Source organism: Lutispora saccharofermentans (assembly GCF_024363565.1).
GTDB classification, from domain to species: domain Bacteria; phylum Bacillota; class Clostridia; order Lutisporales; family Lutisporaceae; genus Lutispora; species Lutispora saccharofermentans.
Map to the genome: position 1 here is coordinate 1 of NZ_JAJEKE010000008.1, position 57,671 is coordinate 57,671.

A 57,671-nucleotide genomic window follows, 5' to 3' on the forward strand; every position below is an offset into this window, starting at 1 on the left:
ACAAGGCCAGAAAAAGGTTGCGTTTACAATGTCAATTGACTAGATTTATAAATAATTAAAAAATTTATAAATATGTATTGACAAAATACTAATGAGATAGTAACATGTAGAGAATTAATCTTTCTCTAGAGAATGTAATTGAATATATATACACATAAAAGCTAGGATAGGGAAAAGTAGACATGAAAAGCATTTATTAGAGAGTGGGATAAGGTGAAAGCCCATAAAGGCCTAATGTTGAAACTCACCCTGGAGCTGCAGGCTGAACTGGAGTAAGCTGGGCCGGCATTAGCCGTTATTGCAATGAGTAAAAATTGGGTGGAACCGCGACAGATTTCTCGCCCCAGGCAGAGGTCTGTTTTTTTATACCCAAATTTAAAACGTATTGACTGTTAAGTAAAAATTATTACTGGCTGCAATCATCCAACCATGCCAATACCGAATTATATCTCAAAAGTGAAAGGCATGATTATGATGGAGGATAAGCTGAACAATAGATGGTGCAGCAAGTTAAATATTAACGGTAAAGGAGAGTAGGGAAATAATATGGGAATGACGATGACACAAAAGATTTTAGCGGATCACGCAGGCCTTGAATCTGTAAAGGCAGGCGATTTGATAAAGGTAAAGCTTGATTTGGTTTTAGGAAATGACATTACTGCTCCGGTGGCTATAAAAGAGTTTAAGAACATAGGAGTCTCCAAAGTATTTGATAAGAAAAAAATTGCTATAGTGCCCGACCATTTTACCCCTAACAAGGATATAAAATCTGCAGAGCAGGTCAAATTTATTAGAGAGTTTTCAAGGGAAATGGGAATAGAGAATTTCTTTGAAATCGGGCAGATGGGCATAGAGCATGCCCTTATCCCTGAAAAAGGCTTGGTTGTAGCAGGAGATGTAGTTATAGGGGCGGATTCCCACACCTGTACCTATGGTGCACTTGGAGCTTTTTCAACAGGCATAGGGAGTACGGATATGGCAGCGGGGATGGCAACGGGAGAGGCATGGTTTAAGGTGCCGGATGCAATAAAATTTGTGTTTATAGGCAAACCGTCCAAGTGGGTGAGCGGAAAGGACATTATACTTCACATCATAGGCATGATAGGAGTGGATGGTGCCTTGTATCAATCCATGGAGTTCACGGGAGATGGTGTGAAGCATTTATCCATAGATGATAGATTTACCATTGCCAATATGGCCATAGAGGCAGGGGGTAAAAATGGGATATTTGAGGCCGATGAGAAGACCATAGATTATATGAAAGAGCATTCAAGTAAAGAATACCGTATATTTAAAGCTGATGAGGATGCGGAATATAGAAGGGTTATCCAAATAGATCTCTCAACATTAAAACCTGTTGTGGCTTTTCCTCATTTGCCGGATAACATAAGAACCATAGATGAAGTAGGCGATGTAGCGATTGATCAGGTAGTTATCGGCTCTTGCACCAATGGCAGGATAGAAGATATGAGAATAGCGGCGGAGGTGCTTAAAGAAAAGAAGGTACATGAAAGGGTAAGGCTTATTGTTTTCCCTGCTACTCAAAAGATATACCTTCAGGCATTAAGGGAAGGATTACTGGAGATATTCGTAGAAGCAGGAGGCGCAGTTAGCACGCCAACCTGCGGACCATGCCTGGGAGGCCATATGGGTATACTGGCAAAGGGAGAAAGAGCATTGTCCACAACAAACAGAAACTTTGTAGGCAGGATGGGGCACCCGGAGAGTGAGGTCTATCTTTCAAGCCCTGCAGTAGCAGCAGCATCTGCAATAACAGGCAGAATATCATCACCGGAGGAGGTAGTATGATGATGACAGGAAGAGCATTCAAGTATGGAGATAATATTGACACAGATGTTATCATACCTGCAAGATATTTGAACAGCAGTGATGTCAAAGAGCTTGCAGAGCATTGCATGGAAGATCTGGACAAGAATTTTGTAAATAAGGTGAAGCAGGGAGATTTCATTGTAGCCGGTAAAAACTTCGGCTGCGGCTCATCAAGGGAGCATGCTCCAATAGCAATCAAAGCCTCAGGCGTGAGCCTGGTCATTGCAGAAACCTTTGCAAGGATATTTTTTAGGAATGCTATAAATATAGGGCTGCCAATAATGGAGTGCCCTGATGCAGCAAAAGAGATAGAAGCAGGAGATGAGATCTCTGTGAACATAAAAACCGGAGCCATAAAAAACATCACTAAGAATAAAGAGTATGAAGCAGCTCCTTTTCCCAGCTTTATGCAGTATATTATCGATGCTGGAGGGCTGATAGACTATATTAAGAAGGAGCAAAAAGGCAATGAATAAGAAAATTGCATTGATGCCCGGTGATGGCGTAGGCCCTGAGATAGTGAAGCAAGGCATAAAAATTCTGGACGCTGTTTCTGCTAAATATAATTGTGTATTTGAATATAAAGAATTGCTTATGGGCGGCATTGCAATAGAAAAAACAGGACATCCTCTTCCACAGGAAACTATCAATGCATGCAAGGAAAGCGATGCTGTATTGCTAGGAGCTGTAGGAGGATGGAAATGGGACAATCTCCCTGGACATCTGAGACCTGAGGCAGGCCTCCTGGGAATCAGAAAAGCATTGGGAGTATTCGCAAATCTAAGGCCCGCGATTCTCTTTCCCCAGCTAAAATCTGCCTCATTTCTGAGAGAAGGCGTCTTAGAAGACGGAATCGATGTAATGATAATAAGAGAGCTTATTGGAGGCATATATTTCGGTGAAAAAAAGAGAGTGGACATTGAAGGCGGCCAAAAAGCCTGGGATGTGATGGCCTATTCTACTCACGAGATAGAGAGGATAACCAGAAGAGCTTACGAAACAGCCAGAAAGAGAAGCAAAAAGCTTACAATGGTGGATAAAGCCAATGTTCTTGAGAGCTCCAGGCTATGGAGAGAGGTTGTAATGGGGATTTCAGGCGAATACCCGGATGTGGAGACAAACTATATGTATGTCGATAATGCGGCTATGCAGCTTATCCGAAACCCCAAGCAATTTGATGTCATTGTTACGGAGAATATGTTTGGAGATATACTGAGCGACGAAGCTTCAATGCTGACAGGCTCTCTCGGAATGCTTCCGTCAGCAAGCATGGGAGAAGGGAAAATAGGCCTGTACGAGCCTATTCATGGCTCTGCTCCCGACATAGCAGGGCAGGATAAAGCTAATCCCATAGCAACTATAATGAGCATCGCAATGATGCTTCGCTACAGCCTTGATATGGAAGCTGCAGCTTCAGATATCGAAAGGGCCGTATCAAAGGTCTTGGATAAAGGATACAGGACAGCAGATATAATGCAGGAAGGAATGGATCTGGTCGGAACGGAAAGAATGGGAGACTTAATAGCTGAGAATATATGTTAATTACCCTTAGGTTCGTAACTCTGATTTCTGTGTGATATATATTGCTTAAACCATGTAACTTTAACAAATAGAATCAACTAGGACAATAAACTTAATATTTAATACTATGAAGAGAAATAGTAGACCTCTTAATATTTCAAAGAGAGTGAGGGTATGGTGAAACCTCATAAATATAAGATGTCGAACTCGTCTTGGAGTTGCAGGCTGAACTTCAGTAAGCTGTGCCGGTTATAAACCGTTAATGAACTGAGAATAAATTTGGGTGGTACCGCGGCAGACCTTTCGCCCCATTGGGTGAGGTCTGCTTTTTTATATACTGAATCAACTTTAAGGAGGCAAACATAATGTCAAAAAGAATTTATATATTTGACACTACTTTGAGAGATGGGGAGCAAACTCCCGGGGTAAGTTTAAATATACAGGAGAAGCTGGAAATTGCAAGACAGTTGGAAAGGCTGGGAGTGGATTGTATAGAGGCTGGATTCCCAATAGCCAGCAATGGAGATTTCGAAGCTGTAAAAGCTATAGCTCAAAGCATACGCAAGCCTGTCATTACGGCTCTAGCCAGAGCATCAAAGCAAGATATCGATAGAGCATGGGAAGCAATCAAATTTGCAGAAAAGCCAAGAATACACACCTTTTTGGCCACTTCTGATATTCATATGGAATTTAAATTGAAAATGGCTCCCCAGGAGGTCAAGAAAAGAGCCATCGAGGCAGTAGCCTATGCGAAATCTTTGAGTCCCAAGGTGGAGATTGAGTTTTCACCTGAAGATGGAACCAGGACAAGGCCAGAATTTTTATATGAGGTTTTGGAAGGAGTAATAGCCGCAGGCGCGGATGTGGTAAATATACCTGATACAGTTGGCTACTCAACTCCCGGTGAGTATGGAGCCTTTATCGCAGGGATAAAAAGAAATGTTCCTAATATTGATAAGGCAGTTATAAGCCTTCATTGTCATAATGATCTGGGCCTTGCTGTTGCAAATTCTCTAGCAGGCATTGAAAATGGCGCGCTTCAGATCGAATGTGCCATAAATGGTCTTGGAGAAAGAGCAGGAAATGCATCCTTGGAGGAGCTTGTCATGGCATTGAAGACAAGAAAAAACTATTATGATTTTGAAACAAACATCATCACTGAGCAGATATCCCGAACAAGCGGCCTTGTGAGCAGGACTACAGGTATCCATATTCAGCCTAATAAGGCTGTAGTAGGTGCTAATGCCTTTGCTCATGAATCAGGAATACATCAGCATGGAGTCCTAAACAACAGATTGACCTATGAAATAATGACGCCTGAGTCAGTGGGACTTAAGAAAAATCTTATGGTGCTGGGCAAGCACTCAGGAAGGCATGCCTTTGAGGAAAGATTGAATGAGCTTGGATACAGCGACTTATCCCACGAAGAAATAAATAAAGCCTTCATTAAATTTAAAGATCTTGCAGACAAGAAAAAAACCGTATCCGACGGAGATATTGAAGCCATTATCACGGAGGACATCCATCAAATACCTGAAGCTTACAGCCTGGAATATATGCATATATCCTGCGGCAACAAGGTGGTCAGTACAGCTACGGTAAGGGTGAAAAAGCCCGACGATAATGTTGCGGAAGAAGCTGCATGCGGAACAGGGCCAGTTGATGCTGTATTTAAAGCGATAGAAAAAGCAGCAGATATAGATGTGAATCTTAGGGATTACTTTCTGAAAGCAATAGGAAGCGGCGAAGATGCTCTGGGAGAAGTAAGGGTAAAGATAGAAAAGGGCAGCAAGATTTATGTCGGCAGCGGCATAAGCACTGACATAATAGAGTCAAGTGCAAAAGCTTTCATCAACGCAATAAATAAGATAAGTTATGAGGAAAGATAGTTGGGGAGGTAGGGCTATGATAGCTGCTGAAGCGATTATAAAGTGTTTGCGCAGAGAAGGAGTGGAAGTGGTCTTCGGCTATCCGGGAGGTGCTGTGCTTCCTATATATGAGTACTTGCGGCAATCAAACATCAGGCATGTTCTGACAAGGCATGAACAAGCAGCAGGCCATTCCGCAAGCGGCTACGCCAGAGCTGCCGGAAAAACAGGAGCTTGTATAGTAACCTCAGATCCGGGAGCTACCAATCTGATAACGGCAGTCGCCAATGCTTATATGGATTCAACACCTATAGTGGCCATCACAGGCCAGGTAAGATCCGGGCTTATAGGAAAGGATGTTTTTCAGGAAGCAGATATTATAGGCTCCACGGCGTCCTTTACCAAGCATAGCTATCTGATAAAGGATGCTGAAGAAATTCCAAGGATTATTAAAGAAGCCTTTCATATAGCAAGTACAGGCAGGCCTGGGCCGGTCTTGATAGATATTCCTGTAGACATACAAAACCGGGAAATAGATTTTGAGTGCCCCAAGGAGGTAAATATCAGAGGCTATAAACCCAACATTAACGGGCATAAGCTGCAAATAAGGAAAGCAGTTGAAGCAATAAAAAGAAGCAAAAGGCCGCTGATTTGTCTGGGTGGAGGCGTAATTTCAGCTAAAGCCCAAAAGGAAGTAGAAGAATTTATAGAAAAAGGAAAAATACCTGCAGTTCATACCTTGATGGGCAAGGGCAGCATAAAGGACAAAAACCTGTATTATCTGGGCTTGATAGGCTCTCATGGAAGCTGCCACTGCAATAAAGCATTAGCTAACGCTGATGTGCTCGTTTTAGTTGGAGCAAGAGCTGCAGACAGGGCTATAAGGGATAAAAGCTTGTTTTCTCATGGAGCAACAATAATTCACATAGATATTGATCCTGCTGAAATAGGCAAAACTCTGAATTCTATGATACCTGTAGTTGGAGATGCGAAGAACATATTGAAACAAATGACACAGCATATGGAGCCTCTGGATACCCAAGAGTGGATTCAGGAGATTAATAGCTGGAAGAAAGAAGGAGACAATGGTTCCAAGCATAGCATAGGAGTGGACCCAAGAGATGTGATGAGCATATTATCAGGCAAAGTGGATATGAATGCAATACTCACTGCTGATGTAGGGCAAAATCAGATATGGGCTGCCCACAACTTTATTATTGATGGTGATAGGAAATTCATTACCTCAGGCGGATTAGGCACCATGGGCTATGCCATACCTGCGGCAATAGGAGCTAAAATCGGAGAGCCTAATAGGCAGGCTATAGCCGTAATGGGGGATGGGAGCTTTCAAATGAGCTTTAACGAGTTAGGCACTCTTATCCAGGAAAATCTCAAAATATTGTTTTTGATGTTCAATAATAGCAGATTAGGGATGGTTAGGGAGCTTCAGACAAATGCTCGTTGGGATACCTTCGGGATTGAGCTTCCAAATAATCCGGATTTTATGAAGATTTTTGAAGCCTATGGCCTGCAAGGTGCAAGGGTAAAGACCAATGATGAATTTAAAAGTGCATTAGACAAGGCTCTTATTTCAGATAAATCCTTTCTTATTGAATGTATAGTTGATCCGAATCTGAGCACTTTGTAAGGAGGAATTTTTATATCCAGTCGTATTTTATCTGTATTAGTTGAAAATCATTCGGGTGTACTAAGTAAAATATCTGGCCTGTTTACAAGAAGAGGCTTTAATATTGACAGTCTCACAGTAAGTGAAACTGAAGACCCCACAATTTCCAGGATGACTATAGTGGTGAAGGACGATGACAGCATGGTGGAACAGATAAACAAGCAGCTTAATAAGCTCATAGATGTGATAAAGGTAATTGAACTGGACGAACAGAAGTCTGTTTTCAGAGAACTGGCTCTTATAAAGGTTTCTCTTAATCAGAACAACAGATCCGTTATAACTGAAACAGTTAATATTTTTCGGGGCAATGTTGTTGATGTGGATAACAAGAGCATTATAGTTGAGGTCACAGGGAGTCATGACAAGATTATTGCATTTATTGAGCTTATGAAGCCATATGGTATAAAGGAAATGGTGAGAACCGGGCTTACTGCACTAGAAAGAGGAGGAAATAAAAACAGTCCGTAATGTTGCAATTGCTATCCCAATTGCTTACGATGTTTTGCCGTTGACAAAATTTCGTAATAGTCATATAATATATGAAAATAATATTAAAATCCGTTGAAGGGAAGCAAGTAAGCTTGAAAACAGATTCAAAGAGAGCTGCCGATGGTGGGAGTGCAGCAATTATGCTTGAGCCGAATGGGTCCTTGAGGATTTTGGTGAAATCAAAGTAGCCAATAACGTGAGCTTCCCGTTAAAGAAGCAGGATATGAAGTATTTTCATGCTGGAGTATCTGTTATGAGGAGAGGTTCTGAGCCTCTTGAATTAGGTGGCACCGCGCATTATACGCCCTATAGGTTTTCTATGGGGCTTTTGAATTTTTTTGAGCACAATAATTATGGAGGTGTAGAAATGGATGAGAAAAAGAAGGTCATATTCAGCGGAATTCAGCCTTCCGGTGATTTGACCATAGGTAACTATTTGGGGGCTTTAAAAAATTGGGCGGCCCTGCAGGATGAATATGAGTCATACTATTGTGTCGTTGATTTGCATGCTCTGACCGTAAGGCAGGACTCGGCAGAATTGAGAGCCAGGACTTTAAAAAACATTGCAATCTACGTGGCTTCAGGTCTCGATCCCAAGAAGAATACATTGTTTATACAATCACATGTGCCTGCGCATAGCGAGGCCTCATGGCTGTTGAGCTGCTTCTGCTATATGGGGGAGCTGAGCAGGATGACCCAATTCAAGGATAAGTCTCAGAAAGTCGGCGAAAGCGTCAGTTCGGCGTTATTCACCTATCCTGTGCTGATGGCGGCAGATATACTCTTATATAATACCGATTTGGTGCCGGTAGGCAGCGACCAGAAGCAGCATATTGAATTGGCAAGGGATCTGGCTATTAGATTTAATAATTTGTATAGCCCTACCTTTACAATACCGGAGCCATATATTGGGGATACAGGCGCCAGGATAATGGATCTTCAGGAGCCGGATAAAAAGATGTCCAAATCCGCCGATAACCCCAATGCCTATGTACTGATAATGGACCCGCCGGATGTCATCAGAAGGAAAATAAGCAGGGCAGTCACAGATGATTTGGGTGTGGTTAAATATAACGAATCTCAGCCGGGTATATCAAACCTTATCAGTATTTTAAGCACTATTGCAGGCAAGAAGCCTGAAGATATCGAGAAAGAGTATGACGGCATAGGATACGCCAAATTTAAATCCGATGTGGCGGAGGCACTGGTAGAAGAGCTTCAGCCCCTTCAAAACACAGTAAAGCAGCTTTTGGATGATAAGCCATATATGGAGAGCATTTATAAAAGCGGAGCAGAAAAGGCAAGCTATGTTGCAAATAAGACCTTGAGAAAGATGCAAAAAAAGCTTGGGCTGATACCCAGATAAGCTTTGTATGAAAAAATGTTTGACTTGGGAGCTTGTCATATAATATAATGACATCGTCATAAGTATTCTAAAGGAGTTTGTTTTATGATAGAGGTTGTTCTTAACTAAGCAATTTAATAAGGGACGAAGAGTAGCATTTCACCTACACAAATAGGTGGTTTTCTTGTTGCCTTCGGACACTATTAGTTAAGAACATCGGCTTCAGTAAAAAATTAAGTATAGTGCATGAATTTCTGCCGTGCTCTTATTGCACGGCATTTTAATATTCAAATTTTATTGGTTTTGCAGATTCACCGATTCGGGGGAAGCATTTGCATTAATCAGATAGATCTATACGAGCTGCAGGTAAACAGATGTTTGCTTGCAGCTTTTTTGATTTGGAAGCAGTAGGCGCAGTGTCCGGAGAGCAAAATATTTAGAAATAAAAGAAAGATGGAGGAATAAAAATTGAAAGAGACTGCGATAAAACTGCTGGAATATGACAAGATTAAAGAAAAACTGGCTGAATATGCTGTTTCAGATCAGGCAAAAGGAGTCATAAAAGAATTAAAGCCGTCAACAGATATAAATATAATAGAAGGATGGCTGCATGAAACAACAGAGGGCTGTATGATCATGGACAGATGCTCCAGCGTACCTCTATATAGCCTTAAGGGTATTGATAAGGTGATTAATAAGCTTGGCAAAGGCGGTATCCTATATCCGGAAGAACTATCAGCCATATTAGAACTGCTGGAGAGCGTCAGGCGCATCAGAAAGTTTATGATCCCAATGCAGGATATTGCTCCAGACGTGTCATCCTACGCTCTTTCTATGCATGAGCTCAAAGACTTGGCTGAAGAAATTTCAAATTCCATTGAATATGATAGGGTAAGCGATAAGGCAAGTCCCGAGCTGAACAAGATAAGAAAGAAAATAGGCATTACTGATGACAGGATCAGGCAAAAGCTTAACAGCTTGCTCAATTCATCAGCATATGCCGCCTATATACAGGAAGCCTTTGTGAGCATGAGAAATGGAAGATATGTTATACCTGTGAAAAAGGAATACCGCAAGAATATAGAAGGAAGCGTGCTGGACACTTCCGCCAGCGGCTCCACCTTATTTATTGAGCCAGCCTCAGTAAAAAAGCTCCATGAGGAATTGAACATGCTAAAACTGGAGGAAGAAAACGAAGTTTATAAAATATTATCTTTTTTAACCGGCATAGTCGAATCCTATAAGCGTGAATTGTCTATAAATATAGAAGCTATGATACATTATGACTTTGTATTTGCAAAGGCTAAGTTCAGTAAATCCCTGGATTGCAGAGAGGTTAAGCTTAATACTGAAAATTATATCAGCATTCATAGCGGAAGGCATCCGCTGATAGGCAAGGATGCTGTGCCCATCGATTTCCTCATCGGAAATGATTACAGAGCTTTGGTGATCACAGGGCCGAATACCGGAGGCAAGACAGTAGCCTTAAAGACCGTCGGGTTGATGACCATGATGGTTCAGTCCGGCTTGCATGTATCCGTTGGAAGCGGAAGCGAGTTTGCGGTGTTTGAGGATATACTGGTGGATATCGGAGATGGCCAGAGCATAGAGCAGTCCTTGAGCACCTTTTCATCACATATGAAAAATATTTCAGCTATTTTGGAATGCGCTGATTCCAAGACCTTGGTAATAATTGACGAACTGGGTTCAGGGACAGATCCCAGCGAAGGTATGGGATTAGCTGCTGCAATACTTGAAGAGATATATGATAAAGGAGCAACAATAATTGCAACTACACATTATAGTGAAATAAAGTCCTTTGCTGCAGCAAAGGATGGCTTTGAGAATGGCTGCATGGAATTTGACATAGAAACCTTAAGCCCCATGTACAAATTGAATATCGGCAAAGCGGGAGAAAGCAATGCTCTGCTGATAGCTTTACGGCTTGGGATAAGCAGAAATATCGTTGAAAGGGCTCATGAAATAACATATAAGGAGAAAAAGGATTACAGCAATATTTATAAAGAGCCGAATGCGAAGAACGCCAATGCTAAAAGCTTTGTAAAGCCACACATTCAGCAGGCTGCAAAATGCACTGAATCGATCTGCGGCAAAAAAGAAGATCAGGAACAAAAAGCAAAGAAGACTTTCCAAATAGGTGATTGTGTCTATATCAGCAGCATGGGCAGGACCGGAATTGTTTGCGAATCGGAAAACAGCAAAGGCGAACTGGGTGTAATGGTCATGAAAAAGAAGCTGAAAGTCAATAAAAAGCGTCTTTCGCTCTATATTCAAGGAGATGAGCTGTACCCTAAAGATTACGACTTCGATATAGTATTTGAAACTAAAGAGAACAGAAAGAAGAGGCATATTTTAAGCAGAAAGCATGTTGAAGGCCTTGAAATAACAGTTCCGAATAAAGAAGAATAAAGCCTTCAATGTCAAACCCATGGAATATTTATGTCCATGTGTGAGAAGTTGACTTTATTAGCTATTATTTTTACTATATTTCTCCCTGTTTATATAATATAATGATTTCGAAATCACATTATGTAAACTAAAAATCAGGAGGAGAAATATGATAAATAATCAAAAAGTGAAGAAGCTATTAAGTGTATTCCTTTCTGTTGTGCTAGCATTATCAAGCTTTAGCATCGTTTTCGCAGAATCCTCTGAGATCAGAGGACACTGGGCTGAAAAGCAGCTTGGCGATTGGATCGACAGAGGCTTGATGACGGGATATTTGGATGGCTCATACAAGCCCAATAACAATATCACAAGATCTGAGTTTGTTGCTTTGGTCAACAGAATATATCAGTTTGATGAAAAAACTGAGCCGGGTTTCACCGATGTTTCTGCCGAAGCAAACCAATGGGTCTATGATGAAGTTTCCAAAGCAAAGAAAGCAGGCTACATCAATGGCTTTGTAGACGGAAGCTTTAAGCCTAATGACAGCATCACAAGACAAGAAGTGGCGGCTATAATTTCCAGGATCGAGAAGCTTGAACCAAATCCGGATTCGGAAATTTTGAAAAACTATGTTGATGCAAATGATATACCGGAATGGAGCAAAGCTGACATAGGTGCTGTTGTAGTCAAAGGCTATATGAGAGGCACACCGGAAAATCAATTTAAGGCTTTAGCACAGATAACAAGGGCAGAAGTTGTAACAGCGTTGGACAGAGTAGCTACAAAGGATCTTACTGCAGCAGATGCAAAACCATTGTTTGACGCGATTAGAAAACAGCAGGAAATCAAGACCATGGAAAGCAAGGGTAGCTTGTACCTTGCCCTGAAGGCTGACGGTCTTTCAGAAGAGGAAAAGACAGTATTTGATGAAATAGCTGATGTTGTGAACAGCACAAAAATAGATGCTGCTTCCAAAGCCGTTATGAATGATGACGGTACAAAAGTGACAGCAGAGACAAGCCTTTCTGCTAAAGCAAAAGGTTTCGATGTAAATACTACAATATGGGTGGACATGGATATGTCCGGCGACACACAGAAGCTTACAGAAGTGGTCAAGGTCCCTGAAATACTTGCCGGTTTTATGCCTGAAGAGCTCCAGGGAAAAGAATATCTTGTAATAGATGATCAAGGAGCAAATCAGTCAAATGCGGGTAATCCGAAGGAACTCATGGAGGCAAGCAAAAAACTTCAGGACAGCATGATGAAGATAATAGAAAGGTATATGGATGAAGCCAATACTGATTTCGGCATCGTTAAGGACAGGGGCATCAAGGTCATCAATACTTCTGAAGGAAAAGACTATGCGAGGATCTACCAAATCAGATTGGATGATGCAATACTAAAGGCAGTTATAAAGAACTCTGTAAATGATTTGGCTCAGGATAAAGATTTTATAAAATTGGTCAAAGAATATATGCTGATGATGGCAGAGTTTGAGACAAATCCAGAAGTAAAGGCTGAATTGGAGAAAGCGGCAGCAGAGCTTGAAAACAATACAGATGCTTTCATAGCCAGCTTCAACAAGGCAATGGATATTCTTGACGATGTGACATTGATAGGCCAAAGAGGTATAGTAATAGACTATACTGTAAATAGCCAGGGCTATATTATAAATGAAAAAGGCAATGCTGATTTTGTGGTAGATGCAGCCAAGCTTGGCAAAGCAATCGCTGAAATAGCCGGTGAAACTGTAGCGGAAGAGCCGACAACTGCCGGTGTATATTCAATAGGAATTGATTTTGATACTGATATATTCAATATAAATGGGGATGTAAAGGTAGAAATGCCCACAATCACAAAAGAAAATTCAATGACGGTTGAAGAACTGGTAGCAGCCTTGGCTGCACAAGCAGAAGCAAATCAGGATGATACAATAGAATAATAAAGAAAAGCCGGGGATTTTCCTCGGCTTTTTTATCTCAATTTGCTTTTTAAGCTTTGCAATTGCTGTTCCATATCGCTGATTTGCTGTCTTATGTCGTCTTGTTTTTCTTTGCTCGCTATTTGAGCAGCTTTGGTTAAAAACAATGAACCGAGAGCTGTGAAAAGATTTCCCAAAACATTATTATCATCTTCGCTTGCATTGTCGGCAATGGCGAGAGTTATCAATACGGCTATTATAATAAAAGAATTTGAATTAATGCAGGAAGAACTCAACATAACCCAGCCCCCTATCTCAATAACATAATATGGACTCGTGCACAAATTGTTACATGTACATACTTCTGACCTTTAGAAAGCATTTTACCGGCATAATCTGAATTGGATAGTGAAATATTGTTAAGGTATGTTATTATATTATTATCGGATAATATGCGCTAATCGCATATCAAGCATGTAACGGAAGGTGGTAAGTATATTGTTTAATAAAGATTCAGGAGACAGATTTAAAATTATTTATAAACAGGGAATGATGACAGGCTTTAGAATAGTACAGGATAGAGAAACCGGGGTAAATTATTTGATGACTTATGAGGGCAATGCAGGAGGACTTACTGTTTTGCTGGATAAGGATGGGAAGCCGGTCATAACGCCTGTAGAAAATGACTATTAGGAGCAGGAGGAAGAAAATCAGTGAGGTTATATTTGACGAGACATGGACAAACTGTATGGAATATAGAAAGAAGGCTTCAAGGCTGGAATGATTCGGAGCTCAGCGAAAAAGGCATATCAAATGCAAGAGCCCTGAGAGAGAGGTTGGCGGATATCGATTTTTATGAGGTCTATTCAAGCCCCATAGGAAGGACTATGAAAACTGCAGAAATTGTAAGCGGCCTGGAAGCTGATAAAATAATACAGGATGAGAATCTGAGGGAGATTCATCTGGGCTCCTGGGAGGGAAGGCTGACGGATGAGATAGAGCTGGAATATCCGGAAGAGTATTCAGCCTTCAGATGCAGCCCCCATCTATATAAAAGATCGGATGCGGAATCCTATTATGATGTGCAAAAAAGGGCTTTGATTTCGGTGAACAATGTGATTAAAAAGCATGGGAATACGGATAGGAACATTTTGTTTGTGACTCATACGGTTACGCTGAAAACAATAATGGCTTATTTTGAGGACAGAGAGTTTGCTAGATTATGGGATCCGCCTTTCATATATGACACAAGCCTAAGCATGGTGGAAATAAAAAATGGTACCGGCACAATAGTAATGCATGGAGACATCTCGCATTTTTCCGACTTAAAGGGTTATGAGTTTGTCAAAGATAATCATTTTATTAAGAAGGATGAATAGATTTATCCGGCATCTAAGCAAGAATATTGTTAATAAGGGGGAAATACCTTGGAGAAGAAAAATTACGGATTACTGGCCTATATATTGGTATGCATAATCTGGGGCTCTACCTATCTGGCAATCAGAGTCGGCGTTCAAAGTTTTCCTCCTTTTCTCTTCGGAGGCATAAGATTTATAACAGCCGGCACCGCAATTTTATTATTCGGCTATTTTAAAAAACTGGAATTTCCAAAAGAAAAAATTGACTATCTGAAAATTTCCGTGGTGGGTATTTTTCTGCTGGCAATGAGCAATAGCCTTGTTCTGGCTGCAGAGATGAGGGTCAACTCAAGCACCGCAGCATTGCTCATAGCCACTATACCGATATTTATGGCATTAATCGAACTGTTTATACCAGGGGGCAGCCGAATAAACTTGTTCGGATGGATCGGGATGCTGATAGGCTTTGCCGGAGTGGGTATATTATCCTTAAGCGGCGGCGAGCTCGATACCGATATGATAGGCATTATATTGCTGATACTGGCAGGCTTTGCGTGGGCTGCCGGCTCTGTATATTCTAAGAGGACAGCATTCAAAGGCTCCATCGTTGTCCAGATAGGTGTTCAGATGCTATCCGGCGGATTGCTGCAGACCATCATGGGAATAGCTACGGGGGAAGCAGCAAGACTAAACCCTGAGCCTTCAGGGATTTGGGCCTTGTTATATCTGATAATGATGGGCTCTTTGGTGGGCTATACCTCGTATATTTATCTCATAAATGTGTGGCCTATTTCAAAGGCAGGCACTTATGCCTATATAAATCCAATAGTTGCTATGTTTCTGGGATGGCTGTTCCTTGGAGAACCGGTGACCGCCAGAATGATCGTTTCCGCTGCTTTCATACTGGCAGGAGTATTGGTAGTTCAGAAGTCCAGGGTGGTAGAGAAGGCAGAGGAGAAAATCGAAGCTTAGGAGGGTTTTGCAATGCCTATAGATATATATGATAGGAATCAAGAGCATATAGGGATCATCAGAGAGCGATATATTGACACAGATAATGTTTATATGGTAGCTATCACCGATTTAAATTCAGCTGACATTGCCATTGATGAAGACAAGCTGAAAAAATATATGGCAGGTATAGTAAAAGTTAAAAGCATATTCGGTAAAATTGATGAAGACAGATTAAAGGAAGAAATTGAGGAGCTTCGCATTTCTGAGCAGTATGAGCAGCTTCAGCAGCTATCCTATGATGATTTCATAAAATACCTGTTCTTAAAAAATTATTCAGGTAAAAGCATAGAGAATTATTTGGAGATCAATGGGTTTCGCGAAGAACTGATCAAAGGATATATACTTTTAGATATCAAGAAGATTGAAATAAAGAATGGGAAGCTTTGCATTGATGATGAGATGGATTATATATTAAATGAAACAATAGATTATGACCTGATACCCAAAAATAACTCTCCATATCTCATTGATCAGAGAAATGATGAAATAACAGATAAAATAAAGCCTATTTTTGCAAAGATTACAGGCTATCCGATTTTTCAAACGGATATAATGGGCTTTGGAGAAGGCTTTATATTAGGGGGAGACCTTGCAGATTTAGGCGGAAGAAATCATAGCCATGAAACCATCTTAAGAATAAAGTCCGGCAGCTATGAGGATAACATTGTGCTGCCGATAATTGTTTTTGCTAAGGCAGGTATGCCGATTCAATTATATATCGGTGAGAAGAAGGTGGAGAAGGTTTTCTGCGATGGAGTGATATATAAGCTTTGGCAGTAAAGAGATTTGAGGAGGTGTACATATGTCTATAGACAATAGTAAAGCGATGATGCTTATAATCTATGTAGAAAATCAGGAGAAGGCCAGGGATTTCTATAAGCAAGTTCTAGCTATGGAGCCTCTTATGGATGTCCCCGGGATGACTGAATTTAAATTGGATAAAAATGTCCTTCTGGGCATCATGCCTAATGAAGGAATTGCAAGGATATTGGAAGGCAAGGTGAAAAACCTGGGCAAGTCCGCCGCTGTGCCAAAATGTGAACTATACCTTCCCGTGGATGATCCGGATGAATATTACCATAGGCTGATTAAGGCAGGCGGAACGGGAATTGTTGAGGGAAAAGCAAGGCCATGGGGCGACTATACCGCCTATGGGATGGACCCGGACGGCAACTTGATCGCCTTTGCTAAAAGCACGAATAAATAAGGCGGTAACCACATGCCGCCTTATTTATCGTATAACTTAACGCACTGATCTTATTACGCCGCACGCCAATCTTTTTCCTGCCGCTCCTGCAGGCTGGGTGCGATAATCATCAGGGTTTTGGTGGATGATAATAGCTTTTCCTATGATATCTCTTACTTTAAACCTATCGGTGAAAAAGCACATCAAGGCTCTGCCGTTGTTGGAGAATAGCACAGGGAAATCTCCTGCATGGTTGCCGTGGGGCTGGTTGTCCGGATTCCAATGTTCCCCTGCTGCTTGGAAAGGGTCCTCTGGGTTGCCAACCTGGCAGTTACCGAATTGATGGATATGGAAACCATGAGGGCCTATTGGGGGTTGGTTGTCAGCTGCAGGCTTGTAATTTGGCAGGCCTCTCACAGAGATACATACTTGAACACCGCCGGTTACATCTGAGAAGTATACTATTCCTGATAAAGAAGGTGCTAAAGGCCCTCCTTTTATAATGGCTGATGCAATTGCCATAGATATAATTCACCCTTTCATTTTAATACTGCATATAATCATAATATGCAGAATAAAGCCATATGTGTAAATAAAGTAAAAATGAACTAGAGGAGGTTTAAAATGGCTGATATTAATTTCAAAATAAGTATAACTCCCAAGGCAGCATGTGATATGCTGCAGGAATTAGACAGTGCAGAATTGATATATGATGAGCTGAAACGCCCTGCACCGGGAAAGGAGATTGCTATTTTAGTCTTCGAAAAATACTATTTCAGATCTGAAAACAGAGCGGCAATGACCGTTATAATAGATAATTTCGAAGGCGTCACATATGTAAAGGCTATAGCTGCCGGAAGCTCCCAGGGCTTCATATTCAACTTTGACTGGGGTGCCGCGGATAATTTTGTGGAGAGTGTAAGGAAAGTCTTCAAAGAATATATTTTAGAATAAATTTTGAATATTTCACAATTTACTTTTGATATTATCATCAAATTATATTAACATTAAATTATATCAACATTAAATCTTTGGGGTTGAACGATATTATAAAAGGAAAGAGGGAGATAATTTGGTTAGGGAATTGCTGAAGGAATTAGTGGAAACTCATGGCTTAACCGGTTATGAAACTGAAGCCGGTAAAGTTGTGGAAAAATATTTCAAACCCTATTCCGATGAAATCAAGCTGGATAAAATGGGAAGCCTGGCAGCGATCAAAAGAGGAAGGACTGAAAACCCGAAGAAGATCATGCTGGCGGCTCATATGGACGAGATAGGCCTTATGGTAAAAAAGATCGACGAAAATGGCTTTGTGTCATTCACAAATGTAGGCGGGGTTGACCAGAGGACTTTGCTCACCCAGGAAGTGACAATACACGGCAAAAAGGACTTGTTTGGGATAATCGGCAGCAAACCGCCTCATATCCTTGAAGCCAGTGAAAGAAAAAAATCCGTAAAGATGGAAGATATGCTGATAGATGTAGGACTTTCAAAGGAAGAAGCGGAAAAATATATTGCAATAGGGGACCCTATTACAATAAAGCGCAGGATGCTGAATCTGCAAAATGATATGGTTGCAGGAAAGGCCTTAGATGACAGGGCTGGAGTTGCCGTAATGTATGAATGCCTGAGGGAACTTCGCAAGATGCATCATGACTGTGACGTCTATGCGGTAGCAACAGTTCAGGAAGAGGTAGGCTACAGAGGGGCTGTTCCCGCTGCCTTTGCCATATCTCCCGATATAGGGATTGCCATAGATGTAGGATTCGGCTCAACACTCGAACTTCCCAAGGATGAAACATCAGATTTGGGGAAGGGTCCCGCCATCGGTTTTGGCGCCAATATACATCCAAAGGTCTATGAAAGGCTGACAGAGGTTGCTAAGGAATACAACATACCATGGCAGCAGGAGGTATATCCGGGAGCAACGGGCACAGATGCATGGGGAATGCAGGTAACAAGATGCGGAGTTGCCACAGGACTCCTGTCCATACCGCTGAGATACATGCACACCTCGGTAGAGACCATACAGATCGATGATATTAAAAATGCCGGAAAGCTGCTTGCATATTTCATTGTCAGCTTGAACGGCGAGGATTTGGAGGGAATGCTATGCTATTAAAAAAATTGACAGAAGCTTGCGGCATGCCCGGAGGAGAAGGCGAAGTAAGAGAAATAATACAAGAAGAGATCAAGGGATATGTAGACGATATAAAGATTGACAGGCTGGGAAATATAATAGCAACAAAGAATGGTAAGCCTGGATTTCCAAAGGTCATGATAGCTGCCCACATGGACGAAGTAGGGATGATGGTAAAATCCATAGACGACAGCGGTTTTATCAAATTTGCTCAAGCCGGCGGTATGGATGATAGGATCCTTGTATCCAAGCCGGTTTTGGTGGGCAAAAACAAAATACCGGGTGTAATAGGAGCCAAGGCCATACATTTACAAGAACCTGAAGAGAGAGAAACCCCATTAAAGACAAAGCAATTATACATAGATATCGGCGCCAAATCAAAAGAGGATACGGAGAAATTAGTAAAAATAGGAGACTATGTGGCATTTGATAGCGACTATGTGGAATTCGGCAATAATCTTGTAAAGGCAAAGGCCCTGGATGACAGAGCAGGCTGTGCAGCTTTGATCGAAATACTGAAGCATCAGTATGATGTTACCATTGTGGCTGCATTTACGGTGCAAGAGGAGATAGGACTCAGGGGCGCTACAGTGGCGGCCTATAATATAAATCCGGATATCGCATTAGTCCTTGAAGGAACCCTGTGCTCGGATGTTACGAATGTTCCGGAGGCTTCCTTTATAACAAAGCTGGGAGAAGGACCTGCACTGTCATTGATGGACTCCAGAACCTTATTCCCAAAGAATCTGGACAAGAGGATATATGATCTGGCAGTAAAAGACGGGGTTAAAATTCAATATAGATTGCCGTCAGCAGGAGGAAATGATGCAGGGGCGATACATACTACAAGAGAGGGCGTGCCCTGTGCCGCTATCTCTGTGCCATGCCGCTACATCCACTCAGCCTCTTGCGTTATGAGCATGGACGACTTTGAAGGATGCAAAAAAGCAGCAAAACTTTTCCTGAAAGATATAAAAGAGGGGGAATACATTCGTGAGTAAGATAAATAATGATTTATTAAAGAAATTATTAGAAACCTTTGGACCTTCAGGCAATGAAGAAGCTATAAGAGATGTGATAAGAGAAGAAATAAAGGGCTATGTTGATGAAATAAAGGTTGATGCATTGGGCAATCTCATCGGCATCAAAAAAGGCCAGGGCAAAAAGATCATGGTGGCCGGACATATGGATGAAATAGGCATAATGGTGACCAATATAGATGAAAACGGCTTTATCCGCTTTACAAGCATCGGAGGGGTATCACCCTTTACGGAACTATACCAAAGAGTCATATTTGCTGACGGTACTTTGGGCGTTGTGGGTATGGAAAAGCTGGATGATATGAAGGATCTCACCTTGAGCAAGATGTTTATAGATATAGGTGCAGGCTCAAAGGAAGAAGCATTGAAGAAGGTGAATGTCGGAGACGTAGCCTGCTTCTATGGTCCTTTTGTTCAGAATGATGACTATATAATGTCCAAGGCTCTTGATGATAGAATAGGCTGCTATATAGCCATTGAAGCTTTGAAAGCCTTAAAGAATTGCCCCAATGAAGTCTATTTCGTGTTTACCGTACAAGAAGAAGTGGGCCTTAGAGGTGCCAGGACGGCCGCTTATGGTATTGATCCGGATATGGGGATTGCAATAGATGTAACGTCAACAGGAGATACTCCTAAATGCAAGCCTATGGACATGAAAATGGGCAGCGGTGCGGCTATAAAGGTTAAGGACAACAGTGTACTGGCTCACCCTGAAGTGAAAAAGCTTATGATAGAAACAGCTAAAGAAAACAATATACCATACCAGCTGGAAGTATTGGAAGCCGGCGGCACAGATTCGGGCGCCATACATATAACCCGTTCAGGAGTTCCTTCCGGAGTTATATCGGTGCCATGCCGCTATGTGCACTCTCCGGCGGAGATGGTATCGGTAAAGGATGTAGAAAGCGCAATAGAATTGCTGTGCAAAGTGCTTGAAAAATAATAAAAAAGATATTGACAAAAATAATAAAGATAGTTAGAATTCTAATAGTAAGAATTCTAACTATTTGTTTTTGGAGGTAACCGATGAAGCACGAGAAGCTTAAAGAACTTTTTTATCTGATGTTTGAATTTATGCCTCTATATAACCAGACTATGGGGAGCATATATCGCAAAGACTATGATGTTGAGCCGCGTTTGAACAAGAATCAGAAAAGAGCGCTTTTTATTATTAAAAAACAGGGGAAAATAATACCGTCCGCTCTCGGAAGGGCTTTGGACATGCAAAGGGGAAGCTTGACTACCTTGGTGGATTTACTGGAAAAGCACGAATTTGTAAGCCGTGCAGTTGATAATGATGACAGGCGAAAGCTCTGGCTTTTTTTGACTCCGAAAGGAGAAGAATATATCTCGGTCTTGATGGGCAACTATGAAAAAGAGTTCGCACAGATGTTTGACAAGATCGAACTTGAAGACATCTCGAAGATGATCGACAGCATCGGTTTCAGCAAAGATATCTTAAAGAATATAAAAGAGACAGGAGGAGTATTATGCAGATAGTTGAAAGAGAAAAATTACTGGGAGAAAGCGAAATACCAAAGCTGCTGCTCAAGTTTTCCATACCGGCTATAGTGGGAATGCTGGTCAATGGACTTTATAACTTCGTTGATATGGTTTTCATAGGAAATGGCGTAGGTCCTTTAGGTATAGCCGGGGTTAGGATGGGCTTCCCCATAATAGTCATTAATATGGCTTTCTCCATGTTGATCGGTATAGGTGCTAATTCACTTATATCTATAAGATTGGGACAGAAGAGAAAGGAAGATGCGGAGGTCATATTAGGCAATGCTCTGATGGGCATGATAATCATAGCAGCTTTGCTGACTATAGCCGGACTGATATTCATGAATCCCCTTCTCAAGGTTTTTGGAGCCAGCGAGGATGTAATGCCGTATGCTCAGGGCTATTTGAGCATAATACTTTACGGGGCAATATTTCAGATGATCGGAATGGGAATGAATAATTTTATTAGGGGAGAAGGCAATCCCAAGGTCGCAATGATCACAATGCTTATAGGAGCAATTCTCAACACAATACTCGATCCTATTTTTATATTTGTGTTTAAATGGGGGATAGAGGGGGCAGCCCTTGCGACTATATTATCTATGGCTGTTTCTGCGATTTGGGTGCTATATTACTTCCTTTATGGCAAAAGCCTTTTGAAGATTAGAAAGCCTAACTTAAAGATAAGGAAAGATATCATTAAATCCATAATAACCATAGGATTAGCTCCTTTCTCCATGCAGCTGGCCTCCAGCGTATTGATAATTTTCATGAACAAGGGACTGTCACATTATGGAGGAGATATTGCAGTATCAGCTATGGGTATAATCAATAACGTGGCCATGATATTCATGATGGTGGTATTCGGTATAAATCAGGGAGCCCAACCTATCATAGGCTTCAACTACGGAGCCCAAAAATATGACAGGGTGAAAACTACTTTGAAATATGCCATAGGGGCTGCGACGATAGTTGTCACCATTGGCTTTATATCGACTAGGCTGTTCTCAGCTCAGATAATCGGGATTTTCAGCAATGATCCTGAGTTGATCGCCCTTGGCGCTAAAGGCTTGAAGAGATTTTTAATATTTATGCCCATAATAGGCTTCCAGGTAGTGAGCTCCGCGTATTTCCAGGCTGTAGGAAAACCAAAGCAGTCCATGCTTTTGAGTCTTTCACGCCAGGTGCTCATACTGATACCCATGGTATTGATATTGCCTAAGTTTATGGGCCTGGAAGGTCTTTTTACGGCAGGTCCCGTAGCTGACTTATTCTCATCGATACTTACAGCCTTATTCTTAGTCTTTGAGCTGAAGCATTTGGACAAACAGCATGAAAATGGAAGGGTAAATACTGATCCGCGATTGGGAGACATCTAGCGTTAAAGGTGATTGACAAGTGCGGGTATCAATATTATAATGTTTGTTAATACTATTTACAGGCTATGAAGGGAAGCAAAATGCAGATGAGGTTAAGAGTCTGTTTAGTATCTTCGGGTGCCTGAGATTTTGAGTAGATTTTTCGTTAGACAAGGCAAATTTTCGAAGGAATACTGGTGGTATTCCAAGAAAATTTAACGCAGTAAGGCGGCAAATCTGCCAAAAGATCAGGCGCAAGTAGATGCTAAACAGACTCTAAGCGAGTCGGCGGCAGGTGAGAGCCGATACCGAACTGTATGGAGGAACGTCCCGGAGCATCCGCCCGAAATCCAAAGGAAAGTAGGCTCGGACGGCGCCCGCCGTTATTGGGTTTGAGCAGGCCGAACAGGCAAGCAGGGTGGTACCGCGGAATATTATCTTTCGTCCCTTTATGGGGGACGAGAGATTTTTATTTTTTTGTTAAAGGGAGACGGAAACCAGGTCAAGACACGGAATATTTCACGGATTTTCACGGCAGGTATATAGGAAATTAAAATATGATAATCTGAAGCAGCAAATGCTTTAGGAGATGTGTTAAAAAGACTGTGCTAATCCGTATTCCCCGTAACCAAAATCAAATTAGGAGGTTATATAAAATGAAAACAGTATATGTAAAAAGCTTATACAGGGATACTGAAAGCTACGCAGGAAAATCCGTCACAGTAGCAGGCTGGGTAAGGAATATAAGGGTATCAAAGAATTTTGGCTTTATAGAGCTTTACGACGGAAGCTTTTTTAAGAGTGTCCAAGTTGTATTCGGCGAAGAACTGGATAACTTCAAAGATATAGCAAAGCTGAACATAAGCTCATCTCTCTATGTTGAAGGCAAGCTGGAGCTGACTCCGGGAGCAAAGCAGCCCTTTGAGATAAAGACAGAAAAAATTGTAATAGAGGGGTTGTCTTCACCGGATTATCCTTTGCAAAAGAAGAGGCATACACTGGAATACTTAAGGACGATAGCTCATCTAAGACCCAGGAGCAATACTTTTTCTGCCGTATTCAGAGTGAGATCCCTGGCAGCCTTTGCAATACACAAATTCTTCAATGAAAGAGGCTTTGTGTATGTCCATACCCCGCTCATAACCGGGAGTGACGCCGAAGGAGCAGGTGAGATGTTCAGAGTGACCACCCTTGATCTTGACAATCTGCCGAGGACCCAGGACGGCAAAATAGACACTAAAGAAGACTTCTTTGGCAAGGAAACCAACCTGACAGTCAGCGGACAGCTGGAAGCAGAGACATTTGCTTTGGCTTTCAGAGATGTATACACCTTTGGACCGACCTTTAGGGCAGAAAACTCCAACACTGCACGGCATGCAGCAGAATTTTGGATGATAGAGCCTGAAATAGCGTTTGCAGATTTGGAAGATAACATGGCATTAGCAGAGGACATGATGAAATATGTGATAAGCTATGTATTGGAGAATGCGCCCGAAGAGATGGCATTTTTTAACCAGTTTATAGACAACACCCTGTTGGAAAGGTTAGATAACATAGTAAGCTCTGACTTTGGCAGAGTGACCTATACAGAAGCTGTGGATTTGCTGAAAAAATCAGGCAAGGAATTCGAATATCCGGTAGAATGGGGAATAGACCTTCAGACAGAACATGAAAGATACCTGACAGAGCAGATATTTAAAAAACCGGTATTTGTTATCAACTATCCTAAAGAGATCAAAGCCTTCTATATGAGACTTAATGATGACAACAAGACGGTAGCTGCTATGGATCTGCTGGTGCCCGGAGTCGGAGAGATCATAGGAGGCAGCCAGAGAGAAGAAAGATATGAAGTCCTGGAAAAGAAAATGGAAGAGCTGGGATTCAACAAGGAAGACTACTGGTGGTATATGGAGCTGCGTAAATACGGCGGAACCAAACATGCCGGCTATGGCCTGGGCTTCGAGAGAATGATCATGTATCTGACGGGAATAGGCAACATCAGAGACGTAATACCCTTCCCGAGAACGGTAGGAAGTGCAGAATTTTAATTAGTGTAGCGGAGAGTTAACTCTCCGCTATTTTGTTTTATTCAGGAAAGCATGTTGAAGAGCTAATATATATGGTATAATATGGACAAATATGTTGCAATATTTTGACAATGCATGAATAGGACAACTGTCAGTAAAATGGCCCAACGATCGGCACAGGATGCATTTTATATGAGGAGGCTTAGAATGCTAAAGGTAAGACAAATTTCAAGTGACTTTATTGAAATGATAAAACTTGATTTATTTGAAAAAGAAGATTTAAAAAGAATTATAGAATGGAATGCAAATAAATCTGCTGATGATTTATTACAATGGGCTGGACCTATGTACAATTATCCTTTAACACTTGTACAAGTTGAAAATTACTTTTTAAATGAAGTTGAAAAGGACAATTCCAATATCTTTGTTTATAAAATACAACTTATTAATACAGGTGAAATTATCGGAACTATTGAGTTACGTGAAGTAGATGAAAATAATAAAATAGGCAAGATTTGCAGGTTCCTAATCGGAGAAGAAAATATTAGAGGGAGAGGCGTTGGAACTGAGGTTCTAAAAGAAATATTACGAATTGGCTTTGAAGATCTAAAGTTTGAAAAGATAACGCTTGGCGTATTCGATTTTAATCAAAGTGCAATTAAATGCTATGAAAATGCGGGCTTCACAAAAGTAAAATTTACTGAAAATGCAAGAAAATCATCAAATGGGTATTGGAATTTATATGAAATGATTATTTCAAAAGATGAGTGGCAAATAAAAAATAAGTAGTCACACATGCCTTCACTGGGTGTGAAGCACCGCCAAAGGTTATTCCTTATAGGCCCGGTTCAGATATGTCGGCAAGCCGAAACATTATCTGCAATACTTATGAAAGGAAAAATAGAGCGGGGTTGAATTTAATATGAGTGAAATAGATATAAGGAAACATATACCTACTTTAGAAGAAGCAAAAATCCTATTAGATGATGGACGAAAATTAAATCCAGGTAAATGGATAGAACATTCAATGTATGTAGGTAAAGCCGCACAATTAATTGCACAGAATTGTTCCAATCTGAATCCTGAGACGGCACTCATTTTAGGTATGTTACACGACATTGGGAGAAGATTTGGAGTTACAAGCATGAGGCATAGCATAGTAAGTAAATGAAACGTTGGCCATGCGTAAACGTTAGGCGTAATCGACCGGTGAGCCACTGTATCATGCGTGGATTGCTGGAGAAGGTATGACAATAAATTTATATTATATTTGGCGGAAGAGAGGAGAGGTTAATTACGAGTATACGAATATGTAGGCTTACCCCCGAACTGTTAGACGATTACCTGTATTTTTTTGAAAATGTAGCCCATACAGATAATAAGGAATGGGATCGTTGTTATTGCCTTAATTACTGTAGTGAAGCTAATGCAGGTAGGGATTTTTCATCTCTGGATGTAAGGAGAGAATATGCAATAAAGTATGTTAAAAGCGGAAAAATACAAGGCTATTTAGCATATTGTGAGAATAAGGTCGTCGGATGGTGCAATGCTAATCGCAAATCAGACTGTTTGAAATGTGGGGGTTGGCAGCTAATATCAAAGAATGATAAAGCTTATGATCCAAATTTAAAAATTAAATCAATATTTTGCTTTACTGTGGCACCCGATATGCGAAGAAAAGGTATTGCGACACAGCTTTTAAGCTACGTCTGTGAAGAAGCCATACAAAATGGTTTTGATTACATAGAAGCTTATCCAAATAAAAGGGAAAGCAACGTATATTATGATTATGTTGGCCCATTAGATTTATATAAAAAGTTTGGATTCGCTTTATATAAAGAGACAGACCAAAGATTTGTGATGCGAAAACGCCTATAGCTTTATAAGGGCACCACACCGCTTTGCCGGGCGGCAAGCGAGGGCTCCGCTAGTTCGGTTCACCAGCGTCGTGAAAGCGAGACTTGTTGAAGAGTATTGCACGAATAAAAAGATTTGAGGAGGTTAACTTGATGCGTCAAAAGTGTGGGAAATGTGGAACAAAATTCAGGTATAGAAGTATCCAAAAAGCATTCTGGTCTGGAGAATGGTCTGGGGAAAGATTGTTCAAATGTGAAAGTTGTGAAACAGAGCATAGATTAACTAATTACAGGATATTGTATCTAATATTTGCATTGCCATTATTTTTAATATGGATTCCGTATTCAAATGCTCGTGGTATAGGGTTCATTATGGTTATCCTATACATTTTAAGCTTTATTCTGCTTATGCCTTTTATATTCAAACTTAAAATGACCAAAGCAGATTAGTATTCACTGCACCTTTTTTAATCCACATTATTAAATGCAGGTCAGTTTTGTAGTACGAAAGAAGGGGTAAGAGGGACGAAAACCACTGAAGGATCTTTTCGTGTTGGGAAAGATTCTTCGCTTACGCTCAGAATGACCGCAATGCTGGGCTTTTACGACATTTTATAAAAATTTCCTCATTGAATGGATTATATCGTATGAGAAATATAGTAAAAACCTTAGTCCACAAAAATAAATGGAGGATTAGTTTATGGAATATAATTGGATTAATGCAGAAGAGTTTTCTTTTAATAGCTTTTTGCTAATGGACAGATGGCTTATTCGAATGATATGCAACAATTATTTGGAATGGAACGAGTTTATTGATAACCTGGGAATAGCTTTAGCATATAACCCAACGGTTGCGTGGTACTTTGCTCATAGAAGCCCGGAAAGTAAGCCTTTTATTGATAAGCTAATGGCAATGGCTCCGAAAAATCTTTCAGCCGACGATGTCCGAAAAGCAGAGATATTTGTAATCCATGCAATGGAAACATCAGTTGTATATGTTCATCCGGATATAATGAACAAAAATTGTGATTACATTTATGATTGGAATAAAGAGTTGCTGTTTGAACTTGCAGATTTCACAGATAAGTTAGTCCTTGATGTCGGAAGCGGCACTGGACGGCTTGCATTTGCAGCGGCAGAAAAAGCGAAGCGTGTTTATGCAAGTGAACCCACCGATATTCTGAGAGAGTAGATGCGTGACAAAATCAAGCGTGAGAATATTAAAAATGTGATAGTTGTAGACGGTACAGTAGAACAAATCCCTTATGAGGACAATACCTTTGATATTGTGATGTCAGGGCATGTAGTTGGTGATAATTATGACCTTGAGATTGCTGAATTGACAAGGGTTGTTAAAAATGATGGCCTCATCATTGATTGCATTGGAGAAGATAATAGGACAAGAGAACCCGATGAAGAGTTATTGAAACGAGGCTTTGAGTCATTTTATCATGTCAGTAAATCCGGTGGCGATATTTATAGATATCGCAAAAAAGTTGACAAATAGGCATTGTTTATCAATAGAATTTAATATAAAATCCGCAGATAAGTATCAGACCATATATATTCTAGGCAAAAGTGCTGGAAGGAAGTCTCTGGAGTGGGAGATGCACCACACCTGAGCCTTGAGGGGCATCTCGCTAAGGGTCTCGGTGTCAGAGATATCAAAACGTTATCTTCAATATGGCGAAGGGCCGGGCATCCTTGCCCAGATTTGTTAGTAAAATTTTGTTGGATGGTTTATATCAGTTCATAACTGTAGAATAAGAAGAATTAAAAGTTAAATATTTTATAGTCATATCAGATTAGGAGGCATAGAATGCTAAAAGTAAGACAAATTTCAAGTGACTTCGCGGATATTGTTCATAACATACAAAAAAAATCATTTGAACCATTGCTTAATAAATATCATGATTATGATATTAATCCTGCAATGGAGAGTGTTGAGCAAATCAGAGAAAAGATTGATAGAGCCAATACGACAGCATATATTTTTGAGCTTAATGATATTTATGTGGGATGGGTCAGAGTAACGGAATTGGAGGATATTACATATAAGATTTCAGCTTTGTGTGTTCTTCCAGGATATCAAAATAGAGGAATTGCACAAGAAGCATTGAAACAAATAGAAAGCTATCATTCAAATGCACAAAAATGGACTTTAGATACAATATTTCAGGAAAAGGGAAACTGCCACTTATATGAAAAATTGGGATATGTAAAAGTCGGCGAGTTAGAGCAAATAAATGAAAGAATGGTAATTGTTAAATATATGAAAATTTGTAAAGCATGATTGTGATATATAGTATTCTTAAAGCACAATTTTTATTATAGTGAATAGAGAGGTTTTTAAGGAGTGACCATACTAAAGATAACAATGCATTGCCGCAAGGACGCTAAGAGTTGGAGTATGAAGTAGACATGCCATATCGCTTCACCGGGTGCGAGCACCGTCAAGGTGTATTCCTTAAATGTCCGGTTCAGCAATATTGGAGATGCGAGGCGTTATGTGACATACTTTTGGTGGAGGCGGTAATGAAAGGAGTTATTATGAAGAGGTATTTTATAAAAATCAATGAGAGTAATGTACATATTACTGAATGGGGTAATTCAGATAATCCAGTAATTTTCTGCCTGCATGGCTTAGGAAGTTCAAGTCTTAGCTTTATTGAAATTGGGGAAGGATTATTAAATCAATTTAGAATCATATCAATAGATGCTCCAGGTCATGGCAAGACGACTGCTTTTGAACAGGAAACTGACTATGAAATACCGAATATGGTAAGCTGGATATCTAATATTCTCGACGCTCTTAAAATTGATAGGTTTTATTTTTTATCTCATTCATGGGGAAGTTTTGTAGCGCTGCATTTCTTGGCTCATTATCCTGATCGAATAAAAGGAAGCATTCTAATTGATGGTGGATATCAAATTAAAAGGGAACAAGAGATAAGCTTAGAGCAAGAAGTGGACTATTATGAGAAGAATTTTGACGATTACATATTTGATTCATGGGATGATTATTTAAAAGAAGAGCAAAAAAATTATCAGCGCTGGTCCTCATTATTAGAATTAGCAGTGAAGGACTTGATGATAGAGGATAATAAAAAAATAAGATGGCATGTAAGAGGAAAAACAGCTAGAAGGATGATACATGCTATGTATAAATATGAGACTGTAGATATTTATAATTTACTTCCTAACTCTATTATTCTACTTCGGGCTACATTGCCAAGAGATTTAGAGGAACATAGGGATAAGATTGCAAAAGTTTTTCAACAAATGACCGGAGGAATAGTTAAGCCGATTAAAGGTACTATTCACATGTTACATTGGGATAAACCAGATGTTGTAGTCGCCGAAATATTATCAAGCTGGATATAAAAAGTAAGAAAAATACATCACATAATATATGTATTTGTGTAAGGGTACGTAGGGTGAGGACTTCAGGATAAAGCCGCACAATTAATTGCACAGGATTGTTCCAATCTGAATCCTGAGGCGGCACTCATTTTAGGTATGTTACACGACATTGGGAGAAGATTTGGAGTTACAAGCATTAGGCATAGCATAGATGGATATAATTTTCTTATTCAGAAGTACTTTGAAAAATGTATAGGCAAATCTTTATATAGTGTACTGCCTGGAGTTATTGAAAATACATTTAACATTTAAAGGGTAAGAACAGAATAACATAATATTAGTGAGACGTATTGCAGATAACACAGCATGACTACAAGGGTGCGGAAGAAAAGGCTCTGAAGTCTGCGCACCACATCCCTTCACCGAGCGCGAAGCGCCGCCAAAGAAGAAGGGCTTTGAGGGTCCAGTTCAGCGGCGTCGGGCATGCAGGCCGTTAAGCGATATTAAAAGAATGTTTCATATAGGAGAGATTTTTTTACAATATTAGTATATAATTAAGATAAGATAGCAAATTGGAGGTGGAATAATGCAAGTTTTAAAGCAAGATATTATGAATCTAGTGTCCAATTTACCCGAAAAGTTTGACATGGAAGAATTTATGTATAAATTATATGTTTTAGATAAAGTCAAAAAAGGTCAGAGAGATATAAAAAAAGGTAATTTTATAGCTGTAGATGAACTACGGAAGGAAACAGAAAAATGGTAAAATGGTCAAAAACAGCTGTGGATGATTTAAGACGGATATATAATTATATTTCCGAGGATTCAGTAATTTATGCTAAGAAAGTTGTTGAAGAGATAATAAATAAATCGGATTATTTAAAGGCTTATCCTAATATAGGTAGGGCTATTCCTGAATTGAATAATCCGGGAATAAGGGAATTAATTGTTTATTCATATAGAATGGTATATCAAGTAGAAAGAGAAGATGTTGAGATACTAACCTTAGTTCACTCAAGGAAAAACTTTGATTTAGAAATTAAATAAAATTTAATGATGTATGAGGACTTGACAGTATTATTGTTTCAATAATAGAAACTTAATTTGCTAAGTCCTTATTAATATTCTAAAGTATACTGTTTTGTTTACGTCGCTTAACAATGCATCTCCACAAGGGTGTGTAGAGTCGGAGCATGAAGTAGCCGCACCACATCCCTTCAGTGGATGTTAACACCGCCTACGGAGAAGGTGCTTGCAGATCCAGTTCAGGCATTGTCGGTCATGCAACAATGCTACACTCGATAATTTATTACTGTGAAGCTTCGTGAGGAGTGAGGAAAATGGAAAATGGATATGAAATAACAATTCCGAGAGAAGATGAAGCCGAGCATATAGGCAATATGTTGCTGCAATTTAATCTCGAATCAATATCGCTTACTCAGGAAAAACCGTTTATCAGCATTAACAGATGTATAAAAAATGGGAACGGAGAGATTATTGGCGGGATTTTGGCATGCTCTGCATTGTGGCAAGTTCTATCTATTGATACATTATGGGTAAAAAAAGAATTTCGCAATCAAGGAATTGCGAAACAATTGTTGAGTGTTGTGGAAGATAAGGCGAGAAGTATGGGGTGCCATATTGCATATTTAAGTACCTACGATTTTCAAGCTAAAGACTTTTATTTTAAAAATGGATATGAAATTTTCGGTATATTGGAGGATTGCCCTAAAGGCCATAGGCTTTATCATTTATCCAAAAAATTATGAGCTATAGTTAAGCATACTTTTCTTAAATTGTGCATTAGATAAACAGGACTTTGTGAGATTTGGAGGAGCGATGTTTTGGCGGCCTCTGAATAGGTAAGCCCTCCAAGATTATATATAAACTAGGAGGTATTTATGAAGGAAATAATTTTGTGTGATGATACAGATTTATTGGACGTTATATTATTATGTCAGGAATATTCTTTAGGTATTGAAGTACAATCATTTTATGATCCAGAGTACCTTGAAAAAGAGATTGATGGATTACAAAAACATATTGATGCTATAAAAAATGTTAAAAGCAAATCAGTCCATGGTCCTTTTGCTGATTTATGTCTGGGTAGTTCTGATAAGATGATTAGAGAAGTAACAAGAAACAGATTTGAGTATGCTTATGATGTCGCTAAAAAATTGAAGGCTCAAAATCTTGTGTTACATCATGGGTATGTGCCTAAGACAAGCTACCCACCAAATTGGATAAAAAGAAGCTTTACGTTTTTTGATGATTTTTTTGCAAATAAGAGTAATGATATTAAAATACATTTGGAAAATGTTTTAGAGTTTGATAGTGATATGTTATTTGAGGTGATTGAGGGACTACAAGGTAAAAATATTGATGTTTGTCTGGATATAGGTCATGCTCATTGTAATTCTAAGATTTCAGTTGTTGAATGGATAAAGAGGTTAAAAGGTAAGATAGGTTATGTACATATGCATGATAATAATGGTTTTGAAGATGAACACTTAGGATTGGGGATGGGGAATATTCCTTTAGATGAAGTATGTGAGGTTTTAGAACAATATTCTCCTCAAGCTATTTGGGCAATTGAGTCTAAGACTGATCATATACAAAAAAGTATAGATTGGATGATGACGCGAGGATACATAAAATAAAGAGCTTACCATGCGTGACTACCCTAACTTAATAGGGTATGGTCAATCGCCTAACACGAATGTTACTGCAAGGGTGCTGGAGGAAAGGCTCTGGAGTAGGTACTTCCAAACATGAAGTAGAGGTACCACAAGGTACAAGGAATTATGATCGACCCATAGTGTTCTGAGGCCGAAAAAGCTGCCTACATAAGGAAGGAGTCGTCGGCAGGTAACTGGCTGTCTTACCTTAACTGTATAATCCCGCGCTATAGATGAGAGTTCATTCGTAAGCTGGCAAATTTACTTATAATATTAAAAATGGAGATAAATATGAAACTAAACATAAAGAGGATGAATTATGAAAAAGCAAATGAAATTTCAAAATGGATTTATCAAGAGCCATATTCAATTTATAGCAATGATGGAAGCGATAGCTGCATAAGAGAACTACTTGATGGTAATTACTTTTCTGCTGCTGACGAAGAGAATAAGCTTTTAGGATATTATTGTTTTAATGAATCTGCTCAAGTTCCAGCAGGTAAACAATTTGGTGTTTATGATGATGAAGATTTAATCGACATCGGCTTGGGAATAAGGCCTGATTTATGCGGACAAGGATTTGGATTAGATTTTTTAAGTAATGGTATAGATTTTGCCCGCAGTGAATTAAATGCAAAAGGATTACGTTTGACTGTAGCTTCCTTTAATAAACGTGCAATAAAAATATATGAGAGAATAGGATTTAAAAAAGTTAATTCTTTTAAAAGAATATCGGAAATTGGAGAAATGGAATTTTGGGTTATGATTTTATGATGAGAATAATATAAAACCTTGCAATGTTGCAATTTTGAGGAGCGGTAATTGATTTTGCCACTTTAACCGTAAGTTGGTATTTGAGTAAATATTCTAGATGAAGAATTATATCAGATGAGGTGAGATATATGGGCAATATCGTTGGTAAGTTAATTATAAAGTTAAGCTGCATTCATCTAAATTGATTCACATTAATAGAAAATGCTAAGCATAACAAATCCGATAAATCGAAATCTGAAGGGGGAATTTGAGTATGAAAAAGATAGCAGTAGTTATTTACCCGTACTTTTCTTTACAAGAAATCACTACACTAACTTCTTGCTTAAAAATATGGTTTGGTAAAGATATAGATTATTTGGGTAGTGAGCTAAATATTTATGAAAGTGAAGAAGGCTTTCAGGTCACACCTACAAAAACTTTTAATGATGTAGATTTAGATGATTACAGTTGTGTTATATTGCCTGGAATCATTAATCCTTTGCCTGCTTTATATGATAACCGGCTTATTAATTTTCTTTCCGGATTGAAAGACAAAGAGATTTTAATAGCATCAATATCAAGTTCTCCGCTTTTGTTAGCTAAAGCAGGTCTATTAAGTGAAGTAAAATTTACAGCCGGTATCTTTATGCAAATGGTTGATGTATTCTCATTCATTAAAAAGGAGAATTTCATTCATCAACCTATAGTAAAAGACAAGAATATTATTACTGCAATTGGCTTTGCTTTTAGAGAATTTGCGCAGCTTGTTTTAAATGAAATGGGATTAGATGTAGGTGAGTCATTCATGCTCCCTGTTACTAAAGAATATACAGAAGATGAATTAACGTTTTACTGGGAGAATGATGACTATCAGGAGTTTTTAGATGAATTAAAAGAATATCAGAATTAATAGGGATTACAAATTCCAAGTTATGGAGCAATATTAGAATATTGAAGGGATGTGTTTGTGATCAGAAAAATAATGCTAACATTTTTATTTCTCACTTTTTTAGTTGCTACTATTGGGTGTAGCAGTGCCACTGATACTTCTAAGGAAATGAATAGTACAGAAAAAGTTCTAAATGAGGATTTAAGCAAGTATTTTACCGGATATGAGGGGAGCTTTGTACTATTTGATAAGAATAAGAATGAATACACAATATTTAATCAATCCAAAAGTCAAAAACAAGTTCCGCCATGTTCAACTTTCAAGATTATTAACTCTTTAATTGGTCTGGAAACCAAAGTATTGGAGGATGAGAACACCAGTTTTAAATGGGATGGAACAGATTATTCAATTGAGTCATGGAATAAGGACCAAACATTGAAATCTGCAGTTTCCAACTCAGTAGTTTGGTATTTTCAAATCCTTGCATCAAAAATTGGTGAAGACAAGATGCAGGATTATATTAATAAAGTAAACTATGGGAACAAAGATATTTCTGGCGGTATAACGAAATTTTGGCTTCAATCCTCTTTGAAAATATCACCCATAGAGCAAGTAGATATATTAAGAAAATTTTACGATTACCAATTGCCTTTTTCCAAAAGGAATATAGATATTGTTAAGGATGTTATCGTTTTAACTACTGAAAATGGAATTAAGTTATCGGGGAAAACAGGATCAGGTTCAAAACCGGAAAATAACGCGCCGGAATCAAAATATATAAATGGTTGGTTTGTCGGGTACATAGAAAAGAATGAAGATGTTTACTTTTTTGCAACAAATATTGAGGCTAATGAAACAGCAGAAAAAAGTGCCGGAGGACAAGAAGCTAAAGAAATAACATTGAAAATCCTTAAGGATAAAAATTATTTATAAACAACTTGGAGGAATAGATATGTCTTTAACCATTTTCAGGTGTGGGATAAGATATATTGAAGGGCGAATATGGCCGACATCCAGCCTGGGTTTTAAATAAGAGGTGTATGAAATGTATACTGTAGTAGAAAGAAAAGATGCTTTAGAAAAATTGATTGAAATCATTTCATCTATGCCAAATGTTGAAGGCTGTCTTTTGGTTGGCTCTGGTGCAATTGGATTTACTGATGAATGGTCGGATATAGATGTATCTGTAGTTGTTTATCCGGAAGAGAATACACGAGCTGTTTGGAATGAGCTAAACAAGAAGATCTTAGATAGCTTTAGCATTTACAAGTATTTGCTCAATGAATATGGAATAAATAATTACATTACAGTTATTCTGCTTAAAAATTTTTTAGAGATTGATGTTGGCGTGATATCATTAAATAACCTATCTGCTAAGCGGGAATACTGGAAGGTGCTGTTTGATAAGTCCAGTAGAGTAGCAGATAAAATGAAAAATACATGGGAGAATCGGAAATACCCTGTTCTAAGTACTGAGATTGAACAGAGCCTTAACAGCTTTTGGTATAATTTCAAGAATGCTGCTTTTGCAATTAAAAGAAATAAATCATACAGAGCAGTGAAAGAATTAGAAGAAATTCGGAATGAAATTATTCGGTTGAAGGCTATACAGGAAGATAAGATATCCAAGCACTATAGAGATGTGGATGAAATGGAATCCTGGTTTATTAAACGGCTTGAAAATACTTTTTTTGGGGAAATAGATATTGCAAGCCTTACTAATTGTTTTGTTAGTTTATTAGACTTGTACTTTGAGGTGGTTAAAGACATGTATAGAAATTGTGAAGTTAATGAATATGAGGCACAATTGAGGGATTTTTTGTATGAATTAGGAATAATGAATTAAAAAATTGACATCGGTGTCAGGGACATCAAGACGTTACAACACAGACCGAGCAAATGATGCGTCGTTTTGCCGCAATTTATGAAAGGTTTAGGTTTTACAAAGTATTGCTTCGTATTAGTAGATAAGTACGAATTAGAGATTATTTATATAATGAGTGAAAGGATTAAATATGAATATTGAAATTCGCAAGTTGGCACCAGAACTATTAGATGATTATTTGCACTTTTTTGATACGACACCACATTCCACTAATAAAGACGAACATAGATGTTATTGTGTGTGTTGGTGCAACGATAACTATAAAGACAAAGACTTTTCTACTGCGGGGAAAAGAAGAGATATAGCCATTAAATATATAAATGGACATAATATCCAAGGATATCTTGCGTATTGTGACAACAAGGTTGTTGGGTGGTGCAATGCAAACACGAAATCAGATTGTTTCGAATGCTGTTCTTGGCAAATGTTTATGAGGTCAGTTCATCAAGACGAATCTTCACCGGGCATAAAAGTTAAATCTGTATTCTGCTTTGCAATCGCACCGAAAATGAGGGGTAAAGGTATTGCAGGACTATTGTTGAGCCGTGTCTGCGAAGATGCGAAAAAAGACGGATTTGATTTTGTGGAGGCATATCCGAACAAAGAATTTATAGACACAGAGGAAGACTTTATGGGACCCGCTAAATTGTATGAGAAATTAGGTTTTGCTATTTGCTACGAAGCTGATAAAAAACTTGTTATGCGGAAAAAGCTAAAATAACTACGCAAAATTTTTAAATTGTGCATTATATAAACACGGCTCTGTTAGATTTTAGGGTCCGACATCCTGTCGGCCTCTGAACAGGCGGGGTCTCCCACGTTACATAACACAGCATGACCGTTCGTGCTGGTAGGACAGGCTCTGAAGTGGAGCCAGCATACATGTCTTCACCAAGATAGGAGTTATCTAAGACTTAAGCGTGTCGGCTATGTAACGCCGTTTTAATGCTTGGGATTTTTCAGGGGGAATAACATTATGATAAATATTATTGATACATTCAAAGATTATGAGATATGCTTTCATGACAAATTAGATTCACCTGTAGAAGATAAAATTGATTTATGGAAAAGGTGCTATATATCAAAATATCCCGAGTTGGAGAAAAAATGTAAAGATGGTTATGAGTCTAAAGGTTATAGCTGGAGAAGAATTGCTCAGGAGAAGGTCTTTAACAGAACTGAAAAAGACTTCAATAAAATGACATGTGCCCATAGAAATATATTGGAGGCTATGAAGAATATAAACACAAGAGCAGAAGAAGTATTTAATTTGGATTTGGACATAAATTTGGTTTTATATTGCGGGCTATGCAATAGTGCAGGATGGGTTGATACCTATAACGGTAAAAGAGCAGTTCTCTATGGCATAGATAAAATCGCAGAGCTTAATTGGCATACAATACAGAAGATAGAATCACTTATATCACATGGACTTTGTCATGTTGTTCATTTTCAAATTAGAGGTGAGGATAATTTACCTGGTAATGTTGAGCTAAATAATTATAACAAAGGTATTTGGTCTTTATATGAAGAAGGATTTGCACAGTTTTTTCAATACAAGCTATTAGGCAAAGAGGCTGATTCAAGAGGAAGAGCGTGGATTGAAGAATGTAGAATTAATGAGAGACAGCTAAAAAAGTTATATTTAGAAGCATTGCATGATGAAGGGAAAGGAACGCGAGATTTTTTTGGAGATTGGTTTAAAGTATTGGAAATAAGTGATGTGGGATATTTCCTTGGTGCTGAACTGGTCAGAAAGCTATATATTCAATATAATATAGCATATATTGCACAACTGCCATTTATAGAAATAGAAAAACAGGTGATGAACTTTCTTGAAAACTGAGGACAATCAATGGGGTGAAAGTATTGGCTTCTAAAGTGTTACATTACTTAATCGCAGAAGAAATAATTAGGAAGATACAGAAGCAGGGATATCAAGCTGTTATAGGCAATCATCATTTGAAGAATTGATTGGAGGGTCATATAATGTTTAAAGGTTTTTCTGAAGATACCATTAAATATCTGAAAGAGCTAAATGAGAATAACAATAAGCAGTGGTTTGAAGCCAATAGGGACAGGTATAAGAAAGTTTTGTATGAACCATTTGAAGAGCTTGTTTTGAATTTAGGTCCTTTTATGTTGTCTATTGATCCTTTATTAGATGTGAATCCAAAGAAGACAATATCAAGAATAAACCGCGATGTCAGATTCTCAAAAGACAAGAGCCCATATAGAACGAATATGTGGATTGCTTTCAAGAGGACATATCAGGACTGGAAAGCAGAACCAACGTATTTCTTTGAGATATGCCCCGATAATTATAGATATGGAATGGGTTTTTACAATTTACCAAAAGAATTTATGTCAAAGCTGAGAAGCATGATAGATGAGGGAGAAAAGAAGTTCACTAAAATTCATTCCCTATACATGAAACAAAAAATATTTAAACTTGAAGGCGAGAAATATAAGCGAATTATTAATCCTGATTTATCGGAAGAATTCAATGAATGGTATCAAAGAAAAGAATTATACTTTGCTTGCAGCAGAAAGATTGATGAACGTTTATTTACTCCGCTTCTAGTGGATGATCTAATTGAAGGATTTGAAAAGATAGCCCCAATATATAACTTTCTCTTAGGATTAAGAGGAAGATAATAGGGCGAAATTCAGCTCTTCTAAGCCAAAGATTTTGCAATCAAAACTAAGGCCCGCCATCGCTTTAAGGTTGGATGATCCGGAAAATCCAGGGCGGCTAGACGAAATACTTCCTAAATTGAAAGGAGAGCTATAAGTTGTTAGTTGACGAATTAAAGTTATATCATAGGAGTGATTGTTTTATCTGGACTGATGAACATATTTCAAAGAATATGTTATCTGCTCATCTTGACCTTGAGGGTGATGCAGCAAGCCGTAACATAAGAACGATTGAAAAGACCATTGAGTGGTTAACGGATAAGATACCTAAAGGAGGAAAGGTATTGGATCTTGGTTGCGGTCCAGGTTTGTATTCTTCATTGTTGGCGAAGAAAGGATATTCAGTTACTGGCGTTGATATTTCAAAACAATCAATATCATACGCAAAAAACAAGGCAATGGAAGAGGATCTTCAGATTGATTACCGATATGCGGATTATATAAAAGATGATGTCGGCATGGGATATGATGCCGTGATATGTATATATTGTGACTTTGGCGCATTAACTCCAGAAGAACAAACAATATTGCTGAAAAAGATTCATTGTGGGTTATCGGATTATGGAATTTTCATATTTGATGTGTTTAAAATTGGCTTGTGTAGCAAAATGCAAGAATATAGGAATTGGTATTATGCAGGTAAAGAAACATTCTGGTGCGATAAGCCGCACTTTGTACTTGAAGAAGTCAAGCATTTTATTGATTATAAAACTTGGGGATCAAGGACTATAATAATTGAAGAAGGAAAAGCTCCTAAGGAGTTTATTATATGGGATAATTACTATACAGAGGACGATATTGAAAAGCTATTAAAGAATAATGGATTTAAAATTCTGTCCATAAATAGTAAATTAGTTGCTGAAAATGAATTTACAAGTAATGATGTTATGTTTATAGAAGCTAAAAAGTCGATACATGCTTAAAAAAGTAATACTTAGGAGTATAATAAATATCTATTTATTATGAGGGGGAAGAAATATGAGTAACCGTGTAATTCAGATAACCAATAAAGGGCTAATTGAGCCTCAGCATAAATGTGAACATGAACCTTATGAATATAACAAATATGAAGTAACAAAAAGAAGCAAAGAAAGTCAATGTTATGTCGCTATATATGAGATTCCACCGAAGAAAGCAAATTATCCATATCACTACCATTTGAAGAATGAAGAGGTTTTTTACATTATCAGTGGGAGTGGCCTTTTAGAAACACCTGATGGAAATAAGAACATTTCAGCAGGGGATATTGTGGTATGTCCACCGTCAGAAAATGGTGCACATAGAATAATTAATAATTCTCAAACTGAAACACTTGTCTACTTAGATTTTGATACGGTTAATTCTCCTGAAGTTGTATTTTATCCTAATTCTGATAAAGTTGGTGTAATTGTACAAGGTGAGTCAAGCACATTTTATAGAAAGAATACAAACGTAGATTATTATGAAGGTGAGTAAATAAAGCGGCTTAAAGCATATTATGATGACTTGTGTCATTAGGTAATTATTATTTAATGAACCCACATCCGTGTCGATCTCTGGCTGCGAGGGGCGAATAACTTCGTATAACGGTTTATCAGCATAAGGGTGCAGGGAGCAAAACATGTAGAACTGCTTCGAAGAGAGAACATTAATTAAGTTTGTATCACATATCTTTACCGCAAGCAAAATCAGAGGGTCATACTGAAAAGAATAAGGAGGACGTATTTATGTTGGACAGCGAAGGATTTGATTTATGGGCCGATGGATACGACGAGAGTGTTAATTTAAGCGAAGAAGACAATGATTATCCTTTTGCAGGATATAAAAACCTTCTTAATGCTATTTACAACATAATTCGTAAGAAAGAGAAAGCAAAAGTATTGGATATCGGATTCGGTACAGGAGTCTTAACTAAAAAATTATATGATGATGGATATGAAATATATGGAGTTGATTTTTCAAAAAGAATGATTGAAATAGCAAAAGAAAAAATGCCCTTGTCCAGGCTGTTTCAATATGATTTTTCTAAAGGATTACCGAAAGAACTTGAAAACTTATGGTTTGATTATATTATAAGCACTTATGCAACTCACCATTTGGATGATAATGGGAAAGTTCAATTTTTTCACCGATTAAGCGAATATATCTCCGATGACGGTGAAATTCTTATCGGAGATGTAGCTTTTCAAACAAGGAAATTATTGGAGCAGTGTAAAATAAAGTCTGGTGATTATTGGGACAATGAAGAAATTTACATTGTATATGATGAATTGAAAAAATCTTTTCCCCAGAATAATATCAAATTTATACCAATATCTCATTGTGCAGGAATTGTTCGATTTAAATAATTATTGCAGCTAAGGTTATGTAGCGGGAACGCCTCATATCTGCGGAGTGATATCGGGATTATTTTTTTCTTACTCTAACCAAAAAGGAGATATAGAATGTTAAGGAATATGACTTCAATTTATGTTATTTCTAATAATAAGATATTATTGCTTTATAGAGTCGGTTCAAGAGTGGTAGAACCATCATGGTGTGGCATTGGCGGACATTTTGAAAAAGATGAATTAAATAATCCCAGAGCATGCGTAATAAGAGAATTGTTTGAAGAAACTGGTATTACAGAAAATGATATTGGAAGTGTAAAATTAAGGTATGTCACACTCCGGAAAAAGAATAATGAGATACGGCAAAATTATTATTATTTTGCAGAATTACATAATACAGATATAGATATCAGTAAATGTGATGAAGGCACATTGGAATGGATTGAAATCGGACAAGTGCTAAATAGAGTAATGCCTTTTACAGCAAAGGAATGTTTGAGGCATTATTTAGCTATAGGTAAAGATGATGATAAATTATATGCAGGCATTGCAACTACAAGCGGTGTCGATTTTATAGAATTACAGGAATTTTAGAATTGGGTTACAAATAAATTCTATACCACATATTTACCATAATATTTTTTCATGTTGCTTGGCTGATGATTTTCCAGGTGTTCTAATTGATTACTGCATAAAGGCTTCTGCCGAGGATTGTTCTGGTGAAGCGTTGAAGTTAATAGCATGATTATGTAAGGTAAAGATTATTTGTATAACATATGTATTGGGGGAATTAAATGAAATCAAATTTTGTCCCAACCGTTAAAAACTCAGCATTATTATATTGTGTAATTTTTACGGTTGCAACATTAGCGGACAACATTTGGCAATTGTGCCGGGGACAGATAGCAGATTCAAATTATCATATTATAAATAGGGCAGTGGTTATTTTGATTGCCGTCATAACAATTACATTATTTGATAAGTTCAGGTTAAAAAGCAAGCTTTTATCCCACATAATATCCTATGCTATTTCAATGATAGCGGTTTTCACTTATGTATGGTTTACCAGCTTTTTAGACCCGTTGGGCCCCGGTGCATATCAAGGTATTTTCGTAATTTATACGCTTCTCACTATTTTACTTTCGGTAATAATTGAGATAAAAGAGCGTATTAAAAGAAAAAGGCAAAGCATAACAAACTGAGCATAAGTGTGGCTTCGTAGAATAAAGCGCCTCCGCAAGGGTGCAGAGGGTTGGCATGAAGTAAGCACTAATAGCAGGTGGTGAAAAATGAATATATATATTATCAGACATGGAGAAGCTAAAAAGGATAGTGTTTTCAATTTTGAGGGGTACCCTGATGCTGATTTAACCGAAGTCGGGCTAAAGCAAGCACAATTGACTGGAAAGCATATTTCAACAGTGCCCTTCGATGCAATTTATTCTAGCGATTTAAAAAGAGCAATGCAAACCTCAGATATAATATCAAGTTATCAACAGGGGCTGAAGGTAGAAATTGATAAGCAAATCAGAGAAATTAATATGGGTGTATTTCATACTTCTTCGGAGGAGCAAATTAGAAAAGATTATCCGGAATTCTATAATGAATTTTTAAAAAAGGATACAGATTTCAGATATCCAGAAGGAGAATCAGGTGAAGAAGTATTGAGGAGGACATTAAATTTTTTAGAATCTGTCAAGCATAAAAAATTTAATAATATATGTGTTGTTTGTCACGGTGGAGTTATTAGATCAGTAATCAGCCATTTTATTGGATTACCACAGCATAAACGATTCAATTTATACCCTTTTAATTGTGGAATAAGTCTTTTAAGATACGATGGTGATAATTTTAAAGTTATTTCAATAAATGAAATTTCACATTTAGGTATATATGCTGCATTTTGATGCCTTTGCAAGAAAAAAAATTTTATCAGTAAAAATGCTTTACTCAACTTAAGGAGGAGGTTACAACATGGAAGGAATTGCAAAGTATTATGAGGGTTACGATGAAGAGTCAAGGTTGATCAAGGACAATTCTCACAAGGTTGAATTCATTTCAACAACTCATGTGCTGGATAAGAAGATAAAAAAAGATGCGAGGATATTGGAAGTTGGCGCAGGAACCGGAAGATATTCATTCTACTATCTCAATAAAGGACATATGATTACGGCATTGGATATTGTACAGAAAAATGTTGAGTTGATGATGGAAAAGGCCAGGACAATTGAGTCGAAAAATATAGAAATAAAGCTTGGCGATGCAAGGAACTTATCGCAGTTTGATTCAAATACTTTTGATGTTGTTTTATGCCTGGGGCCTATATATCATCTTTCAAAGCTGGAAGACCGGATTAAATGCATAGGCGAATGTATGAGGGTATTGAAGCCAGGCGGCATTTTGGCTGTTGCATATATAAATAGATATGCTCAATACGTTATTCAAATAAGCAGGGATAAAAATTATATTAATGATGAATCCTTAAGAAGTATAACTAAATCTGGAATCGAACCAGAGGAAGGTGAAAATTGTTTTTATTTTTCAACTTACGATGAAATGGAAGAAACTATGGCCGGTTTTAGTGCAGAAAAATTAGAGCATGTTGGAACCGACGGGATAGTTCACATGATGAGGGATAATATAAATGCTTTAGATGAGAGTGAGCTAGAGAAATGGTTGGATTATCACTTTATGACATTTGATAACCCTTCTCTCATAGGATATAGTTTACATAATTTGTACGTGTGCAAAAAGAAATAGCATTCCATATAACAGAGGTTTATGGATTTGCTGAATAAAGATTCTCAAAGAAAAAATTTCAATATGATGAGAGGAGAAGAACTTAATTGAACTTCACATTTCAAGATTATTACTATGGCTACTTGAGCATAGATAAAAAGGAACTTGAAATAGGTAAAAGGATATTTAGCTCTGATCAAAGAAATAAACCTTTAAATGGCCAATTTGTACAATACCTGATATCAACACATATAGATGGAAGATTGATTTTTTCAGTAGCACCTCAATATTATGATGATTTATTTGAGTTTATTAAAGGACAAGCTGTTGACGATGCAGATGAGATAATTGAGATGCTTGACATTTTTTTCAGCAATAAATTAGAAAGCTTTAAGTTGAGGAAGATGTATAGATTAATTCCTGGCGAAGATTATGATATATGGAGCTCGTCGAATTCGTCTGCCGTGAAATTAACCAAGGAAATTTTCATGGAGGCTTTAGAAAATATAGATGAAGCGGAGAAAACGGAAGCCTGGGAGAGCAAAAAAGGTGAAATCTTAGAAGACAGGAAATTTGTTGTACTTGATGGTAAGAAAGTCGTATCCGCATGCAAAATTTCCGATATAGATTTTGGCGGAGGGAACATTGCTGTATGGACTGACTCGGATTATAGGAATAAGGGATTTGGGAAAGAGGTCGTAACCGAAGCCGTGAAATGGTGTATCTATAATAGCATTCTTCCTATATACTGGGTTGATGCTGAAAATACTGCTTCAATCAGTCTGGCCAAGAGTTTAGGCTTTGAAGTCAAATCTCAAGAGATTGTTGCTTCGATAACATTATAAATTCTGGTATAGAAATTAGACCTTACAGAGCATTGATCCAAATTAGTGTTCTATGTGGATAAGGGTGATTTATATTTTTCGAGGTGAGGATATGAAAAAAGTTTATGTTATTTTTGCTGTATTTTTATTGCTGCTTGGAATTTCTGCCTGCTTCAGATTTTCCATCATCGGAGTAAACAGAGACGGGCTTGAGCGCGATGCTCGTAAATACCAAAAAATAGATGGTAGCTGGCAGGTATCCAAATCTGTGACGGACAATCTTGGTGCATTGTTGTTTTATGATAAGCATTTAAATGATTTCACTTACTCCATTTATTTGAACAGAAAAGGATTCTCATTCGGATATTTTTTCCGTTCAGGCGGGAGTACCAGCGGCATTTCCAATGGTATTAGGGCCTTCAATTACGGCAGTTCCATGGCTTTAATTTCCATGAATAAGGTGAATGTGGCCCGAATTGAATGCGTGTCGGAAACCGGTCCAATGCAAGAAGCCGTTCATATGATAGAGCCGGGTGAACCATTTGCTATTGCAATACCCGTTACTGATGATAGCATGACGGTAAAAATATATGATCAAAATGGAAATGAAATTCCGATAACAGAAATCTCATCTTATGACTAAGTCTCACAATTTGCAGCCTTCATGAGCAGTAGGATATGGCAGAGCCTTTCCATTTGCGCGAATTTGGCGGAACTAAACCAGACTCACCGGTGTATGTAGGAAAAAGAATTAGAAAAATATTAGCAAGCCCCTAAAAATATCAAATAAATTTTAGGGGCTATAATTATTTTAGAACTATTTACAGAAATAGCTGACTGGATACTTTTTACCTATGGCGGCATTCGCACCCAAATGAGGATAGTAGTCTTCACTATGTTCTATTCGGCACAGCACAGGACCATATGTTGTTATTTTTGCACTTGTCTCTCTGTTTCCACAATGACGGCATTCCAACCAGGATGCGCCGTACATTCTAAAGTGATGATGAGGATAATCATAGTAAATACATGATTCTACTGGTATGTCAGGACCGCCGGCGCAGCTTCCTGTATATCTGTCAGCTTGCTGTTCACAAGAACTGCATTCATTCGGGTCTTGTCCTGGTATGTTGGCATATGTATTGGAAATAAGCACACATAATACAAGTAGAATGATCAGGAATTTTTTTGAGATTTTTTTAAACATAATCACACCTCCAAAATCTGATTCATGCATAAGCATGCTAATAAAAAATATGAAAAAAATTTAAAGTTTATACCATTCAGTAAATAAAAATACAATTATCTTTTTCTAAAACTTTATAGTGGCTTACATGAGCAGAAAGCTAAGCTTGCTGCTCTTTTTCATACCTATTCAATATATGACAATAGAGTACAAAAACAAACAGTTATTGACATAAAAGGTAATTGGAAATATAATAGTAATGTTGTTTGAATAAACAATTTCTTTTCGTAATAATATCAATTCACAGTTATAAACACAGCACGATTTACAGCAAATGCAATTAAATATTATTTTAGTATTACTGTTATGCTATATGATAATGGCAAACCTATCGAAAGGTAGGGGCGCAAAGCTACGAGTCTAAGGTGTAAACACTATGACAGTCGGGCCGCCAAGATAGAGTTTTTTTAAGCCATGGTGATTATAGCGCCATGGCTTTCATAATTTTAGGATTTTATATAGATACTATATAAGAAAAATGAAGTATAATTTTGAGGTGAATTCGCTGTGTCCAATGATAATGATTTTGATCTGTTTGATAGCAACATTGATGATCTGCTGAAGCTGCTGAAATTTGATTCCAATACCTACAAGCATTCAATGAATGTAGCTCAATACTCAAAAAAATTTACTGAGCTGCTGGGTGATGAGGTTAATATTAATACGATCTATTATTCCGGCTTGTTCCATGATATTGGTAAAATAAAAGTTGACTCCAGTATACTGAATAAAAAAAGTGAACTTAAGCCTGAAGAATTTAGCAGCATGATGAAGCATTCTCAGTTTGGTTATAACATATTAAAGCAAACTCATATGCCCAAGGAAATGAAGTTTGCAGCATTCTTTCATCATGAGCGCTGGGATGGCAAGGGTTATCCCTGGCATTTGGAGGCGGGGCAGATCCCTAAAGTAGCAAGGCTTATAAGCATATGTGACGTATTTGACGCATTGACTTCCGACAGACCTTATAGAAAGGCATATTCAATAGAAAAGGCATTAAATATTATGCAGAATTCAAAAGGGCAATTCGATCAGGAATTATTTAAAGCATTTATTGACAACTTGGATTCAATAATCGATAAGTAGGAATTTAATAAATTATCAGGCAGGTGAGAGATCACCTGTTTTTATTTCGGCACGGTATGGGCGCGTATTGTTTTTTCTATTATCGGTATTAAGCATATAGGTTATGACAATCGTAACTGGTATAATAATAGCAAGAATATATAATTTATAATCAAGTGTAATGGAGGGGTTTTTATGAAGTCTGCTGATCTATACGATCGATTGGAACGGGATTTTATCTCGGAAAACATGAGAGATAACTGGGCGAAATACATGGGCGAATTAGAAGAGTATCTTTCTCCTAATTTCAAAGAAAGAAGCATGGGATTGGTATGTGACTTCACAAATGAAATCAATAAAGTTTATTCTGCTGTGTTTCCCACTAAAGAAATTTTGCAGAGCATCATAGATGATGGAGCGACAAATGCCATGTTGTTCCTGCATCATCCTTCTATCTGGGATAGCAGAAGAGCAAAGCTCTTCTATCAGATGGATAAAGAATTATTAGCAAAGCTTAGAGAGAATAGAGTATCTATATATAATTTACATGTGCCGTTGGATAACTTCAGCGAATATTCAACAAGCAAAACTTTAGCTGATGTATTAGATATAGAAATTGAAAAACCGTTTAAGGAGTATTGTGGAGCCTTGAGCGGTGTAATCGGGAAAACTAATTGTAAAACCGTGGAAGAATTGCATGATAAGTTTTCAAAGGTCTTGGGGCATGATACAAGCCTTTATTTATATGGGGACATCGCCATAAAAGATGGGAGAATAGCTATAGTAGCAGGCGGCGGTAATAATATCGACACTGTTTCTGAAATGGTTGAAAACAAAGTTGATGTTCTTATTACAGGCATTTCAGCCAACAATGAAGATTGCTCAGAAGTTCATGAGCTTGAGCGGAAAAGCCGCATTAATGTTCTAGGGGGAACACATTATTCCACTGAAAAATTTGCGTGCCAAAAGATGTGTACTTATTTTGAAAAGCTTGGCCTCGTCTCTGCCTTTATTGAAGGAGAACCGGTATATGAGGATATGTAAGCTTATTATGTGATAAAAAGTGATTGAACAAAGAGGAGAGCATTATGCATGAAAAAGAGGTAAAGGGTATCCTATCAGCTCAAAACGGAATGAATATATACCGCGGCTGTACTCATGGATGCATTTATTGTGATTCCAGGAGCAAGTGTTATCAGATGCATCATGATTTTGAAGATATAGAAGTAAAGATAAATGCAGCAGAACTTTTAGAGGATGCTTTGCGCAGAAAAAGGAAGAAATGCATGATCGGCACCGGGGCAATGAGCGATCCATATATTCATCTGGAGGAAAAATTGGGCAACACCAGGAAATGCATTGAGCTTATCCATCACTATGGATTTGGACTGACTATACAGACCAAGTCTGCAAGGATTTTAAGGGATCTGGAACTGCTTAAAAAAATTAATGAAAAGTCAAAGTGTGTGGTACAGATGACCCTTACTACTTATGATGAAGCTTTGAATAAGGTAGTCGAGCCCAATGTGAGCACTACAAGAGAACGGTTTGAGGCGCTGAAGATAATGCGTGATAACGGAATCCCTACGGTAGTCTGGTTGAGTCCTGTTCTACCATTTATCAATGATACGGAGGAAAATATCCTGGGAATTTTGGATTACTGTATAGAGGCGAAAGTACATGGCATCATTTGCTTTGGCATAGGATTGACCCTAAGAGAGGGGAACCGGGAATACTTTTATAAGAAGTTGGATGAGCATTTTCCGGGAATGAAGGCCAGATATATTGAAAAGTACGGCTATGCATATCAGGTAAGCAGCCCTAACAATGGCAAGCTGATGAGCATGGTGAAAAAAATATGCAAATCTCATGATATATTGTGTGACATTAATGAATGCTTCAGCTATCTTCACAAATTTGAGGATAAAAATGAGTATGAGCAATTGATGTTGCCGGGACTGGATAAGCTGGGGGAATAGTATGAATAAAGTTATCTGTGTTAAAAAATGCTGTGAAGTTAGAGGGGGATTCTAATATGAACAAGACTGGTAAATGCTTGCTACTGATTATGGTATTAGGTATGCTGATGATGTCGATCCTGTCTGCACCAGCTATGGCAAACTCTGCGGAACCGCCGTCATTGGTACTACTCATCATCAATCCGCCGGATGATCTTTCAATTGCATTGGTATCCAATGAAAAGCAACCGGAAGCGGTAGTCCGACGGGTTGCATGGGAAGGATATTACGCCTTTTATTCGCGGGATATGCAGACTGGCGGGAAGTATACGTTCAAGGCCACTACAAACGGGGAATGCTTTGAATTTACGATCATTGAACCCTTGCAGCGGTATAATAATGTGTTCACCTTGAATTTATCCACTCAAGAGCTTACACCTGGGAAATATCCGCTTCGCTCAGTGCTCTTAGTGTCAATACGGTTATTGCTCACGCTTTTACTTGAAGGCGTGATCTTCATGCTCTTCAGGTTCAGACAGAAGAGAAGCTGGCTTGTATTTCTTGCTGTAAATCTTCTTACTCAAGGTGTGTTGAATATTTGGCTGAATAGCGGAGGCTCGCTGATGCCGAGCTACTTGATCTTCGCCTTGATTATAGGAGAGCTTTTTGTATTCACTGCCGAGATGATTGCGCTTCCCATTTTCATTAAGGAGCATAAAAAAAGCTATATCTTGATTTATGCTTTTATAGCAAACCTTATAAGCTTAATTGCCGGCGGTTATATTATATCGGTTTTGCCTGTCTAGACGAGATACTCTATGTTTCCAGAACCCTTCACTGGAGTATGAACACCACAAAAAGAACGTCAAAAACGTCGAGCAATGACGCTCTTTTTGAATTATAATATAATCACTTCCGGAAGAAAAGATTAGAGGGGGAGGTAAGATCTTGGATTACATGATCGAAACCTGTGCAATTATTGCTTTCATCGAAGAGCGAATAAAGCAAAAGCTTCAATTTGCGGAACTTGAGAAAACCTTGAATTTTTCTTATCGTCACATCAGAGAAATATTCAAGAAAAAAACCAATATCACTTTGTCCCATTACATCGTGGCTCGAAAGATTGCAAACTGTGCATTCGAAATCGCATCAACTAAAAAAAGCCTGACAGAGATAGCTTCTGAATATGGCTTTGACAGTTATGACACATTTACTCGAGCTTTCAAGCGTCAAATAGGCATAAGACCGTCGGAATTTAAAAATTCAAGTTTTATATGCGGAAGAAAGTGTATTTGTACAGGCATATATGCTCCTGCTATTTTAAATCTCGATAATTCAAAGCTTGCCCTCCCAATTTTATCGGAGGTTGATATTGTGAATAAAACTTTAAAAACACAAAACAGCTGTATTCTTTATGGTGTGCCTAAAGTGTATTATGGGCGCAATTATGATGGCGACTGGCAATGCACTCCATTTCCTATGTGTTTGCAGGCTGTTTTGAATTATATGGGGCAAAATGTTCATTACTCGTATATTATGGTGGCTTCCGGTGCATCTTTCCGCTTAAGATGGAAGGAAAGCGGCTGGGATTTAGCCGCTGTAGACATACGAAACATTTACGAAAATCCCGTAATGCCTTTTATACTCTCATTTAAGGCAGTAGGACGAAAGTTTAAGATTTTAGAAAAGGGTGCCAGTTCAAAGGACGACTTTATAAGCTTTATTAAATCAGAAATAGACGGAGGACGGCCGATAATTGCACTCGGTGTTGTCGGCCCACCAGAGGCAAGCATTGTTACGGGCTATAAAGACAACGGAGAAACCCTATTAGGCTGGAGTTTATTTCAGGACAATATGGAATTTGCAAAAGGTCTTACCTTTGATGAGTCGGGTTATTTTATATGCAGCAATTGGTGGGAAAATACTGAGGCGATTATGTCAATAGGAGAGGAAGCTGGTGCGATGGTACCGGTAAAAGAACTGCTTGAAAATGCTCTTTATCTGCTTACTGCTGAAACAATTGATGTATACAACGGTAAATACTGTTCATACTTAGGAGGACAAAAAGCATATTCTGCGTGGGCAGATGCAATGTCTGATGATGGAAACTTCTCTAAAAGTACACAATTATCCTTGCTCATAGAGAGAAATATGTGTTTTGTTGATGCTACAGTTATGGTTGGTGAAGGCCGCTTCTATGCTGCTGAATATATAGACCGGCTTGGGGAAGAAAACCCCGGAATCTCAAAGGAATGCAAGAAGTGTGCAGAATACTTCAGGGCTGCAGCCGACTGCATTACCAAAATGCAAGCTCTGATAAAAGGTGATTGTGGTGAAGAAGCTGCTCGAAAACTTGCTGATAAGGAAGCCAGAACTCAAATCGTTTCTTTGATAAAAGAAGCACAGTTGCATGAAGCAAAAGCGAGTGATGCGTTAGAAACTATCATCGCCAAGATGTAATATATGGTTTATTAACAAAGCGATTCATATGGCTCCTCACTTAAAAGTCTTGCTTTCAAGATTTAATAACCATATAATGGTATTAGTTAATGTGTTCTTTCTGGGCAAGTAGAAACTGGGCGGCTTTGAATATTATAAGTGGATTACCGTCTTTTTCGGTTCGATAAATAACGGGAACGATGAATCTATACGCTTTATAATTTATTTGGAAGGAAGGTTATTGATGGAATGGATTGAGCGGCTTAATGAAGTGATCGGTTATATAGAAGAGCATCTCGATGACGAAATAAGTAATGAAGCAATAGGAAAGATTGTTGTGTGCCCTGTCGGATCATTTCAAAGGACATTTTCCTTGATGACAGGTATTACGCTTTCAGAATACATACGAAGAAGGAGACTGACAAAGGCAGCTTTTGAGTTGCAGTCTACAGATTGTAAAGTGATTGATATTGCAGTTAAATACGGGTATGAGTCATCAGATGCTTTTTGCGTTGCTTTTAAAAAAATGCATGGAATTACACCCATAGCTGCCAGACAACAAAATATTAAGCTGAAATCCTATCCTCGCCTAGCCTTTGAACTTACAATAAAAGGAGAGGTAGAAATGAATTATCGAGTTGTAGAAAGAGAAGACTTTAGGGTTGTTGGCAAAATTGTAACTTCATCGTTGGAAAACAACATAATACCTGAATTTTGGGATCAGTGCAAAAAAGACGGTACTGTTGACAAATTGCTTGAAATAGGTGTGAACTCCAGTACGCTAGGTATGTGCTTCGGCTACAATGATGAAGGCATAAACGATTACATGGTTGGCATTGAAACAAACGATGAAGGTATAGAGGGTATGAAAAATGTTGTAGTTCCTAAGTCTACCTGGTTAGTCTTTGAATCCATAGGACCGGTAAGTCCAACGCTTGAAAATACTTGGGGCAGAATATATGGAGAATTCTTGCCTCAAAGCATTTATAAGCAGGCAGCGTTGCCTACAATGGAAAAATATTTTGGCAGTGATGTAGATGCTGATGATTACCGTATTGAAATTTGGATTCCTGTAGTTAAAGAGTAAGTGCCTGTTAATGAAGGTAATGCTCTTTTGAAAGGAGACCGGAGAAGCGAACCATTAGAGGACAAGTAGTGTGTTGCTGCGCGTCCATGTCTGAGTATGACAGGCATGGACTATGCGGCTTTACCTCATATCGGTAGAATGATGAAGTAAAGGCGGGAGGAAAACATGGATAGGAAGGACATCAGCTGAGATTGTTTAACCATGCGTAGCAAGGGAAATTTGTATAATGTATTTTAATAAAGGGAGAGAGGACTATGGGGAAAACAGCAAACGAAATCCAAAAAGAAAGAATTAAAGAAATAGAAGAGAAGGCTTCCCAATTATTAGAAAAATGTGAGGTTGTAACACTTGCTTCCATTAATGAAAATGGGTACCCGCGTATATGCGCTGTAACGAAAATCAGAAATAATGGTTTTTCCGAAATATATTTTATGACATCAAAAAGATCTCATCTAAATGGGAAGGCGACTCATTTTGGAAATAATACTAAAGCCAGTGTTTGTTATTATCTTGATGGTGACAGTGTCACACTAATCGGCGATGTTGAAATAGTAACGGATATGGATGAGAAAGGAAAATTCGATAATGATTGCGATAGAAATTTCTTTAAGAAAGGGATTGAGGACCCAAAATGCTATTTATTAAGATTTCGAACTAATGAGGCAACATTTTGGATTGAAGGCAAATTTAGAACCTGTAAATATAAAACTAAATGATACATATTATGAGCAGCATAAATAAGCTTGCAACAGAGCTTGAAAGGAAAATCAGATGTAGACGATTGATTCGAACGGAGGGGTGAGTTGGGAATTTATCAACCAATACTAACTGAACGGCTTATTTTAAGAGAGTTCAAAGAAGATGATTGGAATAAAATTTATAGCTATTTGTCTGATTGCGAGGTACAGAAATATATGATCCAGGATGTTGCTTCATTGGATCAGACAAAAAGCTATGCTCAAATGTTTCTCAAGCATATGCATGAAGAACCAAGGAAATACGTGAGATTTGCTGTCCTTCTAAAAGAAGACAGTCAGCTGATTGGTGAGTGTGGGATAAACATGCCTAACGTCCAGCATTATGAGGGTGAAATTGTATATCGTTTTGCAAAAGCGTATTGGAGAAAAGGATATGCGAGCGAAGTGGTCAAAAGGATGCTTAGCTTTGGCTTCGAAGAATTAAGGCTTCACAGGATCGAAGCATTATGTGATGTGAGAAACACTGCGTCTATTAGGGTATTAGAGAAAGCAGGTATGACAATAGAAGGATGCATGAGGGAGCACAGATTTGTTAAGGGATATTGGCGTAATTCTGTGCTTTATTCAATGCTTGAGCAAGAATTCAACAAAGGTTCTTGAAGCCTGAAGTGTGTATCAGCAATTTCAGACGACTTTCTTGAAGCCTGAAGTGTGTATCAGCAATTTCAGACGACTTTCTTGAAGGATTTTGAGTTGGAGGTGGGAAAATGGATATAGCGTTAAAAACAAGAACAAAGGAGCATGTCGTGACTTTTTGGGAGAAGACTCAAGATGAAGAAATAAAAAGATTATTTCCCTTTAGTATTGAATCCTTGGAAAAAGCATTAACATTATTTGATGAATCTTTAAGAGAAGATGCCTTGAGCTATGGAAAAGTAATATATTTCGGAGGGAAATATGCCGGGGATATTTGGTGTTATAGTATAGATGAAATTGATGAAAAAATGGCTATGCTAAGTGTTGTCATCTTTGAAAAGGAACTGTGGGGTAAAGGAATAGCAACAGAAGCAGCCGAAGCTTTTATTAATGAAGTATTTAATAAATATGATATAGAAAAAATCGGAGCATTTACATATTCCAATAATCATGGGTCAATAGGCCTGCTAAAAAAGATTGGATTTTCTGAGATTGAAACATTTATTGAAGACGGCATCGAATCAAAATATTTTGAGGCTTCTATAAGCTGCTTTAGAGATGTTGCGGACAAAAAATATAGAGTATAGAAAAATAGTGACCTTTTGGGGGGATATTATATGTTGGGACATTTAGGATTTTCATATGTAGGTCTGATATATTTGCTCATGTTATTTATCCCAAATATCATTTGGAGTAAGAATAAGCCGATAGATTATAGCGGCGCCTCAGAAAACAAAATATTATTATTGTTTGAACGGGTAGGTCAGGTATGCTGTACTTGCAGTGCACTGATTTTTATTGATTTCAACATTGCTTCGTTTTCAGCATGGAGTTTGTGGCTGGCCGCATCATTTTTGCTGATGATCCTTTATGAGGTTTGTTGGATCAGATATTTTACTGATGAACACACAGAAGAAAATTTTTATCGCAGCTTTTATGGAATTCCGGTACCTCTTGCAAGTCTTCCTGTTGCGGCTTTCTTATTGCTGGGTATCTACGGAAAGGTTATTTGGATGATTGCATCTGCTGTCATAATCGGAATAGGACATATAGGAATACACATTCAGCATTTAAAAGCGATAAAGTGAGAATAGCAAAGAGCGGTAAGGGATCTGAAAAACAAAAGTATGCTTTGTTTTAATTTGAAAGGGGTTATAATTTGGATGCAATTGAAACGATTTATAAAAGAAGAAGTATAAGAAGATATTTGGAAAAGCAAGTTGAAAAGGATGCGATTATTACACTATTGAAAGCTGCTGCAGCGGCACCAACAGCAGCAAATTGTCAGCCGTGGGAGTTTATAGTTATTGATGAAGCGCAAAAGCTTTCCGAGCTTAGAGATAAATTAGTTTTTGCGAGATACAATGCACCTGCTGCTATTGTTGTATGTGGAAATATGAAATTATCATTTAAAGGCCCTTCTCAGGAATTTTGGGTTCAAGATTGCAGTGCAGCGATAGAGAATATTTTGATTGCAGCAACAAGCATTGGGCTGGGTTCGGTTTGGATAGGTATATATCCTATCCAAAGCAATATAAATCTGGTAAAAGATATGTTGAATATTCCTGAGCATGTTGTACCGCTTGGTATCGTATACGTAGGATATCCTGCAGAAGAAAAAGAAGCGAGAACACGGTTTGATGAGAAAAGAGTATATTGGCAGGAATATGAACCTAAACGTAAACATAGATCAAAAGACAAGCCGGTAATCGGCCATTATTGAAAGAGACTTCATTCAGCGGTAAATCTTCAGAATAGGGGAGAGGCATTGATGAAATTTGAAAAGTCATGCGGAGCCATCGTATATAGAAGTAAAAATACAAAAAGAAAGAATATAAATGGGCCTCATTTAATGAGATATATGGCTTGCTGACTTATGACAGCGCAAAGAATATTTTAGAAAAAGCAAAGAATTTTTTGCAATCGAATCAAAGCATTTGGCTCCGGCGGCCGAAAGGAGAAGCAATGGATATATTTATTGAGACGGAACGGCTTATATTAAGGCAATTCAAAGAGACGGACGCAGAAGCATTATCCTTGATATGCAATCAAAAATATATTTTAAAATGGATGCCTGACTGGGAGGGAGGCGTAGAAGAAAGAAGAGAATGGATAAGGTGGATTGAAAGCTTATATACAAAAGCAAATAAAGAAACCGCAAGAATAATGCTTGCGGTTGCCTTAAAAGAAAACAAAGAACTAATAGGCATGGTAGCAATAGGGAATAAGGAAGAAGTCGACAACGAAATCGAGATTGCTTATTTTATTTCCGAAGACTATTGCAACAAGGGCTATATGACCGAAGCGGCAAGGGCAATGGTTCAGTGGACCTTCAACACTTTAGACTTGGAATATCTCATTGCAATAGTTGAAATCGATAATTTTCCATCTCAGAGGATAGTTGAAAAATGCGGATTTACAAAGCTTGGCACCAAGAGAATCTTAAATTCTGGCGAAACAGAGGAAAAGCCATTTTATTATTATCGCTTATATAATAATATCAGGAGAGCAAAACCATGTATCGATGATGCGGGTTTTGTTATCGAAAAGAAGAAATAAAATGTAAGGAGAAGGAAAAGCATGGATAATAAAAGAGCCTTATGGAATTCACAGCAGAAATTATTAAGAGATATAATATTGAAGCCGGATAGATTTGATGAAGCCATTAAGTTATGTTTGGACCAGCATTTAATGGTTCATTCTTCAGAAATGTCTCAAATAAGTGCAGTAACGTTTGAGGATGAATTATGGGAAGGGCTGGATGAGCTTTCATTTCGTACTATGCCGACTGTAAAAGATGAGACTGTTGCCTGGAGCTTATGGCATTTAACCAGAATTGAAGATATCACGATGAATATTCTGGTGGCTGATGAAACTCAAATTATCAATACAGATAATTGGATTGAAAGAATGAATGTAAATGTCCTTGACACGGGCAATGCTATGACAGACGAGGAAATTATCGATTTAAGCTCAAATATAGATATGCAAGAATTACGCAATTACAGGATAGCTGTAGGGAGGAAAACTCGTGATATTATTCAGCAATTTAAGCCTGCTGATTTAAAACGTAAGATGGAACCAAAGAGGCTGCAGCGAATTTTAGATGAGGGTGCAGTTTTAAATGTTGACGGCGCCAAATGGCTGATAGATTTCTGGGGCAGGAAGAATGTAGCGGGAATATTACTAATGCCTGTAACTCGCCACAATTTAGTGCATATTAACGAGTCGATGAATATTAAAAAGAAATGCCAAAAAATAAAATGAGGAAGCGAAGCTGTGCTGCATAACTACATTAGAAGCTTATTATATTGCCTTTTACGCTACAATGGTTATTATGTTTGCATGAACACATAAGCAGGCTTTAAATTTTGATTAGTAAGGATCTTGATAAAATGCAGAAAAAAGATAAAAGAACAAGTTTTCAGCATATTACCTCTGAATCTGTCCCATTTGGCATGCTTCTTGCGATTGTGGGTGGATTTTTGGACGCTTATACTTTTATAGGAAGAGGTGGCGTTTTCGCTAATGCCCAAACCGGAAATATTGTGCTCTTGGGCATATATGCTTCGAAAGGAGAATGGGGGCAGGCACTGGTTCATATTCCGCCTATATTGGCTTTTATAATTGGGGTAATAGTTGCCGAGTCGATAAAAAATAGTTCATCACACATATTCTCGCTGGATTGGGCGCAGGCAGTTTTATTTTTTGAAAGTATAGTACTTATTATCATAGGATTTATACCTAATATCATTCCTAATATTGTTGTCACCGTTGCGGTTTCATTTGTTTC

The 57,671-nt window shown here is 38.2% G+C and carries 66 protein-coding genes, 1 riboswitch and 3 other annotated features (1 of these 70 running past the window's edge); of the genes, 63 read left to right on the top strand and 3 right to left on the bottom strand.

The window, feature by feature from the left end:
• Window positions 1-154: 154 nt before the first annotated feature.
• Window positions 155-349, top strand: a binding site (T-box leader).
• Between the two features lie 197 nt (window positions 350-546).
• The 9 genes from leuC to LJD61_RS10180 all read left to right on the top strand — a co-directional run bounded on the left by leuC (window position 547) and on the right by LJD61_RS10180 (window position 13,091).
• A complete protein-coding gene (gene leuC, locus LJD61_RS10140) occupies window positions 547-1,809 on the top strand; it encodes a 3-isopropylmalate dehydratase large subunit (RefSeq protein WP_255227421.1) in 1,263 nt (420 codons plus the stop codon).
• On the top strand, window positions 1,806-2,306 hold the full coding sequence (gene leuD, locus LJD61_RS10145; protein ID WP_255227422.1) for a 3-isopropylmalate dehydratase small subunit: 501 nt from the start codon (window positions 1,806-1,808) through the stop codon (window positions 2,304-2,306). Before leuC ends, leuD begins: the two co-directional genes overlap by 4 nt.
• Complete coding sequence (gene leuB / locus LJD61_RS10150) at window positions 2,299-3,372, top strand: 3-isopropylmalate dehydrogenase (RefSeq protein WP_255227423.1); 1,074 nt, start codon at window positions 2,299-2,301, stop codon at window positions 3,370-3,372. Before leuD ends, leuB begins: the two co-directional genes overlap by 8 nt.
• 97 nt (window positions 3,373-3,469) lie before the next feature.
• Window positions 3,470-3,665, top strand: a binding site (T-box leader).
• 51 nt (window positions 3,666-3,716) lie between these two features.
• On the top strand, window positions 3,717-5,240 hold the full coding sequence (locus LJD61_RS10155; RefSeq protein ID WP_255227424.1) for a 2-isopropylmalate synthase: 1,524 nt from the start codon (window positions 3,717-3,719) through the stop codon (window positions 5,238-5,240).
• Between the two features lie 16 nt (window positions 5,241-5,256).
• Complete coding sequence (ilvB, locus tag LJD61_RS10160) at window positions 5,257-6,867, top strand: biosynthetic-type acetolactate synthase large subunit (protein ID WP_255227425.1); 1,611 nt, start codon at window positions 5,257-5,259, stop codon at window positions 6,865-6,867.
• Window positions 6,868-6,879: 12 nt separating this feature from the next.
• Entirely contained in the window at window positions 6,880-7,374 is a 495-nt protein-coding gene (gene ilvN / locus LJD61_RS10165) for an acetolactate synthase small subunit (protein WP_255227583.1), read from the top strand.
• Between the two features lie 84 nt (window positions 7,375-7,458).
• Window positions 7,459-7,707, top strand: a binding site (T-box leader).
• Between the two features lie 55 nt (window positions 7,708-7,762).
• On the top strand, window positions 7,763-8,761 hold the full coding sequence (trpS, locus tag LJD61_RS10170) for a tryptophan--tRNA ligase (RefSeq protein ID WP_255227426.1): 999 nt from the start codon (window positions 7,763-7,765) through the stop codon (window positions 8,759-8,761).
• 447 nt (window positions 8,762-9,208) lie between these two features.
• Window positions 9,209-11,170 (top strand): endonuclease MutS2, encoded by a 1,962-nt coding sequence (locus LJD61_RS10175; RefSeq protein WP_255227427.1) that lies wholly within the window; start codon window positions 9,209-9,211, stop codon window positions 11,168-11,170.
• 148 nt (window positions 11,171-11,318) lie between these two features.
• Window positions 11,319-13,091, top strand: a complete 1,773-nt coding sequence (locus tag LJD61_RS10180) for an S-layer homology domain-containing protein (protein ID WP_255227428.1) — start codon at window positions 11,319-11,321, stop codon at window positions 13,089-13,091.
• 32 nt (window positions 13,092-13,123) lie between these two features.
• On the opposite strand, the gene LJD61_RS10185 is transcribed toward LJD61_RS10180, so the two are convergent.
• Complete coding sequence (locus tag LJD61_RS10185; RefSeq protein WP_255227429.1) at window positions 13,124-13,369, bottom strand: hypothetical protein; 246 nt, start codon at window positions 13,367-13,369, stop codon at window positions 13,124-13,126.
• Between the two features lie 199 nt (window positions 13,370-13,568).
• On the opposite strand from LJD61_RS10185, the gene LJD61_RS10190 reads away from it, so the two are divergent.
• The 5 genes from LJD61_RS10190 to LJD61_RS10210 are packed head-to-tail and all read left to right on the top strand — an operon-like array spanning window position 13,569 to window position 16,649.
• On the top strand, window positions 13,569-13,763 hold the full coding sequence (locus LJD61_RS10190) for a DUF6440 family protein (protein WP_255227430.1): 195 nt from the start codon (window positions 13,569-13,571) through the stop codon (window positions 13,761-13,763).
• 20 nt (window positions 13,764-13,783) lie between these two features.
• The gene (locus tag LJD61_RS10195; RefSeq protein WP_255227431.1) at window positions 13,784-14,449 is read left to right on the top strand and encodes a histidine phosphatase family protein; all 666 of its coding nucleotides are present in this window, start codon (window positions 13,784-13,786) and stop codon (window positions 14,447-14,449) included.
• Window positions 14,450-14,497: 48 nt separating this feature from the next.
• Entirely contained in the window at window positions 14,498-15,400 is a 903-nt protein-coding gene (locus LJD61_RS10200) for an EamA family transporter (RefSeq protein ID WP_255227432.1), read from the top strand.
• A 12-nt stretch (window positions 15,401-15,412) separates the two neighbouring features.
• Window positions 15,413-16,222: a hypothetical protein gene (locus LJD61_RS10205; RefSeq protein WP_255227433.1), complete on the top strand. Its 810-nt coding sequence runs from the start codon at window positions 15,413-15,415 to the stop codon at window positions 16,220-16,222.
• A gap of 22 nt (window positions 16,223-16,244) precedes the next feature.
• Window positions 16,245-16,649, top strand: a complete 405-nt coding sequence (locus LJD61_RS10210) for a VOC family protein (protein ID WP_255227434.1) — start codon at window positions 16,245-16,247, stop codon at window positions 16,647-16,649.
• Between the two features lie 36 nt (window positions 16,650-16,685).
• Here LJD61_RS10210 and LJD61_RS10215 read toward each other — a convergent pair whose 3' ends face one another.
• Window positions 16,686-17,150 carry a superoxide dismutase family protein gene (locus tag LJD61_RS10215; RefSeq protein ID WP_255227435.1) on the bottom strand — a complete coding sequence of 155 codons (465 nt, stop codon included), beginning with the start codon at window positions 17,148-17,150 and terminating at the stop codon, window positions 16,686-16,688.
• 102 nt (window positions 17,151-17,252) lie between these two features.
• On the opposite strand from LJD61_RS10215, the gene LJD61_RS10220 reads away from it, so the two are divergent.
• The 35 genes from LJD61_RS10220 (at window position 17,253) to LJD61_RS10390 (ending at window position 45,332) form a co-directional block, all read left to right on the top strand.
• Entirely contained in the window at window positions 17,253-17,582 is a 330-nt protein-coding gene (locus LJD61_RS10220) for a DUF6054 family protein (RefSeq protein ID WP_255227436.1), read from the top strand.
• Window positions 17,583-17,700: 118 nt separating this feature from the next.
• Complete coding sequence (locus tag LJD61_RS10225) at window positions 17,701-18,750, top strand: M42 family metallopeptidase (protein WP_255227437.1); 1,050 nt, start codon at window positions 17,701-17,703, stop codon at window positions 18,748-18,750.
• A complete protein-coding gene (locus tag LJD61_RS10230) occupies window positions 18,741-19,769 on the top strand; it encodes a M42 family metallopeptidase (RefSeq protein ID WP_255227438.1) in 1,029 nt (342 codons plus the stop codon). Before LJD61_RS10225 ends, LJD61_RS10230 begins: the two co-directional genes overlap by 10 nt.
• Window positions 19,762-20,751: a M42 family metallopeptidase gene (locus LJD61_RS10235; protein WP_255227439.1), complete on the top strand. Its 990-nt coding sequence runs from the start codon at window positions 19,762-19,764 to the stop codon at window positions 20,749-20,751. Before LJD61_RS10230 ends, LJD61_RS10235 begins: the two co-directional genes overlap by 8 nt.
• Window positions 20,752-20,834: 83 nt before the next feature.
• On the top strand, window positions 20,835-21,308 hold the full coding sequence (locus LJD61_RS10240) for a MarR family winged helix-turn-helix transcriptional regulator (protein ID WP_255227440.1): 474 nt from the start codon (window positions 20,835-20,837) through the stop codon (window positions 21,306-21,308).
• The gene (locus LJD61_RS10245) at window positions 21,299-22,690 is read left to right on the top strand and encodes an MATE family efflux transporter (RefSeq protein WP_255227441.1); all 1,392 of its coding nucleotides are present in this window, start codon (window positions 21,299-21,301) and stop codon (window positions 22,688-22,690) included. The genes LJD61_RS10240 and LJD61_RS10245 overlap by 10 nt, the downstream gene beginning before the upstream one ends.
• Window positions 22,691-23,325: 635 nt before the next feature.
• Window positions 23,326-24,717, top strand: coding sequence for an asparagine--tRNA ligase (asnS, locus tag LJD61_RS10250; protein ID WP_255227442.1), 1,392 nt, complete (start codon window positions 23,326-23,328; stop codon window positions 24,715-24,717).
• Window positions 24,718-24,903: 186 nt separating this feature from the next.
• Window positions 24,904-25,485, top strand: coding sequence for a GNAT family N-acetyltransferase (locus LJD61_RS10255; RefSeq protein WP_255227443.1), 582 nt, complete (start codon window positions 24,904-24,906; stop codon window positions 25,483-25,485).
• A 133-nt stretch (window positions 25,486-25,618) separates the two neighbouring features.
• Complete coding sequence (locus LJD61_RS10260) at window positions 25,619-25,867, top strand: HDOD domain-containing protein (protein WP_255227444.1); 249 nt, start codon at window positions 25,619-25,621, stop codon at window positions 25,865-25,867.
• A gap of 326 nt (window positions 25,868-26,193) precedes the next feature.
• Window positions 26,194-26,574, top strand: coding sequence for a GNAT family N-acetyltransferase (locus tag LJD61_RS20765; RefSeq protein ID WP_255227584.1), 381 nt, complete (start codon window positions 26,194-26,196; stop codon window positions 26,572-26,574).
• Between the two features lie 131 nt (window positions 26,575-26,705).
• Window positions 26,706-27,002 carry a TIGR04104 family putative zinc finger protein gene (locus tag LJD61_RS10270; protein ID WP_255227445.1) on the top strand — a complete coding sequence of 99 codons (297 nt, stop codon included), beginning with the start codon at window positions 26,706-26,708 and terminating at the stop codon, window positions 27,000-27,002.
• A gap of 250 nt (window positions 27,003-27,252) precedes the next feature.
• Window positions 27,253-27,744, top strand: a complete 492-nt coding sequence (locus LJD61_RS10275; RefSeq protein ID WP_255227446.1) for a class I SAM-dependent methyltransferase — start codon at window positions 27,253-27,255, stop codon at window positions 27,742-27,744.
• Window positions 27,745-28,059, top strand: a complete 315-nt coding sequence (locus LJD61_RS10280; RefSeq protein ID WP_255227447.1) for a class I SAM-dependent methyltransferase — start codon at window positions 27,745-27,747, stop codon at window positions 28,057-28,059.
• Between the two features lie 312 nt (window positions 28,060-28,371).
• Window positions 28,372-28,845 (top strand): GNAT family N-acetyltransferase, encoded by a 474-nt coding sequence (locus LJD61_RS10285; protein WP_255227448.1) that lies wholly within the window; start codon window positions 28,372-28,374, stop codon window positions 28,843-28,845.
• Window positions 28,846-29,102: 257 nt separating this feature from the next.
• The gene (locus tag LJD61_RS10290) at window positions 29,103-29,936 is read left to right on the top strand and encodes an alpha/beta hydrolase (RefSeq protein ID WP_408615273.1); all 834 of its coding nucleotides are present in this window, start codon (window positions 29,103-29,105) and stop codon (window positions 29,934-29,936) included.
• Window positions 29,937-30,501: 565 nt separating this feature from the next.
• Complete coding sequence (locus LJD61_RS10295; RefSeq protein ID WP_255227450.1) at window positions 30,502-30,681, top strand: hypothetical protein; 180 nt, start codon at window positions 30,502-30,504, stop codon at window positions 30,679-30,681.
• Window positions 30,675-30,962, top strand: coding sequence for a type II toxin-antitoxin system RelE/ParE family toxin (locus LJD61_RS10300; RefSeq protein WP_255227451.1), 288 nt, complete (start codon window positions 30,675-30,677; stop codon window positions 30,960-30,962). The genes LJD61_RS10295 and LJD61_RS10300 overlap by 7 nt, the downstream gene beginning before the upstream one ends.
• Window positions 30,963-31,255: 293 nt before the next feature.
• A complete protein-coding gene (locus tag LJD61_RS10305; RefSeq protein ID WP_255227452.1) occupies window positions 31,256-31,684 on the top strand; it encodes a GNAT family N-acetyltransferase in 429 nt (142 codons plus the stop codon).
• 132 nt (window positions 31,685-31,816) lie between these two features.
• Window positions 31,817-32,575 carry a sugar phosphate isomerase/epimerase family protein gene (locus tag LJD61_RS10310; RefSeq protein WP_255227453.1) on the top strand — a complete coding sequence of 253 codons (759 nt, stop codon included), beginning with the start codon at window positions 31,817-31,819 and terminating at the stop codon, window positions 32,573-32,575.
• 309 nt (window positions 32,576-32,884) lie between these two features.
• The gene (locus tag LJD61_RS10315) at window positions 32,885-33,367 is read left to right on the top strand and encodes a GNAT family N-acetyltransferase (RefSeq protein WP_255227454.1); all 483 of its coding nucleotides are present in this window, start codon (window positions 32,885-32,887) and stop codon (window positions 33,365-33,367) included.
• A gap of 253 nt (window positions 33,368-33,620) precedes the next feature.
• Window positions 33,621-34,256 (top strand): DJ-1/PfpI family protein, encoded by a 636-nt coding sequence (locus LJD61_RS10320; RefSeq protein WP_255227455.1) that lies wholly within the window; start codon window positions 33,621-33,623, stop codon window positions 34,254-34,256.
• Between the two features lie 57 nt (window positions 34,257-34,313).
• Window positions 34,314-35,168 (top strand): class D beta-lactamase, encoded by an 855-nt coding sequence (blaOXA, locus tag LJD61_RS10325; protein WP_255227456.1) that lies wholly within the window; start codon window positions 34,314-34,316, stop codon window positions 35,166-35,168.
• Between the two features lie 112 nt (window positions 35,169-35,280).
• Window positions 35,281-36,081 carry a nucleotidyltransferase domain-containing protein gene (locus LJD61_RS10330; RefSeq protein ID WP_255227457.1) on the top strand — a complete coding sequence of 267 codons (801 nt, stop codon included), beginning with the start codon at window positions 35,281-35,283 and terminating at the stop codon, window positions 36,079-36,081.
• Between the two features lie 169 nt (window positions 36,082-36,250).
• Window positions 36,251-36,841 carry a GNAT family N-acetyltransferase gene (locus tag LJD61_RS10335; protein WP_255227458.1) on the top strand — a complete coding sequence of 197 codons (591 nt, stop codon included), beginning with the start codon at window positions 36,251-36,253 and terminating at the stop codon, window positions 36,839-36,841.
• 255 nt (window positions 36,842-37,096) lie between these two features.
• The gene (locus tag LJD61_RS10340) at window positions 37,097-37,966 is read left to right on the top strand and encodes a hypothetical protein (protein ID WP_255227459.1); all 870 of its coding nucleotides are present in this window, start codon (window positions 37,097-37,099) and stop codon (window positions 37,964-37,966) included.
• A 143-nt stretch (window positions 37,967-38,109) separates the two neighbouring features.
• Entirely contained in the window at window positions 38,110-38,778 is a 669-nt protein-coding gene (locus LJD61_RS10345; protein WP_255227460.1) for a DUF2461 domain-containing protein, read from the top strand.
• A 137-nt stretch (window positions 38,779-38,915) separates the two neighbouring features.
• Entirely contained in the window at window positions 38,916-39,740 is an 825-nt protein-coding gene (locus LJD61_RS10350) for a class I SAM-dependent methyltransferase (protein WP_255227461.1), read from the top strand.
• A 55-nt stretch (window positions 39,741-39,795) separates the two neighbouring features.
• Window positions 39,796-40,272 carry a cupin domain-containing protein gene (locus LJD61_RS10355; RefSeq protein WP_255227462.1) on the top strand — a complete coding sequence of 159 codons (477 nt, stop codon included), beginning with the start codon at window positions 39,796-39,798 and terminating at the stop codon, window positions 40,270-40,272.
• A 251-nt stretch (window positions 40,273-40,523) separates the two neighbouring features.
• Window positions 40,524-41,144, top strand: a complete 621-nt coding sequence (locus LJD61_RS10360; protein WP_255227463.1) for a class I SAM-dependent methyltransferase — start codon at window positions 40,524-40,526, stop codon at window positions 41,142-41,144.
• A gap of 96 nt (window positions 41,145-41,240) precedes the next feature.
• A complete protein-coding gene (locus LJD61_RS10365) occupies window positions 41,241-41,720 on the top strand; it encodes an NUDIX domain-containing protein (RefSeq protein ID WP_255227464.1) in 480 nt (159 codons plus the stop codon).
• A gap of 200 nt (window positions 41,721-41,920) precedes the next feature.
• Window positions 41,921-42,328, top strand: coding sequence for a DUF6608 family protein (locus LJD61_RS10370; protein ID WP_255227465.1), 408 nt, complete (start codon window positions 41,921-41,923; stop codon window positions 42,326-42,328).
• An 87-nt stretch (window positions 42,329-42,415) separates the two neighbouring features.
• Window positions 42,416-43,033 (top strand): histidine phosphatase family protein, encoded by a 618-nt coding sequence (locus LJD61_RS10375; protein WP_255227466.1) that lies wholly within the window; start codon window positions 42,416-42,418, stop codon window positions 43,031-43,033.
• Window positions 43,034-43,100: 67 nt separating this feature from the next.
• Entirely contained in the window at window positions 43,101-43,886 is a 786-nt protein-coding gene (locus LJD61_RS10380; protein WP_255227467.1) for a class I SAM-dependent methyltransferase, read from the top strand.
• 86 nt (window positions 43,887-43,972) lie between these two features.
• Window positions 43,973-44,710, top strand: a complete 738-nt coding sequence (locus tag LJD61_RS10385; RefSeq protein ID WP_255227468.1) for a GNAT family N-acetyltransferase — start codon at window positions 43,973-43,975, stop codon at window positions 44,708-44,710.
• Window positions 44,711-44,801: 91 nt separating this feature from the next.
• Window positions 44,802-45,332, top strand: coding sequence for a hypothetical protein (locus LJD61_RS10390; RefSeq protein ID WP_255227469.1), 531 nt, complete (start codon window positions 44,802-44,804; stop codon window positions 45,330-45,332).
• Between the two features lie 174 nt (window positions 45,333-45,506).
• On the opposite strand, the gene LJD61_RS10395 is transcribed toward LJD61_RS10390, so the two are convergent.
• Window positions 45,507-45,896, bottom strand: coding sequence for a hypothetical protein (locus LJD61_RS10395; protein WP_255227470.1), 390 nt, complete (start codon window positions 45,894-45,896; stop codon window positions 45,507-45,509).
• Window positions 45,897-46,246: 350 nt separating this feature from the next.
• Window positions 46,247-46,331: riboswitch (cyclic di-GMP riboswitch) on the top strand.
• A gap of 111 nt (window positions 46,332-46,442) precedes the next feature.
• Here LJD61_RS10395 and LJD61_RS10400 point away from each other — a divergent pair.
• The 14 genes from LJD61_RS10400 to LJD61_RS10465 form a co-directional block, all read left to right on the top strand.
• Entirely contained in the window at window positions 46,443-47,021 is a 579-nt protein-coding gene (locus LJD61_RS10400) for an HD-GYP domain-containing protein (protein ID WP_255227471.1), read from the top strand.
• Between the two features lie 174 nt (window positions 47,022-47,195).
• Window positions 47,196-48,044 carry a Nif3-like dinuclear metal center hexameric protein gene (locus tag LJD61_RS10405; RefSeq protein ID WP_255227472.1) on the top strand — a complete coding sequence of 283 codons (849 nt, stop codon included), beginning with the start codon at window positions 47,196-47,198 and terminating at the stop codon, window positions 48,042-48,044.
• A 44-nt stretch (window positions 48,045-48,088) separates the two neighbouring features.
• Window positions 48,089-48,979 (top strand): SPL family radical SAM protein, encoded by an 891-nt coding sequence (locus LJD61_RS10410; protein ID WP_255227473.1) that lies wholly within the window; start codon window positions 48,089-48,091, stop codon window positions 48,977-48,979.
• Window positions 48,980-49,035: 56 nt separating this feature from the next.
• On the top strand, window positions 49,036-49,764 hold the full coding sequence (locus LJD61_RS10415) for a hypothetical protein (RefSeq protein ID WP_255227474.1): 729 nt from the start codon (window positions 49,036-49,038) through the stop codon (window positions 49,762-49,764).
• A gap of 151 nt (window positions 49,765-49,915) precedes the next feature.
• Window positions 49,916-51,418 carry a helix-turn-helix domain-containing protein gene (locus tag LJD61_RS10420; RefSeq protein ID WP_255227585.1) on the top strand — a complete coding sequence of 501 codons (1,503 nt, stop codon included), beginning with the start codon at window positions 49,916-49,918 and terminating at the stop codon, window positions 51,416-51,418.
• A 223-nt stretch (window positions 51,419-51,641) separates the two neighbouring features.
• Window positions 51,642-52,484, top strand: a complete 843-nt coding sequence (locus LJD61_RS10425; protein WP_255227475.1) for an AraC family transcriptional regulator — start codon at window positions 51,642-51,644, stop codon at window positions 52,482-52,484.
• A 254-nt stretch (window positions 52,485-52,738) separates the two neighbouring features.
• Complete coding sequence (locus tag LJD61_RS10430) at window positions 52,739-53,200, top strand: pyridoxamine 5'-phosphate oxidase family protein (RefSeq protein WP_255227476.1); 462 nt, start codon at window positions 52,739-52,741, stop codon at window positions 53,198-53,200.
• A gap of 87 nt (window positions 53,201-53,287) precedes the next feature.
• Window positions 53,288-53,842, top strand: coding sequence for a GNAT family N-acetyltransferase (locus LJD61_RS10435; protein WP_255227477.1), 555 nt, complete (start codon window positions 53,288-53,290; stop codon window positions 53,840-53,842).
• A gap of 107 nt (window positions 53,843-53,949) precedes the next feature.
• Complete coding sequence (locus LJD61_RS10440; protein ID WP_255227478.1) at window positions 53,950-54,465, top strand: GNAT family N-acetyltransferase; 516 nt, start codon at window positions 53,950-53,952, stop codon at window positions 54,463-54,465.
• A 30-nt stretch (window positions 54,466-54,495) separates the two neighbouring features.
• Window positions 54,496-54,966: a hypothetical protein gene (locus LJD61_RS10445; protein ID WP_255227479.1), complete on the top strand. Its 471-nt coding sequence runs from the start codon at window positions 54,496-54,498 to the stop codon at window positions 54,964-54,966.
• Window positions 54,967-55,037: 71 nt separating this feature from the next.
• Window positions 55,038-55,601 (top strand): nitroreductase family protein, encoded by a 564-nt coding sequence (locus LJD61_RS10450; protein ID WP_255227480.1) that lies wholly within the window; start codon window positions 55,038-55,040, stop codon window positions 55,599-55,601.
• Window positions 55,602-55,843: 242 nt separating this feature from the next.
• Window positions 55,844-56,437 (top strand): GNAT family N-acetyltransferase, encoded by a 594-nt coding sequence (locus tag LJD61_RS10455; protein WP_255227481.1) that lies wholly within the window; start codon window positions 55,844-55,846, stop codon window positions 56,435-56,437.
• Between the two features lie 21 nt (window positions 56,438-56,458).
• Window positions 56,459-57,145, top strand: a complete 687-nt coding sequence (locus LJD61_RS10460; RefSeq protein ID WP_255227482.1) for a DinB family protein — start codon at window positions 56,459-56,461, stop codon at window positions 57,143-57,145.
• A 104-nt stretch (window positions 57,146-57,249) separates the two neighbouring features.
• Window positions 57,250-57,671, top strand: partial view of a YoaK family protein gene (locus tag LJD61_RS10465; RefSeq protein ID WP_333783100.1) — the 5' portion only. It continues 301 nt past the right edge of the window; 422 of the gene's 723 nt are visible here — the first part of the coding sequence; it begins with the start codon at window positions 57,250-57,252; its stop codon lies off the right edge, out of view.

Bases quoted from the DNA above. Each gene is read 5' to 3' on its own strand.
- leuC (WP_255227421.1), top strand. From the start codon at position 547: ATGGGAATGACGATGACACAAAAGATTTTAGCGGATCACGCAGGCCTT.
- leuD (WP_255227422.1), top strand. From the start codon at position 1,806: ATGATGATGACAGGAAGAGCATTCAAGTATGGAGATAATATTGACACA.
- leuB (WP_255227423.1), top strand. From the start codon at position 2,299: ATGAATAAGAAAATTGCATTGATGCCCGGTGATGGCGTAGGCCCTGAG.
- LJD61_RS10155 (WP_255227424.1), top strand. From the start codon at position 3,717: ATGTCAAAAAGAATTTATATATTTGACACTACTTTGAGAGATGGGGAG.
- ilvB (WP_255227425.1), top strand. From the start codon at position 5,257: ATGATAGCTGCTGAAGCGATTATAAAGTGTTTGCGCAGAGAAGGAGTG.
- trpS (WP_255227426.1), top strand. From the start codon at position 7,763: ATGGATGAGAAAAAGAAGGTCATATTCAGCGGAATTCAGCCTTCCGGT.
- LJD61_RS10180 (WP_255227428.1), top strand. From the start codon at position 11,319: ATGATAAATAATCAAAAAGTGAAGAAGCTATTAAGTGTATTCCTTTCT.
- LJD61_RS10185 (WP_255227429.1), bottom strand. From the start codon at position 13,369: ATGTTGAGTTCTTCCTGCATTAATTCAAATTCTTTTATTATAATAGCC.
- LJD61_RS10205 (WP_255227433.1), top strand. From the start codon at position 15,413: ATGCCTATAGATATATATGATAGGAATCAAGAGCATATAGGGATCATC.
- LJD61_RS10210 (WP_255227434.1), top strand. From the start codon at position 16,245: ATGTCTATAGACAATAGTAAAGCGATGATGCTTATAATCTATGTAGAA.
- LJD61_RS10215 (WP_255227435.1), bottom strand. From the start codon at position 17,150: ATGGCAATTGCATCAGCCATTATAAAAGGAGGGCCTTTAGCACCTTCT.
- LJD61_RS10220 (WP_255227436.1), top strand. From the start codon at position 17,253: ATGGCTGATATTAATTTCAAAATAAGTATAACTCCCAAGGCAGCATGT.
- LJD61_RS10230 (WP_255227438.1), top strand. From the start codon at position 18,741: ATGCTATTAAAAAAATTGACAGAAGCTTGCGGCATGCCCGGAGGAGAA.
- LJD61_RS10240 (WP_255227440.1), top strand. From the start codon at position 20,835: ATGAAGCACGAGAAGCTTAAAGAACTTTTTTATCTGATGTTTGAATTT.
- LJD61_RS10245 (WP_255227441.1), top strand. From the start codon at position 21,299: ATGCAGATAGTTGAAAGAGAAAAATTACTGGGAGAAAGCGAAATACCA.
- asnS (WP_255227442.1), top strand. From the start codon at position 23,326: ATGAAAACAGTATATGTAAAAAGCTTATACAGGGATACTGAAAGCTAC.
- LJD61_RS10255 (WP_255227443.1), top strand. From the start codon at position 24,904: ATGCTAAAGGTAAGACAAATTTCAAGTGACTTTATTGAAATGATAAAA.
- LJD61_RS10260 (WP_255227444.1), top strand. From the start codon at position 25,619: ATGAGTGAAATAGATATAAGGAAACATATACCTACTTTAGAAGAAGCA.
- LJD61_RS10270 (WP_255227445.1), top strand. From the start codon at position 26,706: ATGCGTCAAAAGTGTGGGAAATGTGGAACAAAATTCAGGTATAGAAGT.
- LJD61_RS10275 (WP_255227446.1), top strand. From the start codon at position 27,253: ATGGAATATAATTGGATTAATGCAGAAGAGTTTTCTTTTAATAGCTTT.
- LJD61_RS10280 (WP_255227447.1), top strand. From the start codon at position 27,745: ATGCGTGACAAAATCAAGCGTGAGAATATTAAAAATGTGATAGTTGTA.
- LJD61_RS10285 (WP_255227448.1), top strand. From the start codon at position 28,372: ATGCTAAAAGTAAGACAAATTTCAAGTGACTTCGCGGATATTGTTCAT.
- LJD61_RS10290 (WP_408615273.1), top strand. From the start codon at position 29,103: ATGAAGAGGTATTTTATAAAAATCAATGAGAGTAATGTACATATTACT.
- LJD61_RS10295 (WP_255227450.1), top strand. From the start codon at position 30,502: ATGCAAGTTTTAAAGCAAGATATTATGAATCTAGTGTCCAATTTACCC.
- LJD61_RS10300 (WP_255227451.1), top strand. From the start codon at position 30,675: ATGGTAAAATGGTCAAAAACAGCTGTGGATGATTTAAGACGGATATAT.
- LJD61_RS10305 (WP_255227452.1), top strand. From the start codon at position 31,256: ATGGAAAATGGATATGAAATAACAATTCCGAGAGAAGATGAAGCCGAG.
- LJD61_RS10310 (WP_255227453.1), top strand. From the start codon at position 31,817: ATGAAGGAAATAATTTTGTGTGATGATACAGATTTATTGGACGTTATA.
- LJD61_RS10315 (WP_255227454.1), top strand. From the start codon at position 32,885: ATGAAACTAAACATAAAGAGGATGAATTATGAAAAAGCAAATGAAATT.
- LJD61_RS10320 (WP_255227455.1), top strand. From the start codon at position 33,621: ATGAAAAAGATAGCAGTAGTTATTTACCCGTACTTTTCTTTACAAGAA.
- LJD61_RS10330 (WP_255227457.1), top strand. From the start codon at position 35,281: ATGTATACTGTAGTAGAAAGAAAAGATGCTTTAGAAAAATTGATTGAA.
- LJD61_RS10335 (WP_255227458.1), top strand. From the start codon at position 36,251: ATGAATATTGAAATTCGCAAGTTGGCACCAGAACTATTAGATGATTAT.
- LJD61_RS10340 (WP_255227459.1), top strand. From the start codon at position 37,097: ATGATAAATATTATTGATACATTCAAAGATTATGAGATATGCTTTCAT.
- LJD61_RS10345 (WP_255227460.1), top strand. From the start codon at position 38,110: ATGTTTAAAGGTTTTTCTGAAGATACCATTAAATATCTGAAAGAGCTA.
- LJD61_RS10355 (WP_255227462.1), top strand. From the start codon at position 39,796: ATGAGTAACCGTGTAATTCAGATAACCAATAAAGGGCTAATTGAGCCT.
- LJD61_RS10360 (WP_255227463.1), top strand. From the start codon at position 40,524: ATGTTGGACAGCGAAGGATTTGATTTATGGGCCGATGGATACGACGAG.
- LJD61_RS10365 (WP_255227464.1), top strand. From the start codon at position 41,241: ATGTTAAGGAATATGACTTCAATTTATGTTATTTCTAATAATAAGATA.
- LJD61_RS10370 (WP_255227465.1), top strand. From the start codon at position 41,921: ATGAAATCAAATTTTGTCCCAACCGTTAAAAACTCAGCATTATTATAT.
- LJD61_RS10375 (WP_255227466.1), top strand. From the start codon at position 42,416: ATGAATATATATATTATCAGACATGGAGAAGCTAAAAAGGATAGTGTT.
- LJD61_RS10380 (WP_255227467.1), top strand. From the start codon at position 43,101: ATGGAAGGAATTGCAAAGTATTATGAGGGTTACGATGAAGAGTCAAGG.
- LJD61_RS10390 (WP_255227469.1), top strand. From the start codon at position 44,802: ATGAAAAAAGTTTATGTTATTTTTGCTGTATTTTTATTGCTGCTTGGA.
- LJD61_RS10395 (WP_255227470.1), bottom strand. From the start codon at position 45,896: ATGTTTAAAAAAATCTCAAAAAAATTCCTGATCATTCTACTTGTATTA.
- LJD61_RS10405 (WP_255227472.1), top strand. From the start codon at position 47,196: ATGAAGTCTGCTGATCTATACGATCGATTGGAACGGGATTTTATCTCG.
- LJD61_RS10410 (WP_255227473.1), top strand. From the start codon at position 48,089: ATGCATGAAAAAGAGGTAAAGGGTATCCTATCAGCTCAAAACGGAATG.
- LJD61_RS10415 (WP_255227474.1), top strand. From the start codon at position 49,036: ATGAACAAGACTGGTAAATGCTTGCTACTGATTATGGTATTAGGTATG.
- LJD61_RS10420 (WP_255227585.1), top strand. From the start codon at position 49,916: ATGATCGAAACCTGTGCAATTATTGCTTTCATCGAAGAGCGAATAAAG.
- LJD61_RS10425 (WP_255227475.1), top strand. From the start codon at position 51,642: ATGGAATGGATTGAGCGGCTTAATGAAGTGATCGGTTATATAGAAGAG.
- LJD61_RS10430 (WP_255227476.1), top strand. From the start codon at position 52,739: ATGGGGAAAACAGCAAACGAAATCCAAAAAGAAAGAATTAAAGAAATA.
- LJD61_RS10440 (WP_255227478.1), top strand. From the start codon at position 53,950: ATGGATATAGCGTTAAAAACAAGAACAAAGGAGCATGTCGTGACTTTT.
- LJD61_RS10445 (WP_255227479.1), top strand. From the start codon at position 54,496: ATGTTGGGACATTTAGGATTTTCATATGTAGGTCTGATATATTTGCTC.
- LJD61_RS10455 (WP_255227481.1), top strand. From the start codon at position 55,844: ATGGATATATTTATTGAGACGGAACGGCTTATATTAAGGCAATTCAAA.
- LJD61_RS10460 (WP_255227482.1), top strand. From the start codon at position 56,459: ATGGATAATAAAAGAGCCTTATGGAATTCACAGCAGAAATTATTAAGA.